A 57,671-nucleotide genomic window follows, 5' to 3' on the forward strand; every position below is an offset into this window, starting at 1 on the left:
GGTCGTGCGGGATTCGAACCTGCGACCAATTGATTAAAAGTCAACTGCTCTACCAACTGAGCTAACGACCCATTATGCGTTACTGCCTACTATAATTTCCTGCTGCTTTAACGTTTTACAGTTGTCTTGGCAACGGCGGCATATATTACTAATTTCTCTTCACAGTGCAACTTAAATTTCTGTTAATACGTTTAACTGCTTGTTCTTCGCTCGCTAAAGCCCAGAAATTAGTCAATGCGACCAATTCCTGGGCTCGAAAAAGGCTAAAGAGCAGATAAACGTTTCTGTGCCTGTTTAGCAGCATCGGTATTGGGATATTGCTTGATCACTTGTTGATAAACCGCCTTCGCTTTATCGCTTTGGCCTTTATCCTGCATGATCACCCCAACTTTAAACATTGCTTCTGAACTTTTTGGAGACTTGGGATAATTTTTTACTACAACAGCATAATAATATGCGGCATCGTCTTTCTTACCCTTGTTGTAATACAACTGCCCTAGCCAGTAGTTGGCATTAGGCTGGTAAGTCGACTTTGGATACTGCTTCACAAAACTTTGGAAAGCAGTGATCGCTTGATCATATTGCTTTTTCTCAAGCGCCAGAGAAACCGCAGCATTATAATCGCTGTTTTCATCACCAGTACTTGCTGCAGGTGCCGCTGTAGCCGCTGCTGCGCCTGCGGTGGCAGTATCAGAACTACCTGTCGCTGCATTATCTGTCGCAGCGCCAGCAGCCGCAGGCGTTGAAGTCGACGCCCCCTGACCACTACCCAGACTATCCATCTGCTGATAGATCTGTTTTTGCCGCTCAACAATTTGATTGAGCTGATACTGATTCTCTTGGATCTGACCGCGTAAACTATCTACATCGCGTTGCGAATCTGATAATTGTTGCTGAAGTTGAGTTAATAGCTGGCTGTGAGCGTTGGAAATACGCTCAAGTTGAGTGACCCGATCTTCTACCGAGCCGGAGCCGACATTACTGATTGGCGCTTGGGCAGTAGCGGCCCATGGGACCGCTACGCCAACCAGTAACGACAGACCCACTAAGTGACGTCTGAAGTTACTGTTCATGCGATTCTCTTAGTAAACCAGAACTGCACGACGGTTTTTAGCGAACGCTGCTTCGTCATGGCCCAGTACTGCTGGTTTCTCTTTACCGTAAGAAACGATAGAGATCTGGTCAGCAGAAACGCCTTTACCTTGCAGATACATTTTCACTGCGTTTGCACGACGCTCGCCCAACGCGATGTTGTATTCTGGCGTACCGCGTTCATCCGCGTGGCCTTCAACAACAACTTTGTAAGATGGGTTGCTACGCAGGAATGCAGCATGTGCATCCAGCATTTGAGCGAAGTCAGAACCGATATCGTATTTATCGAAGCCGAAGTAAACGATATTGTTCTTTTGCAGTTCTTGCATCTGAAGACGCGCTTGCTCTTCGGAAGACAGGTTGCTGCCATTTTCTGTACCAGTGCCAGCGCCCATGCCAGATTGGTCATTATTTGCGCTTTTGTTAGAACTACAAGCAGCGATAGCCAGAACTGGCAATGCCAACATCAGCCCTTTCAGCACTTTGTTCAGTTGCATCTCTTTGATCCTTTTTTATAGTTTGCCATACATACGTATTTACACATGCATCACAGATACGGCGACCAGGCAGGAAATTTGACCTGTCCATCAGTTGCCGGAAGACGCGCTTTGAAACGCCCATCAGTCGAGACCAGCTGTAACACGGCTCCCAGCCCTTGTGTCGAGCTATAGATAACCATGGTGCCGTTAGGCGCGATACTAGGCGTTTCATCCAGGAACGTGTCCGTTAATACTTGAACGGCTCCCGTTACTAGATCCTGTTTGGCGATGTGTTGTGCCCCGCCATTGGAGCTAACCAATGCCAGGAATTTACCATCAGGACTCACATCTGCGTTCTGGTTCTGAGAACCTTCCCACGTGATTCGCTGAGGTGCACCGCCATTAATATTCACTTTATACACTTGTGGACGGCCACCCTGATCCGAGGTATAAGCCAAATTCTGGCTATCCGGGAACCAGCTTGGTTCGGTGTTATTGCTACGACCATCAGTCACTTGGCTTATTTGGCCAGATCCCAGATCCATAACATACAAGTTCAGGCTGCCGCTTTTAGATAGCGCGAAGGCCAGTTTAGAACCGTCCGGTGAGAAGGCTGGAGCACCATTATGACGAGGGAATGAAGCCACTTGTCTAATTGCACCATTGGCCAGCGTCTGGATAACCAGTGCTGATTTGCCACTCTCAAAAGTTACATAAGCAATTTTGCTACCATCTGGAGACCAGGCTGGTGACATCAAAGGTTCAGGAGAACGATGCACAACAAACTGGTTGTAGCCATCGTAGTCAGAAACCCGCAATTCATGTGGGAATTTGCCGCCGTTAGTTTGCACAACATAGGCAATACGGGTACGGAAAGCACCTTTAATCCCTGTCAACTTTTCAAATACTTCGTCGCTGGCAGTATGCGCAGAATAACGTAGCCATTGCTTGGTTACTTTATACTGATTTTGCGCCAAAACGCTACCGGCCGCACCAGAAGTATCCACTAACTGGTAAGAAACCACGTAGCTGCCATCAGCACTTGGTTGAACCTGACCAACAACAACGGCATCAATACCCAACGCAGTCCAGGCCGCAGGTGTTACTTCAGCTGCTGTGGAAGGTTGTTGTGGCATGCGCGCCGCATCAATTGGGTTAAATTTACCACTATTACGTAAATCCGCGCCGACAATAGCGCCAATTTCTTCTGGTGGTGTACCTGGCCCCATCCATTTGAATGGAACAACCCCAATTGGGCGAGCCGAGTCTACCCCTTGGGTAATCTCAATTCGAACTTCTGCATGTAAAACAGAAGCCCATAAAACTAAAAAGCCTAGCGCTACTCGAAATGCCTGCTTCATCTTATCTCCCTTATCCGAGCGGGATGCCCGCGATAATTAGCAGAATTTTAACAAACCAACGCAAACAAAACTACATAATCCATGGTTGATTAACAGAGTTATATCCCAGTCAATCAAACCTTATTGAGGTTTAAATACAAGCGGAGCATTCTTAAACACTTCATAAACATCCGCAGTTGGAGGTTTAGGAATTTTCGCTTGTTTTGCCGCGGCGATTGCAGCCTGACACAGTGCCGGGTCGCCCCCTTCCGCTTTAACATCAATTAATAGACCATCTGGTGCCAATTTAATTCGCAGATCACAGGTACGGCCTTTGTAAAGATCTGCATCATAAAATTTACTTTGGATCGCGGCAGTTATCTGGCCCAGATAGCCACTGACATCAGCACCTGATGCCCCGCTCTTCTTGCCACCACCTTTACCGGCTGCAGCAGCGCCAGCACCTGAACCACTTTTCGGCGCATTCTTGGAGTTTGCCAAGCCGCCAAATAAGTCATCAACATCCGTTGCAGCTGCGGCTTCTGCGGCAGCTTTCTTCTTAGCCTCAGCAGCAGCGGCTTTTTTAGCATCGGCGGCCGCTTTCTTCTCAGCATCAGCAGCAGCTTTCTTTTCAGCAGCTTCTGCGGCAGCCTTTTTCGCCTCTTCTGCCGCTTTCTTCGCGTCAGCATCAGCTTGTTTCTTCGCCGCAGCGGCTACAGCAGCCTCTTTCTTGGCTTCAGCTTCGGCTTTCTTTTGAGCCTCAGCCTGTGCTTTCACCAGCTTATCGGCCTCTGCTTTGGCCTGGGCCGCAGCTGCTTCAGCCTGCTTCTGCTCTTCTTTCGCTTTGGCAGCAGCGGCGGCGGCAGTTTTCTGTTGCTCTGCGGCCTCTTTTTGCTGTTCAGCGGCTTGTTTCTTCTGTTCTTCAGCCGCCTGCTTTGCATCTTCCTGTGCTTGCAGACGCTCTTTTTCCAATTCTTTCAGGCGTTGTTGTTCTGCCGCCTGCTTCTGCTGTAGTTCTTCAGCTTGCTGATCGGCTTTTTTCTGGCGTTGCTGCTCCGCGCGTTTAGCGTCCGTCTGCTGCTGTTGCTGACGGTTATACTGCTCGGTCACCGCGCCCGGATCGACCATGACGGCGTCAATAACTTCGCCGCCTGCACCGCCGCCGCCCATTTCAGTCGTCTGCGTCAGAGAGCCCCAAATCAACAGGGCAATCAATATGATGTGCAGAACCACCGACACTATAATGGCGCGATTCAGCTTATCATTTTGCTCGGTTGCCTTACCCACGCTCGATTTCCACACTCGATGTCCGCGCTCTATTTCTAAAAAACGGAACTGCTAAAAACAGGGTATCTACTGGCTGGATTTGCTATCAATCCAGCCAATATCAACACAAATTTATATCGGTTGAGTCATTAAGCCCACCGACGTCACTCCAGCCTGATGCAGCATATTAAGGGCCTTAATAATTTCATCATAAGGAACCTCTTTAGCACCACCAATCAGGAACACGGTCTTCGGATTTGCTTTCAATCTTGCTTGAGCCTCTGCCACGACTTGCTCTGAAGGCAGTTGCTCCATCCGCTGATGGTCAATCACCAGCGAATATTGACCCACACCTGATACTTCGACAATGACCGGAGGATTGTCATCACTGGAAACGGTTTTTGAATCCGTCGCGTCAGGGAGATCTACCTCAACACTTTGCGTGATAATAGGCGCGGTCGCCATAAAGATCAGCAATAGCACCAGTAAAACGTCAAGCAAGGGAACAATGTTAATTTCAGACTTAAGCTCGCGACGTTTACGACCACGTACTCGCGCCATACAACCCCCTACTTATTTGCTCTCGGCGCTAGCAAAAGCCTGGCGATGCAGAATAGCAATGAACTCTTCCATGAAGTTGTCATAGTTTTGTTCAAGTTTATTCACACGCTGGTTCAGGCGGTTATATGCCATAACAGCAGGGATTGCAGCAAACAAACCGATTGCCGTAGCAATCAGTGCTTCAGCAATACCTGGCGCAACCATTTGTAAGGTCGCCTGCTTGACGGCACCCAGAGAAATAAAGGCATGCATAATCCCCCATACTGTACCAAACAGACCGATATATGGGCTGATAGAACCAACAGTACCAAGGAAAGGAATATGGGTTTCCAGCGCTTCTAATTCACGGTTCATAGAGATACGCATCGCACGAGAAGCGCCGTCAATCACAGCTTCGGGTGCGTGGCTGTTTGCACGATGTAAACGGGCAAACTCTTTAAATCCAGAATGGAAGATTTGCTCGGAACCACCAAGCGTATCGCGACGAGCCTGACTTTCTTGATACAGACGGGACAGCTCAATGCCGGACCAAAATTTATCTTCGAAAGCCTCTGCATCGCGGGTGGCAGCATTCAGAATACGCGTTCGCTGAATGATGATCGCCCATGAAGCAATAGAAAAGCCCATCAATACCAGCATGATAAGCTTAACGAATAGGCTTGCCTGCAGGAATAAATCCAGAATGTTCATGTCAGCCACTACTTAAACTCCGCGACAATAGACTTAGGAAGCGCTCTTGGCTTCATTTGGTGTGGATCGATACATGCGATCAATACTTCTGCACTACTCAGAAGATTGCCATGTGAGTCGAGAATTTGTTGAGCAAACGTGAGAGAAGCTCCACGCATTGCGGTAATTTCACTCTGAACTTCCAGCATATCATCAAGACGTGCAGGCGCCAGGTATTCTACCGTCATGCGGCGGACAGCGAAAGCGACATGCTCACTGAGCAATTGCTGCTGGTGAAAATTGCGTTGGCGCAACATTTCCGTGCGCGCCCTTTCGTAAAAGGCAACGTAGCGCGCGTGGTAAACCACGCCACCAGCATCGGTGTCTTCAAAATAGACACGAACCGGCCATCGAAACAACGTATTACTCACTCTACTTCCCAGTAATGCAGTTAACGGACACACTATACTGAAGAGCGTTAAGCTTTGGAATCACTTGCGAGAATAGAACGAAAATAATTATGGGCCAGGCGGCCCATAAAGGAGAGATTGTATTCAGATTAGGCGAAACGTACTCAGATTAGACAAAAAAGTAGAATAATCCCGCGCCCAAGATCACAATTGCAGGAAGTGGTGAGAAAAAAGCACGCAACCACACCCGCTTAGGGCGAAAACCAACGCCATGAATCACACCGGTACACACTGCCCACACGATAAATACCTCTTGCCAGACTTCAAGTGAGCTGGTTGCCGCCGCAAAACGCGAAGGGTCCCAAAATACACAGAAAGCCACAGCAAATGCGAGCACCAGTGAAAGGGCCCGTAAAGGGCCCTTATCCATTAAATCGTATAGCTTATCGGACAACATCATCATTGCCATTGTTAGCGGCTTTCGCTGCTGCGTTGGCTTCACTCTGCTCCAGCGCCAGAGCAGTAATGATACCAAAGGAGCAGGCCAGAAGTGTCCCTAGAATCCAGGCAAAATACCACATGCTTTATGCTCCTTAGTACAGTGAGTGCTTGTTGTTTTCGATAAAGTCTTTATCAATGCGCCCGAACATTTTGTAATAACACCAACTGGTGTAAATCAAGATGATAGGAACAAAGATGATCGCAACAATGGTCATCACTTTCAGCGTCAACAGGCTAGATGTTGCATCCCACATTGTCAGACTGACATTTGGCATAGTGCTTGATGGCATAACGAACGGGAACATGGTGACCCCGGCGGTCAGAATCACGCAAGCAATCGTCAGTGATGAGAATAAGAAGGCCCAAGCCCCTTTTTCAAGACGCGACAGTATAATAGTGAACAGTGGCAGAATCACCCCAAGTGCAGGTAGCGCCCACAAGCTTGGGTACTTGTTGAAGTTAATCAACCATGCACCAGCCTGATGTGCGACTTCTTTGCGCATCGGGTTAGATTCAGCAGCTCTATCCAATACTGAAGTAATCACAAAGCCATCAATACCGTTAACTAACCAGATACCGGCCAGCAAGAATGCAACGCCCATGACCAGCGCGGAAATTTGCGCAGCGGCACGGGAACGCAGATGCAACTCACCACGAGTACGCATTTGCAGATAAGTTGCCCCTTGGGTGACCAGCATGGTCAAGCTGACAACCCCTGCTAACAGGCCAAACGGGTTCAGTAACTGGAAGAAGTTACCCGTGTAGAACAGGCGCATGTACTCATTCATGTGGAATGGCACACCTTGCAGCAAGTTACCAAATGCCACACCGAAGACAACTGCAGGCACGAAGCTACCGATGAAGATGCCCCAGTCCCACATGTTGCGCCAGCGGCTATTCTCCAGCTTAGAACGGTAGTCAAAACCGACCGGACGGAAGAATAACGCAGCCAATACCAGAATCATCGCAATATAGAAGCCGGAGAATGCAGCTGCATACACCATTGGCCAGGCAGCGAACAGTGCCCCACCCGCTGTAATCAGCCAAACCTGATTACCATCCCAGTGAGGGGCAATCGAGTTAATCATAATACGGCGTTCTGTATCATTTTTACCGATGATACGCAGCAGGATACCGACGCCCATGTCGAAACCATCGGTGACTGCGAAACCAATCAGCAGCACACCGATCAGCAGCCACCAGATAAATCGTAATACTTCATAATCAAACATAAGTGGACTCCTGTTTACCGTGCTTCCTGCACTGGGGCAGTCGGCTGTTCAAAATGATAGCGGCCAGTTTTCAGGCTGCTAGGCCCAAGGCGCGCGAATTTGAACATCAGGTACATCTCTGCCACCAGGAACAGCGTGTACAAACCACAAATCAGTGCCATGGAGAACAGAATGTCGCCAGCAGTGACGGATGAGTTTGCAATTGCTGTCGGTAGCACTTCACCGATGGCCCAAGGTTGACGGCCATATTCAGCCACAAACCAACCTGCTTCAACTGCAATCCACGGTAACGGAATACCGTACAATGCGGCACGCAGTAGCCATTTCTTCTCGCCAATCCGACCACGAACCACGTTATAGAACGAGAGGCCGATGATCAGTAACATCAGGAAGCCACAAGCCACCATGATGCGGAATGCGAAGTAAAGCGGCAGAACACGCGGGATAGAGTCCTTAGCGGCTAACTGGATTTGCTCTTCAGTCGCGTCTGTTACGTTTTCTGTATAGCGCTTGAGTAGCATGCCATAGCCAAGATCTTGCTTCGCTTTATTGAAGGCTTCACGTACCGCCGGATCAGTATTGCCATTACGTAACTGTTCAAGCAGATGGTAAGCCTGGATACCATTACGAATCCGCACTTCATGCTGAGACATCAAATCACGTAAACCAATCACCGGTGTATCCAGTGAGCGGGTGGCGATAATGCCCAATGCAAAGGGGATCTGAACCGCAAACCGGTTCTCCATGGTTTCCTGATTAGGAATGGCAAACAGCGTAAAGGCTGCCGGAGGTGGTTGAGTTTCCCATTCCGCTTCAATCGCAGCCAATTTAGTTTTCTGCACGTCACCCATTTCATAACCGGATTCATCACCCAGCACGATAACAGACAGCGTTGCAGCTAAACCGAAGCTTGCAGCGATAGCAAAGGAGCGCTTAGCAAACGGAATATCACGGCCTTTCAGCAGATAGTAAGAGCTGATACCCAGAACAAACATGGCACCGGTAACATAACCAGCAGCCACAGTGTGAACGAATTTCACCTGAGCGACTGGGTTTAGAACCAGTTCTGAGAAACTCAGCATTTCCATACGCATGGTTTCAAAGTTGAAGTCAGACGCAATCGGGTTTTGCATCCAGCCGTTAGCAACCAAGATCCACAACGCAGAGAAGTTAGAGCCTAATGCAACCAGCCAGGTTACGGCCAAATGCTGGTGTTTACTCAGGCGATCCCAACCGAAGAAGAATAGACCGACAAAAGTAGATTCTAAGAAGAACGCCATTAAACCTTCGATTGCCAGAGGGGCACCGAAGATATCACCGACGTAATGTGAGAAATATGACCAGTTAGTCCCGAATTGGAACTCCATAGTCAAACCAGTGGCAACCCCCAGAGCAAAGTTAATAGCAAATAACTTGCCCCAGAATTTGGTCATATCTTTATAGATTTGTTTACCAGACAGCACATAAACCGATTCCATAATTGCCAACATAAACGCCATACCCAGCGTTAGTGGGACAAATAAGAAATGGTACATTGCCGTTAAGGCAAACTGTAACCGTGACAGTTCGACAATATCAAACATCTTGACTCCTTGCTCCTCGCAGGAAGACTCCGACTTGCGGTAACGCGACCTCCATGTTAATTGGAAATCTCATATTGACCCGCAGTGAATGCCCAAAAAAACACAACAAAAATAACAATATCAACTACCCAGTATTACACCGCGGTAATAGTACGCTTCTAATCCCACACAATAAATAGGATTTTACGTGACCCAGCTTAGAGTTCTGGATACAGGTCAACAAATAGGCCATTTGCCCATCATGTCATAGTTTGATCCAGAACAATTTAAGCCCATATGAACATTATTGCCATATTCAAAACTTGATTTAGAACAATTAATTCTTTTTCATGTTAATTAAAAGTTTGATTGTTTTTATATAATCCAGAACTGTTAATAAAATGTAATTTTATGGTTTATCTAATGCTTTATTACGTCGTTATTATGCGATCCAAGTTAACTTTTAAATTTATTAGTTTCAGGGTGAGTTAAATCACAATTTCGAGTTTTACATAAATATATTAGTCTATTCTGAGGGAAGCGTTCGCTAGTGTTGCCATTTTGTTGCATGATAAAGTGCTATTACTTGATAAAATATTGAATCCCCTACAATGAAAAAAATAGCACTCACCACCTTACTCTGTGTTAGCACCACCGCCATCGCCGCACCGCAAGTCGACGTCACTATCTTGGGCACCTCTGATTTACATGGCACTTTTGTGCCGTGGGACTATGCCACTGACAGTGAAAATCTGGCCGGTAGCCTGAGTCAAATCGCTACCAAAGTGCAGAAAATTCGCGCCGAGCAGCCCAACATTATTTTGGTTGATGCCGGTGATACCATTCAGGGCAACTTTGTTGAAACCTTTAAGAATGAGCCCATCAGCCCGATGGTCCTCGGCTTTAATGCCTTGAAATATGATGCCTGGGTGATGGGTAACCATGAGTTTGATTTTGGCTTAAAAATCCTTTCTACCTCTCTTAAGCAATTCGACGGTACTGCGCTGGCGGGTAATATTTTCTGGGATTCAGGTAAACCCTACCTACCCTCTTATAAAATTATTGAGCGCCAAGGGGTTAAAATTGGCATCATCGGCATGGATACCCCAATGACTGCCGAGTTCGCTCAGGGAACCGGCCGCATCAATGGTATCCATTTCACTGATCCGGTGCAGGAAGTGAAAAAGGTTATTCAGCAAATCCAGCCGCAAGTCGATGCCATTGTGCTGGTTGCTCATATGGGGATAGATAATGAAAATCAGCGGCCAGGAACGGGTGTTGGCGATATAGCCAAAGCCAACCCAGAACTCGCAGCTATAGTTGCTGGCCATATGCATGTGAAGATTGATAAGGCCGTGGTTAATGGCGTTATTATTACCGAGCCGGATAAATACGGCCGCGCACTGTCCCGTATTGACCTGAAATTTGAACAGCGAGATGGCAAGTACCAACTCATCGACAAAGACAGCTATACCTACCCTATCCAAGGCATTAAGTCAGATAAAACGCTGGAAGCTATTTACCAGCCTTACCATGACATTTTGCGCGCCAATGCTAATCGGGTTATTGCTAAGTTGAGTGGTAGCAATCTGGTGCCGCCGGATGAGATTAAAGGCATTCCTCAAGTGCATGTGCAGGACACAGGTATCAGCGCTCTGTATCAGGAAGCAGCTCATTATTATGCTCCCCATGCGCAGGTCATCGCCTTGCAGATTGATAATGACCATCCCAAGCTGGATGTCGGTGATATCACCGCTAAAGACATTGCATTTAACTATCAATATGCTGGCGGTGAAATCACGGTTTATTCTCTAACCGGCAAAGAGTTAAAGCAATATATGGAGTGGTCGGCGGGCTACTTTAACCAAGTCAAACCGGGGGATGTCACTTACAGCTTTAATCCGCAACGCCGTGCCTCAAAATATTCAACCAATGATTTCTTTGATGGCGTGACTTATACCATTGATTTGCGCCAGCCGGTGGGTTCGCGGATCACCGATTTACGGCTTACTGATGGTACCCCTGTCATTGATATCACCCCAATTCATCTGGGAATGAACAGTTATCGGATGGGCCATCTGACACAAAAAGGTGGCGTGCTCGAAGGGCAAAAATTCCCGATATTGTCCGACAGTAAAGCACAATACGGTGAAGAAGAAGGCACTATCCGTAATCTGACTATTCGCTATCTGACTGTGGTTAAGTCCGGCAAGTATGAGGGCAAACCTCAACAACGTTGGCAATTAGTGGGATTAGAAGGCTATGACAAAGAGCGGCAGATTGTTAAGCAACTGATTAATCAGGGGACTATTTCGGTACCGTCCACTGCCGATGGCCGTTATACCAACATTGCTTCAATCAATGTTAAAGATAAATTGTTTAAGGATAAAGCCAGTTACAATGCGGCATTAACGGCGTTGCAGCAGCAAGCCGCCAGCGCCACGACTGAACAAACCAAGCAACAAGCGCAAATGGATATTGCACTGATTACTGCTTTGAATAAGTTCTGATTGAGCATTAAAAAGGCCACCGCAAGGTGGCCTTTATGTCGAGCGTGTTATTGAGGTAGCGGCTATTACTTATTGCTTTGGTATACCGCTTTCACCGCATTACCAATTTCAGCTAGGCTACGCACGGTTTTCACACCCGCCGCTTCCAGAGCAGCAAATTTGTCATCCGCAGTCCCTTTACCACCAGCAATGATGGCACCAGCATGGCCCATACGTTTGCCTTTTGGTGCAGTTACACCGGCGATATAGCCCACAACAGGTTTGGTCACGTGCTCTTTAATATAAGCTGCCGCTTCTTCTTCTGCATTACCACCGATTTCACCGATCATTACGATGACTTCAGTTTGTGGGTCTTCCTGGAATAACTTCAGAATATCGATAAAGTTAGAACCAGGGATTGGGTCGCCACCAATACCAACGCAGCTTGATTGGCCGAAACCGATATCAGTAGTCTGTTTTACTGCTTCATAAGTCAGAGTGCCTGAACGCGAAACGATACCAACTTTACCCGGCAAGTGGATATGGCCAGGCATGATGCCAATCTTACATTCACCTGGGGTGATAACACCCGGACAGTTAGGGCCGATCATACGCGCATCGGATTGATCCAATTTGACTTTTACGACCAGCATATCCAGTGTCGGGATGCCTTCAGTAATGCAGATGATCAATTTTATACCGGCGTCGATAGCTTCCAGAATTGAATCTTTACAGAACGGCGCTGGCACATAGATAACAGAGGCTGTGGCACCGGTCGTTTCTACAGCTTCACGAACGGTATTGAACACCGGCAGACCAAGATGCTGGGTTCCGCCTTTGCCTGGCGTAACACCGCCAACCATTTTGGTACCATAGGCGATAGCTTGTTCTGAGTGGAAAGTCCCTTGGCTACCGGTAAAGCCCTGGCAAATAACTTTGGTGTTTTTATCAATTAAAATAGACATTATTTAGCCCCCACTGCCGCTACAACTTGCTGAGCCGCATCTGTCAGGCTGGTCGCAGCAATGATATTCAAACCGCTGTCTGCCAGTTTTTTGGCACCCAGTTCGGCATTATTCCCTTCCAGACGAACCACGACCGGCACGTTGACACCCACTTCTTCAACCGCACCAATAATGCCGTCAGCAATCAGGTCACAACGCACGATCCCGCCGAAGATGTTAACGAAAACCGCTTTCACTTTGTCATCAGACAAAATGATTTTAAAGGCTTCAGTCACGCGCTCTTTGGTGGCACCACCGCCAACATCGAGGAAGTTAGCCGGTTCGCCACCGTGCAGTTTCACGATATCCATGGTACCCATTGCCAAGCCAGCGCCGTTTACCATGCAACCAATGTTGCCATCCAGCGCGACGTAGTTCAGTTCCCACTGCGCAGCATGTGCTTCGCGGGCATCTTCCTGACTTGGGTCACGCATTTCGCGCAGTTCAGGCTGGCGGAACAAGGCATTGCCATCAGCACCCAGTTTGCCATCCAAGCAGATCAAATCGCCTTGTTTGGTGATAACCAGTGGGTTGATCTCGACCATTGCCAAATCACGTTCCAAGAACATGGTTGCCAGACCCATAAAGATCTTGCTGAACTGAGTCACTTGCTTACCAGTCAGACCCAGTTTAAAGGCTAATTCACGACCTTGATAAGGTTGCGGGCCAGTCAACGGATCCAACGCGATTTTGTGGATCAGTTCTGGTGTCTCTTCAGCCACTTTTTCAATTTCAACACCGCCTTCAGTGGATGCCATAAACACCACACGACGGGAGCTACGGTCAATAACTGCACCCAGATAGAGCTCTTTATCAATATCTGTTGCAGCTTCAACCAAAATTTGGTGAACCGGCTGGCCATGGGCATCTGTCTGGTAAGTTACCAGTTTTTTACCCAGCCACTGTTCAGCGAAAGCACGAATATCTTCTTTGCTATTAACCAGTTTCACGCCGCCCGCTTTACCGCGACCGCCAGCATGTACCTGACATTTAACCACCCACGGGCCAGCACCGATTTTAGATGCGGCTTCTTCTGCTTCACGCGGTGTGGTACAAGCGTAACCCGTTGGAGCGGGCATGCCATACCGAGCAAACAGTTGTTTTGCCTGATATTCGTGTAAATTCATGATGTTCTATCCATATAAGGTCTGAGATGGGCCGAAGCCTTCTAGGTAGCCTGATTGCACGGAGGCAGGTTATTAACACCTTGCAATCAGACTGACCTTGTCATTTATCTTTTTTATACATCAAGCAGCAAGCGAGCTGGATCTTCCAGCATCTCTTTCACTGTCACCAGATAACCAACAGACTCGCGGCCGTCGATCAAACGGTGATCGTAGGACAGTGCCAAATACATCATTGGCAGAATCACTACCTGACCATTTACCGCCATTGGGCGATCTTTAATGGCATGCATGCCAAGGATCGCGCTTTGTGGTGGGTTAATGATCGGAGTCGACATCAGTGAGCCGAATACGCCGCCATTGGTAATGGTGAAATTACCGCCAGTCAGTTCTTCAACTTTCAGTTTGCCGTCACGGCCTTTTACAGCCAGTTCTTTGATCTTTTTCTCAATATCAGCCATACCCATGGTGTCTACATCACGCAGTACTGGAGTTACCAGGCCGCGCGGAGTCGAAACCGCAATGCTGACATCGAAGTAATTGTGGTAGACCACATCTTCGCCATCGAGGGAAGCATTCACTTCCGGATAACGTTTCAGTGCTTCAACAACGGCTTTAATATAGAAGGACATAAAGCCCAGACGCACACCGTGGCGTTTCTCAAAAGCTTCGCCATACTGCTTGCGCAGATCCATGATCGGCTTCATGTTGATTTCGTTAAACGTCGTCAACATTGCAGTGCTGTTTTTCGCTTCCAACAGGCGCTCGGCAACACGTTTACGCAGGCGCGTCATCGGAACACGTTTTTCACTGCGGCCCGCGATAGGTGCGACAGGTGCTGCGGTTTCAACTTTGGCTGCTGCCGCTGCGGGTGCCGACTTGCGGTTTGCCAAATGACTCTCGATATCTTCACGCGTCAGACGACCACCGACACCGCTGCCTTTGATTGCCGCTGCATCCAGAGAGTGCTCAGCAATCAGACGACGAATCGCCGGGCTAAGGGTATCGTTGCTTTCTTCTTCCAGGCTAGCCGTCTGGCGCTGAGCAGGAGTTGACTCAGTGCTCTGACTTTTCTCTTCCGTCGGCAGGCCGGAACTGTCACTTGGACGAATACGACCCAGTACCTGACGTGAAACGACTGTGGCACCTTCGTCTTCCAAAATGGCGTCCAAAATACCGTCCTGACTGGCCGGAACTTCCAGAATCACTTTGTCCGTTTCAATCTCAACCAGCACTTCATCACGTTTGACGCTATCGCCCGGTTTCTTGTGCCAAGTTGCTACAGAGCCATCGGCGACAGACTCAGGGAGGTCAGGAACATTAATATCTACGCTACTCATTCTCTATCCTTTATGTGTTAACCGGCTCGCTATTCAACGGTCAGCGCGTCATTAACCAGAGCTTGTTGTTGTTTCTGGTGTACGGAAATGTATCCAACTGCCGGTGAAGCTGAGGCTGGGCGGCCTGCGTAACGCAGGGAAGCACCAAATGGAATTACTTCACGGAAGTTATGTTGACTGCAATACCAGGCACCCTGGTTAAGCGGCTCTTCCTGACACCAGACGAAGTCATGTACATGAGCAAACTGTTCCAACACCGCTTGCACAGCTTGATGCGGGAACGGATAAAGTTGCTCGATACGCACGATGGCGACATCGGTTTGCCCATTCTTGCGACGCTGTTCCAGCAAGTCATAGTAGACTTTGCCTGAGCACATCACGACACGTTTGACGCCTTTCGGATCCAACTCGTCAACTTCGCCAATCGCTGGCAAGAAGCTGCCATTCGCCAGTTCATCCAGAGAAGATATCGCCAGCGGATGACGCAACAGCGACTTAGGCGACATGACCACCAACGGACGGCGCATACCACGTAATGCCTGACGGCGAATCATGTGGTAAACCTGTGCTGGCGTTGACGGGATACATACCTGCATGTTTTGTTCAGCACAAAGTTGCAGATAGCGTTCCAGTCGCGCAGAGGAGTGCTCTGGACCTTGCCCTTCGTAACCATGTGGCAGCAACATCACCAGACCACACATCCGGCCCCATTTCTGCTCGCCGGAGCTGATGAACTGGTCGATAACCACTTGAGCACCGTTGGCAAAGTCACCGAACTGCGCTTCCCAGATAGTCAGGGTGCGAGGTTCAGCCGTGGCGTAGCCATATTCAAATGCCAAAACAGCTTCTTCCGACAGCACCGAGTCCCATACCTGGAAGTTACCCTGCCCACTGTGAACATTTGCCAGTGGCACGTAAACAGAACCATTTTTCTGGTTATGAATCACTGCATGACGATGGAAGAAAGTACCGCGCCCCGCATCCTCACCGGATAAACGAATCGGAATACCTTCATCTACCAATGTGGCGTAGGCCAGAGTTTCAGCGCCACCCCAGTCAAATGGCTTCTCGCCTGCGGCCATCAAGGCGCGATCGCCATAGATCTTGGCAACACGCGATTGCATTTCAATGGCTTCCGGCGCGTGGCTGATACGACGCGCCAGCTCTTGCAGGCGTTTCATCTCAACTTTGCTTGGATATTCTTCGTCCCATTCATGGTTCAGATAAGGTGACCACGTGAAGGATTGCAGATTCATCGGACGCCACTCTTCCACCACACAGTCGCCGTGATCCAGAGCATCACGATACAGGTTGACCATTTCCGTGGCATCTTCCAGGCTGGCGATATTTTGCTCGGTCAGCTTGTCAGCATAGATTTTGCGCGGCGTCGGGTGTTTTTTGATCTTCTGATACATCACTGGCTGTGTGGCACTTGGCTCATCGGCTTCGTTATGCCCATGGCGACGGTAGCAAACCAGGTCGATCATCACGTCACGTTTAAAGGTGTTACGGAAATCCAACGCCAGACGGGTAACAAACGCCACAGCTTCAGGATCATCAGCATTTACGTGGAAAATAGGTGCCTGTACCATTTTGGCGATATCAGTACAGTACTGGGTAGAACGCGCATCCAGTGGGTTCGAGGTGGTGAAACCAATCTGGTTATTGATAACAATGCGCACCGTCCCGCCCACTTCATAGCCACGGGCCTGAGACATGTTCAAGGTTTCTTGCACCACACCTTGCCCGGCAATCGCCGCGTCACCATGAATGGTGATTGGCAATACCATGTTGCTGCGAGCTTCGTCGAGGCGGTCACGACGGGCACGTACCGAACCAATAACTACCGGACTAACAATTTCCAGATGCGATGGGTTGAAGGCTAACGCCAGATGAACCAGCCCGCCTTCGGTTTCGACATCTGAAGAGAAACCTTGGTGATATTTAACGTCACCGGTACCCAGATGTTCTTTATGCTTACCAGAGAACTCATCGAACAAATCTTCCGGTTTCTTACCCAGCACGTTAATCAATACGTTCAGACGGCCACGGTGAGCCATCCCCAGCACGACTTCACGTGTGCCGTTCTTACCCGCATGGCGAATCATCTCTTTCAGCATAGTGACCAGCGAATCGCCGCCCTCTAGCGAGAAACGCTTAGCGCCCGGGAATTTAGCCCCTAGATAACGTTCCAAACCTTCAGCGGCAGTCAGTTCGCTCAGGAAACGGCGCTTCTCTTCATCGCTGAATGTCGGTTTCCCGACCACCGACTCAATACGCTGCTGGATCCAGCGCTTTTCTTCGGTGTTGGTAATGTGCATGTACTCAGCGCCAATCGGGCCGCAGTAGGTCTGCTTCAGGGCTGCGTACAGATCAGACAGCTTCATGGTCTCTTTGCCGATAGCAAAAGAGCCGACGTTGAAGGTGTTCTGGAAATCGGCTTCGGTCAGATTATGATAGGAAGGCTCGAGGTCTGGAACAGACTCCTGCTTCCACAAACCGAGTGGGTCAAGGTTGGCATGTTGATGGCCGCGGAAGCGGAAGGCGTTGATTAACTGCAACACCTTAACTTGCTTGGCATCATTTTCAGGATCGCTGATGGATGAGTTATAACGAGAGGTATCCTTCGCCAGGCGACGGAAATACTCACGAGTTTGAGAGTGGAACTGATCAGGTTTTACACCCGTCGTCGGTAGTTGTTGAAAAATTGAACGCCAACTATCATCAACGGAACCAGGATCGGTTAAAAAGTCTTCATAGAGCTGCTCTATGTAGGACTGGTTCGCGCCCGCCAGATAGGAGGAATCCAGCCAGGCCTTCATTGCGCCGTTCTGCATCATGATCCCTTAAGCTTTGAAGCTTCAGTTTTCGCCGTGGTTAACATATACACCGTAATATCAACGGTTTGCCGTAAAAACGGTTCACTCGATGTGCTCAATGCACATTCTGTTATGGACCTTAACGGTCCCGTTCAAGGAACCTCTAAAAACCGACAGCTCGCCAGCTTTTAGAGATTCCCTACCTTGAAGCAACCCGAGGAATACATTCCCCGGGTTAATAAACTCACATCATGCACTACGTTGCAACAACATAGACTTAATGTGGCCGATTGCTTTGGTCGGGTTAAGGCCTTTAGGACAAACACTGACACAATTCATGATGCTATGGCAGCGGAAAACACTAAAAGCGTCGTCTAGATCATCCAAACGTGCTGCTGTTTCGGTATCACGGCTGTCTATCAGGAAACGATAGGCCGCCAGTAACCCTGCCGGGCCAACAAATTTGTCCGGATTCCACCAGAATGACGGGCAAGAGGTTGAGCAACAAGCGCACAGGATACATTCATACAAACCATCCAGTTTTTCGCGCTGCTCCGGCGACTGTAAATGCTCACGTGCTGGTGGATTTTTGCCATCATTCAACAGGTAAGGTTTAATTTTCTCATACTGAGTATAAAACTGCCCCATATCGACCACTAAATCCCGCACCACCGGTAACCCCGGCAATGGGCGAATCACAATCTTTTTATTGCCCTTCTGCAAAACTGAAATCGGCGTGATACAGGCCAAGCCATTTTTGCCATTCATATTCAGGCCGTCGGAACCACAAACACCTTCACGGCATGAGCGGCGGAACGACAAAGTTGGATCTTTTTCTTTTAACTGGATAAGTGCGTCCAGCAACATCATATCCCGGCCTTCTTCCGCTTCCAGGGTGTAATCCTGCATGTGCGGCGCGTTATCGACGTCCGGGTTATAGCGATAAATCGAGAATTCAAGCTTCATGACCTATTCCTCCGTAACGGGCATCAGTAAGAACGCACTTTCGGCGGGAATGCCGCGCGTAGCTTAGGTTGCATGTTTACCTCACGGCGGGTCATGCTTTCAGTGTCCGGCAAATACAGCGAGTGACACAGCCAGTTCGCATCGTCACGTTCCGGGAAGTCAAAGCGACTATGAGCGCCACGGCTTTCGGTACGGAAGTTTGCTGACACCGCGGTGGAAAACGCAGTTTCCATCAGGTTATCCAACTCCAGGCATTCAATACGTTGGGTATTGAACTCACTGGAAGTGTCATCCAGACGGGCATTTCGCAGACGTTCACGGATAGTTTTCAGTTCTTCCAATCCATTTGCCATGGCATCGCCTTCACGGAATACCGAGAAGTTATTCTGCATGCAGGATTGTAATGCTTTGCGGATCTCAACCGGATCTTCACCGGAACGGGTGTTATTCCAGCGGTTCATTCGATCCAGTGAAGCTTCAATATCTGAATCACTGGCATCGCGGCTGCTACCCTGCTCCATTAAGGACTCTTGCAGATGCATACCGGCGGCACGACCAAATACCACTAAGTCCAGTAGGGAGTTGCCACCCAGACGGTTTGCACCATGGACGGAAACACAGGCAATTTCACCTACCGCAAACAAGCCAGGGATAACAACATCTTCGCCCTTTTCATTTACCGTGATGGCCTGACCGGTTACTTTGGTCGGGATCCCGCCCATCATATAATGACAAGTTGGAATCACCGGGATAGGTTCTTTGATTGGATCGACGTGGGCAAAGGTGCGAGATAACTCAAGAATACCCGGCAGACGGGATTCCAGAACCTCTTTACCCAAATGATCCAGTTTCAATTTGGCATGAGGGCCCCAAGGACCATCACAGCCGCGGCCTTCACGAATTTCAATCATGATAGAACGTGCTACTACGTCACGACCCGCCAAATCTTTGGCGTTCGGGGCATAACGTTCCATAAAGCGCTCGCCGTGTTTATTCAGCAAATAACCGCCTTCACCACGACAACCTTCAGTCACCAATACCCCCGCCCCGGCGATACCCGTCGGGTGGAACTGCCACATTTCCATGTCCTGCACCGGAACACCGGCACGCAGGGCCATGCCCACACCGTCACCGGTATTAATGTGCGCATTGGTTGTTGATTGATAAATACGCCCGGCACCGCCGGTAGCCAATATCGTGGCGCGCGCTTTGAAATAGACCACTTCACCGGTTTCAATGCAGATAGCGGTACAGCCAACAAAAGCGCCGTCCTGATTCTTCACTAAATCCAGTGCATACCACTCGGAGAAAATGGTGGTGTGGTTTTTCAGGTTTTGCTGATAAAGGGTATGTAACAGTGCATGCCCAGTACGGTCAGCCGCAGCCGCTGTACGCGCCGCTTGCCCACCGCCGAAGTTAAGCGACTGCCCACCGAATGGCCGTTGGTAAATACTGCCGTCTTCTAAACGGGAGAAAGGCAAGCCCATGTGCTCCAGTTCGAGAACCGCTTCCGGGCCAGTTTTACACATATATTCGATGGCATCCTGGTCACCGATATAATCGGAACCCTTTACCGTGTCGTACATATGCCATTCCCAGTTATCTTCGTGGGTGTTACCCAGTGCGACAGTAATACCCCCCTGCGCAGATACGGTATGGGAACGAGTTGGGAAAACTTTAGATATCAGGGCGCAAGACAACCCCATTTGTGAAATTTGCAGTGCTGCGCGCATACCTGCGCCACCTGCACCGATAACAACAGCATCAAACTCTCTGACCGGCAGTTTCATTTAAGCACCCCACACCACAATTGTTCCATACAGTAGATAGACCAGCAGCGTAATCACGACGGCCAGTTGTAACACCAGACGTACCGCCAGCGGCTTTATATAGTCCGTTAATACCTGCCACAGACCAATCCAGGCGTGAGCCAAAATTGACAGTAATGTCAGCAGGGTAAACACTTTTGTGATGTGCGAAGCGAAGAAGCCACGCCAGATTTCGTAGGTGATATCTGGGACAATAACAACAAAGCCCAGAATATAGAGAACATACAGAGTGATGACGATTGCAGAAGCACGTAGTAACAGCCAGTCGTGTACTCCATTACGCCCTAACGCAGAAGCATTGCTTACCATACAAGGACTCCAGCTAAAACTGACAGCACCAAGGTTAACACCATTGCGACTTGGGCGGAGCGGGTCCCCGCAGCCAAGCTCTCTTCGATATAGCCGAAATCCATTAACAAGTGACGAATGCCACCGCAAATGTGATAGGCCAGCGCAGTGAGTATTCCCCAGAAGATGAATTTAACAAAAAAGCTATTCATGATCGCCGCGGCTTGCATGAATCCCTCTTGCGAGGAAACAGACAAACCTAACAGCCAAAGGAGGATACCAACGGCAACGAAAGTAATTACGCCAGAGACTCGGTGTAAAATGGACGCTATCGCAGTAACAGGAAATCGAATCGTTTGCAGATCCAAATTGACAGGTCTTTGTTTTTTCACGTTTTTGCCCACACAGCTTTTATTATTTTCCATCCTCCGGATCTGGGTGGGGGTCAGACAGCGTTAAGAGCCGAAACCCTTCACATCACACGTTTAGACATAACATCCTGAATGCTTAAACGGTGTGCTCTATATAACGCTGGGTGCTCCTACTTCAGGGTAATCCGGAGACCTGGCGGCAGTATAGGTGGTTCACATTCTTATTACAATTCCCACACAAACTGATTGGTAACATTTCCCCTGAACAGTGATTAGGATCACGATTTACACAATTTATATAAAATTAATTATCTGATTTGACAAAGAATAAACATTTCTATTACAACTAGGGTAGAAATAAGCCCTATGATGCACTAAAGGTCTGCGGATACACTTCCCCATAAGCCTAAGTTATGCAACAGTGTATTTAGTAAATATCCCCATAGATATCGTAGGCAATGAACCATAAACGATAAGTATCCGACAAATCGTTAACAACTTTATAACATCGATTGCTGATCCAGAGCTTTGGATCACCGGCCGCATTGGCAAGATACTCTGTACCCTAAATCACATTTTTAATGGTGAATAAAACAGAACTATGCTGATGAGGTGATGGCCTTGCGGACATCTAAGATATTTCAGTTGTTAGAGGTTTTAAAATAAGCGCTAAGGAGACTGTAAATGGCTAACAAGAAAGCGACGCTGAATTTAGAAGGCGAAGCTGCGATCGAACTGGGCGTGCTATCCCCAACCCTCGGCACTGACGTTATCGACGTCCGCACCTTAGGTTCGAAAGGTTATTTTACCTTTGACCCAGGCTTTACTTCTACCGCATCCTGCGAATCAAAAATCACTTATATCGATGGTGATGAAGGTATTCTGTTGCACCGTGGCTTCCCGATTGCCCAGTTAGCTAACAATTCTACCTATTTGGAAGTTTGCTACATTCTGCTGTACGGCGAAGCCCCTACGGCTGAAGAGTATGAAACTTTCAAAGCGACCGTCACCCGCCACACTATGATTCACGAGCAGATCACCAGTCTGTTCCGTGGGTTCCGCCGTGACTCGCACCCAATGGCAGTATTATGCGGGGTAACTGGCGCACTGGCCGCCTTCTACCATGATGCGCTGGATGTGAATAACGAGCGTCATCGTGAAATCACCGCCTTCCGTCTGCTGTCCAAAATGCCGACTGTTGCGGCGATGTGCTACAAATATTCAATCGGCCAGCCGTTTGTTTATCCGCGTAACGACCTGTCTTATGCCGGTAACTTCCTGCGCATGATGTTCTCTACTCCATGTGAAGAATATGAAGTTAACCCAGTGTTGGAACGCGCAATGGATCGTATTTTCATCCTGCACGCCGACCACGAGCAAAACGCTTCAACCTCGACAGTTCGTACTGCGGGTTCTTCTGGCGCTAACCCGTTTGCTTGTATTGCTGCCGGGATTGCCTCCCTGTGGGGACCAGCGCACGGCGGCGCGAACGAAGCCTGCCTGAAGATGCTGGAAGAGATTAAAACTGTTGAGCATATTCCAGAATTTATCCGCCGTGCGAAGGATAAAAATGACTCATTCCGCCTGATGGGCTTTGGTCACCGTGTGTATAAAAACCACGATCCGCGCGCCACTGTGATGCGTGAAACCTGCCATGAAGTGCTGAAAGAGTTAAAACTGGAAGACGATCTGCTGAAAGTGGCGATGGAGTTGGAGCATATTGCGCTGAACGACCCGTATTTCATCGAGCGTAAATTGTATCCAAACGTTGACTTCTATTCAGGTATCATCCTGAAAGCATTGGGTATTCCGTCTTCAATGTTTACCGTAATCTTTGCGATTGCGCGCACTATCGGCTGGATTGCTCACTGGAATGAAATGCACGACGAGGGCATCAAAATTGCGCGTCCGCGTCAGCTTTATACCGGTTATGCGGAGCGTGAATTTAAGAGCCAGTTGAAAAAGTAAGTTTTTTATTGCGCTGAGAAAATGCAAAACGCCACCTTTCGGTGGCGTTTTTTATGGCTGAATCAATGAATTGCGCCACCAGGAATATGCAAATCGTGCTCAATTTGCAAGGCAATAGAAATTGCCAATTCCAAGGCTATCAACACCGATTGTGTCGACATACTCGGTGCACCAGGGTGATCAACAGCTTGTTCAGGTAAGTAAGGAATATGGATAAATCCGCCCTTAACCTCGCTATTAGCTGAATTTAAGCGGTGTAATAAACCATACATTACATGGTTGCAGACATACGTTCCTGCGGTCTGGGAAATCGAGGCCGGAATACCTGCATCACGAATCCCTTGCACCATCGCCTTGATAGGCAAGCGGGTAAAATAGGCCGCAGGGCCGTCTTCGACGATAGGTTGGTCGACAGGCTGATGCCCCTGATTATCGGGAATTCGGGCATCATCAATATTAATGGCAACTCGCTCGATGGTGATATCAGCACGCCCACCCGCTTGACCAATGGCTAACACTAACACTGGCTGAATATCATCTATCGCCGCATTCAGCGCGGTCAGGGCTTCACCAAAAGCGCAAGGTAACTGACGGGCCACCACTCTGACGCCACCCATCATCAAATCATTCAGTTGCTTGACCACTTCCCAAGAGGGATTCACCCGTTCGCCACCAAATGGCTCAAACCCGGTAATTAATACACTTCTCATCATCTCTCCTAGAGAAACATCAGGAAATACAGCAAAAATACGTTAACAATCAACAAAGCAACCCCAGTTGGGATCTGCGCTTTGATCACCGCATTTTTATCCGGTAGCTCCAATAATGCGGCAGGAACAATGTTAAAGTTGGCCGCCATAGGGGTCATTAAGGTGCCGCAATAACCCGAGAACATCCCAATAGCAGCCATCACTGCTGGGTTACCCCCGTGCTGCAATACCAAGATTGGAATGCCGATACCCGCCGTCACAATAGGGAAAGCAGCAAACGCATTCCCCATGATCATCGTCAGCAGCGCCATGCCAATAGCATAGACCGCCACCGCAATAAAGCGATGATCTACCGCGAGATATTCCTGAGTTAAATGGGCAATCGCCGTGCCGACGCCGGCGGTGGTAAACAGCAGGCCGAGTGTTGCCAAAATCTGCGGCAAGATAAATGCCCAGCCAATGGAGTCCAGCAAACGCCGAGCTTCCTGCACCGGTTGTGCGGCAGTCTCGCGGGTCATTACCACCGCAATCAGCAAGCCGAGCACACAGCCGACCGTCATCGAGAATAAGGTCACCAAGGTTGAGTGATTACCCGCACCAAACAGCCACTGGTCCAATGCTGGAATATTAGTAAACAACAGCACGCCGATAACCGTCACGACAGGGATGGTCAGCGCCGGAATAAACAGCTTATTCCCCAAACGTTTGGCACTCACTTCACGTTCTTGTGCTGTACGCTGATGGTAGCTGCCCAACTTGACGCCACCAAAACCGGCGATCAGCGCCATGATGACCACCACCACGCCGACCGTGATATTCAGGATGCGTTTTTCATCTGGCCCTTCCCCCCCTAATGTACTTGCCAGACGGTAGGTCCAATCCCCCACCAGAAAAACCAGCCCGTACAACCCCCAGAATAGGCCGGTGGTGATCCGGCGCGGGTTGGCTTTATCACGGAATGACATTACCGCGACTATCAGTAATACGACACCCGCCAACCAGTATAAATATTGCTGTTGGAAAATCATTTTGCGTCTCCTTTGGCAGCCAAAGCAGACTGATTCAGCGCGGTTAATTCAGCGGCGAGGTGTTTATCTAAACGTTGTAAACGATAAGAATGAATCAGGAAGGCACAAATTGCGGTCGGGATCCCCCACAACGCAATGTGCAGTGGCTCGGTCTGAATCCCGCCGGACTCCAACATAAAGTTGTGCATAAAGATAATGGCGCCAAAGGCGACAAAAATATCTTCACCGAAGAATAAACCGACATTATCCGTAGCAGCAGACATCGCCCGCAGACGATAACGCACTTTCTCTGGTAATTCGCCATAACGAGTGGTTGCCGCACCTTCCGCCATTGGGGCCAATAACGGGCGCACCATCTGAGCATGGCCGCCAAGACTGGTTAAACCCAGTGCTGCCGTGGCCTCACGCACAAACAGATACACAATCAGTAAGCGGCCAGACGTGGCACTTTTGATCTGCGAAATCCATGCCTGCGCTCGCTCTTTCAAGCCGTGGCGCTCGAGCAACCCGATAACCGCCAGAGGCAGTAACAAAATCAATGGCAGGTTGCGGGTGTTAAGAAACCCCTCACCCAGCTTTTCCAAAATAGTTGCTATTGGCATCAATGCGGCCACACCGGTGATGATCCCGGCGGTGATAACCACCAACACGGCGTTTATCCGCAGTAAAAACCCAATCACAATCGCCGCGATACCAATCAGCGGCCATAAGTTTACCGTTTGTTCCAAGGTGACTCTCCTGTCATAAAATATGATTACTTTTCGTCCTTGACGCCGCAGGGATGTTAGCTGCAACGCCAATGGCTTTGAGTAATTATTTAACCCAAAATATGATTCCACCCGGGCTTGGCGGTTATGTTTTTAATGCCCAAAAACGGTTAATTCAAAAACTATTTATTATTGTGCAGTGACATCGATGTTGTGTTGCTGAAAACTCTCACGTAAACGGCGGGCAAAATTCAATGCATGGGCACCATCACCATGTACGCACACCGTATCCGCCTGCACTGGCACCCAATGACCATCGCGAGCCTGAACCTGCTGGTGCTGCACCATAGCCAAGGTTTGTGACAAAGCCAGCTCGTCACTTTCAATTAAGGCATTCGGCTGGCTGCGCGGCACTAAAGTACCGTCAGATTGATAGCGGCGATCGGCAAACACTTCCTGACGAGTGGCTAATCCCGCGCGCTCACCGGCACGGATCAATTCGCTCCCTGCCAACCCGACCAATCGCAATGTCGGGTCTACCGCCTTGACTGCTTGAGCAATAGCATCAGCCAACAGCGGATCAACTGCGGCTTGGTTATACAACATGCCGTGGGGCTTCACATGCTGCATCACGCCACCTTCCGCTTTCACCATGGCGGCAAGAGCACCAAGCTGATAAACCACTTGGGCATAGACGGTCTCTGGCGGCAACTGCATCGCCGTGCGCCCAAAATTCTCGCGATCCGGGAAACTCGGGTGCGCGCCAATAGCCACCCCATATTCGATAGCCCAACGCACCGACTGGCGCATAGTTTGTGCATCACCGGCATGGAAACCACAGGCAATATTGGCGGAACTGACCAATTGCAACAGCGCCTGATCATTGGCGCAGCCTTCACCTAAATCGGCATTTAAATCAACTTTCATTTGGCCTCCGTGGCATCGAAACCTTGCTGTAAACCCCACTCAATCTGTTGCATGAAATGCTGCTGTTCTGTCTTGGCCCGCAGCGCCTCTTCCACGCTACATTGGACAAAATGCACGGGTTCACCGAGGCGAAGTTGCGCTAAGTGGTAGAGATCGGCCTCGATAACACAGGCAATGCGCGGATAACCGCCGGTGGTTTGGGCATCCGCCATCAAGACAATCGGCTGACCGTTATGCGGGACTTGCACCACACCGGGTAATAAACCGTGGGATAACATCTCGCGGGAGGTGGTGCGCATTAATTCGCGCCCCGTCAGGCGATAGCCCATCCGGTTACTTTGCGGGCTGAGTTGCCAGGCTTCACGCCAGAAAGCCCCCTGGGCAATATCGTCAAATTCATGATATTCCGGCCCCGCTACAGCGCGCACACGATTACCGAATAACAATTGTTTGATACCAACGGATTCACGGGGCAAACGTGTCGGCTTGCCGAGTGGTAGGCTGTCGCCCTCTTTAATTAACCGCCCCTGATAACCACCAAAGCCCGCTTTCAGATCAGTGCTGCGCGAGCCCAGCATTTCCGGTACATCAATACCGCCAGAAACCGCCAGATAACTGCGCATACCGCGCGGTGGCACACTGAGTTTCAACTGTTGCCCGGGCTTGACCGGATAACGCCACCCCGTCCAGAGCAGTTGGCCCTCAAGCCGCGCATCGCAACCCGCGCCGGTTAAGGCTATCCAGCCCGGTTGGGTAAATTCAGCAGTAAACTGACCAAGAGTGATTTCCAGCCCAGCCGCCCCTGCATCATTCCCGACCAACATGTTCGCCATCATCAGCGCAGGTAAATCCAGCGCCCCGCCCTGACTGATGCCCAAACGACGAAAACCGCCACGGCCACTATCTTGTACCGTGGTATAAATACCTGAACGAATAATATTCAGCATACGCCCTCCTTTAAAGGCAGGAAGCGCACATTGTCACCCGGCCGCAGTAAGGTTGGCGGCATCTCTATCGGGTTAAACAGTGCCAGTGAGGTACGGCCAATTAACTGCCAGCCGCCAGGGGTCGCCAGTGGATAGATCCCCGTTTGGCTGCCACCTATCCCGACAGAACCCGGCGGAACCACCAAACGTGGCTCGGCGCGTCGTGGGGTCTCCAACTGCTCAGGCATACCGCCCAAATAGGAGAAACCCGGTTGGAAACCAAGGAAATAGACGATATAACTCGCCTCTGCATGGCACTCAACCACTTGCCGCTCGGTCATACCGGTATGGCGCGCCACTTCAGCCAGATCAGGGCCAGCCTCACCACCATAAATCACGGGAATGGTGACATCTCGTGACTCAGGCACTAATGACTCACTCTCTTCCCACCAGCGTTGCAGGCGCTCAATCGCATCCCACGCGGTATTTTGCGGATCTGTCAGCAATAACGTCAGATTATTCATACCCGGAATCGCTTCAAGGATATCGGGGTGATGAATCAGACGATCAGCTAAGCCCCAAATCCGCTGCTGACTGGCTAATGTTACCGGCGGTTCCAGCTCCAGAACCACCGCACTCTCTCCTAATAAATAACATCGTGCTCGTTGCACTCCCGTCCCCCTGATTAATTTATAGTTTTAATTTTTAGATAAATAACAGCCATAAGTACATATTTATGCGTTAGCACCTAGCCGCTGTCAATAGAAGTGAATCAACCAATAATTGCGGGCAATCACTAGTTCTTAATGTGATGGCGATATTAATCACTATTAATAGTTGTTTTCATGGTTTTTTAATGATGGTTGAGGGTGTGAGGCGATTTATTTCTTATTTAAAATCAGAGTTCAGCGGGGAAATATTCTTATAAATTGCAGTTTTATCATACAACTATGACTAGATGATTGTTTTAAGCAGCCTGACCGTGATTAAGTCCTTATTTTTATTGTGGTTAAGTGTTTAATGTCAAGACTGCGGACTGCAAGTTAAATTAAGCACCGGTAATCTTCATCACCCGTGCTTAAACAGAGCCAACCCAGACTCAGGCTGGGTTAGGGATATCAATAAAGATAACCTCAAGTTGATGTTGAGTTTCTAACCATTCACCAAGAGCTTTGATACCATAACGCTCGGTTGCATGATGCCCCGCCGCATAAAAATTCACACCCATCTCACGAGCGATATGAATTGTCTGCTCAGAAACCTCGCCAGTTATGAAGGCATCCACACCAAACTCAGCGGCTTGCTGAATATAACCTTGCCCACCGCCGCTGCACCAGGCAATACGGCGGATACTTGCTGGTGCATGATCACCACAATGCAGCACCTGACGATTCAATAATGTTTCTAACCGCTCACGTAAAATGACGGCATTTACCGGAGTATCAAATTCACCGTAAGGTAAGAGAGTTTCAATTTCCCCCAACACCCGGATATCAAGCAATTTCGCTAGCTGCGCGTTATTACCTAACTCTGGGTGGGCATCCAGCGGCAAATGATAGCCATACAGATTGATATCATTGGCGAGCAAGGTTTTCAGGCGGTTGCGCTTCATCCCACGAACCACTGCCGGCTCGTTTTTCCAGAAATAACCGTGATGCACCAAAATAGCATCGGCTTGCTGACCAACAGCTGCATCCAGCAATGCCTGACTGGCAGTCACACCGGTGACGATACGGCGCACCTCTTCACGCCCCTCAACCTGCAAACCATTGGGTGCGTAATCCTGAAAAGCCGTGATATCCAGCTTATTATTGATAAGGGTTTCCAGTTCCGTGTTACGCATTTTTTAGTCTCGTTAATTATCAATACTGGTGGAAAGTATAAATTTAAAATATCTGTTTAGGTGCTTTTGCTTTAGAACTTCAGGCTATCACCTTGTTCCATAATGATAAAATTAATGCCCATATCATTACCCTGTGCTAATTCAGCAGCAATGGTTTTACGCACATCTGCCCCCTGTTGGAGTGACGGCTTGATATGGCTAATCACCACCGGCAAACCTTTTAATGGCTCCCCTTCCCCGCTGTAGGTGGCGAGTTTCTTCAGCTCTTTCAGCAACCATTTTGGCGTCATATGGCCATACAACTTGCTGTCCGGGGCATCATTGGGATAGGAAACCTCAATAATCATCCCTTTTAGTTGCTGCTGTTTAACCTTTTCAGCCAGTTTACGCCACACCGTATCCAGATTTTTCGACTTTTCTATTTCATCCGGCCCGGTATCGCCAAAATAGGCAAAATTGGCATTGTTACTGCTGATAAGTAGCATCGAAGAGGGTGATTTATCATGGCTCAGCGGATACATCTCGCCGGTTAAGCGGGTCAGCCCCATACTCAGCGACTGAGCCGGACGCACCAATTGCATCCGATAAGTTCCTAATCGAGTGCCACTGCCACTGTCAGTAAAATTGGGCCAGACACGCCAGTTAAAATAGTAGTTTCGCAGCACATCAATGGTATCTACCGAGGCATAGATGGTTTTTTTACTGTCTTCTGGCGAGCCAATGATCAGACCAGAAACATGGTCAAGATGAGCATGACTAATGAAATAGCTATTAATACGCTGGCGAAAAATATATCCCTGCCGAGTTAAGGGAGCAGCGACTTCATCAGTAATGTCCGAGAAGTTGCCTTTTTCCAGTGCCTTGGCGATGCCCGGCAGTACCGAACCAGCATCCAGTGCCAAATAGAGCGGCTGGCTATCATCACGAATTAGATATGACGTCAGATTACCATCACTGACACCGCCATCCACGCCAAGAGCGACAACTTCAAAACCGGCGGCGGCGGCCAGCGAGCTATACAGGCTAAAAGAGAAAACCACCCCGGCATTAATCAACCTGTTGCGGCGCTGGCTAATGGGTGATGCCGATTGAGTCAAAAAAGTAGTCAAAAACATGAAGGCTCCTTGTGGTTAGGGATCCTTGCGGCCATCCCGCTTAGCGGCGTCAAATGCCGCGAGTGTCGCCAATCTGGCTGCTTTATGGTCCACCAGCGGCAGTGGATAATCCAATGTTTGCTGCTGGCGCTGCGCCCAATTCCATGGCTGATGGATATCGCTGTCAGGCACCGCAGCCAACTCAGGTAGCCAGCGGCGAATAAAAACGCCGTCTTTATCAAACCGCTCTCCCTGCGTAGTGGGGTTAAAAATACGAAAATAGGGCGCGGCATCGGTACCGGTTGAAGCCGCCCACTGCCAGCCTCCATTATTAGCGGCCAAATCACCGTCCAATAATTGCGACATAAAATAACGCTCACCATGCCGCCAGTCGATCAACAAGTCTTTGACCAGAAAACTGGCACTGATCATGCGCAGCCGGTTATGCATCCAACCTGTTTCATTCAGTTGCCGCATTGCTGCGTCAACAATAGGATACCCTGTCTGCCCCTGTTGCCAGGCGATGAATTGCTGTTCCGAGTGATTCCATACTACTGCATCAGTCCAATCAATAAAGGGACGATGCTGGCATAACCGTGGATAAGCTACCAGTAAATGACGATAAAATTCACGCCAGATCAGTTCATTAAGCCAGATAAAGGCACCGCTGTCGGCATTTTCCAGCGCATCCGGGCACTCTGCCCGCAGACGATTAACACATTGACGAGGCGAGAGTATCCCTAGCGCCAGATAAGGTGACAGGCAACTGGTTCCCGCGATAGCCGGAAAATCACGTTGTTGCTGATAGTCCAGAACGAGTTCACGGCAGAAGGCTCGCAGGCGCAGTAGCGCGGCCTCTTCACCCACCGGAAAGAGCTGGTGGTCAACAGATTGCTGTGGGTAATCAAACGGAGTCAGTGGCTGCAGCACTATTTCCATTGAGATATTGCGAGCTTTGGGGGCGGGCACACTGCGGCAATCACTCATCATCAGGCGCTGAATAAATGCCCGGCGAAACGGGGTAAAAACTTTATACATTTCGTTATTGCCCGTCAGAACAGTGCCCGGCGGCAATAGCACACTGTCATGGAAAGCATGACAGGCAACCTCTCGGCCATTAAGGCGAGCGACCAGGGCTTTATCACGTAGCTGCTCATTCAACTCATATTGTTGATTATAAAACAGTGCATCCACTTGATATTTCTGGCAAAAATCACCCAGCCAAGCAATTGAGTCCTGAAAATCCTCACACTGATGATAGTGCAGCGGTATCGCCCGCGCCGCGAGTGCAGTTTGCAACTGTTGCAAATTTTGCAGTAAAAACGCCGCCTGCCGTGGGGCCATATCATGCATTGCCCACTGTGCTGGTGTAGCAATATAGACGGCAATAACTGTTGCTTGTGGGTCTTGGCAAGCCGCATGCAGCGCCAAATTATCCGTTAGGCGCAGATCATTACGAAACCAGACCAAATGCGTTGCCATGTTTTATCCCTGCGCTGAATAAAAAGTAAAATAGTGCTGCCCGGCCAGATAATCATTAGGGAACTCCACCATATAAGCCGTTATTTGGCCAATAGGTGCGCTTAACGGCACCTCCCCTAACCGATACTTTTCAATCAATTGCGCCAAAGCCTGGCGCTGGTCAGAAGTGAGATAAGGCCGGAAATAACCCTGCACATGCATCAATACATTGGTGTGGTTAGCAGCGGTGGGCTGATGAGATAACAGCTGAATCAGACGTTGACGATACTCAGTGGCAAACTCAGTTAATAATGGCCATTTATCCATCTCTGCCACAAAAGGCCCAATCTCGCGATATTCAGGCTGTGAATGTGCCAAGAGCACGAGTTTATAGCGGCTGTGAAACTCCATCAGCTTGCCGCGGGTAATGCCGCTGGCAATTAATTGATCAAGTTCGCCCAAAGCATAGCGACTTTCAGCACTGTTGATCTGCTTATTTGTTATCGACATGAGCCTGCCCCGAATGTAAAAACCATGAGGTTAATCATAACAACCTTATTGCTGCGGGGCGTAATAGATACCAATAAAAATGCCACTCAGTGATTATCTGAACGGCATTTTTATCTCAATATCTGAGGTTAAATAAAGAAGAATATCTTACGCAGCGAGGACATTACCCCAAGCTGCTGCGATATTATTACGCAAGCTCGTATCTATCTGCTGCATAAAGTCGGTACCACCACCCTCAGTGATATCATGCTTGCTCATCATATCTACAAGACTGTCCAGTGCTTCATCTTGCAGAATCATCTGCGACGTTGAACCCTCGATACTCACAACTATATTTGCCCGCTCGCCCGCAAAATAATCTGAGAAAGTCACTGAGCCAATACTTTCAAACTCACTTTGCTCTGTCGTTATTCCGATCCGGCGATCAACCTGAACAATAAGGTCATTACCGTTGCGCTGGAACCAGATATCTTGCCAATTAATATCCTTAAATAGAATACTATCACCACCACTGGCATCGCTCACAGTACAGTCAATAACAGCGTCAGTAATCACAAAACAATCGTTGCCAATGCCACCACTAAAGAGGTTTTTGTAACCCCCTAACTCAATGGTGTCATTACCTTCCCCAGCCTCTATCTTGCTGAATTTGGAAATCGAATTAGCGATAAGTTTATCATCGCCTGTACCACCGTAGATAAAAGATGAATAGCCCAGCAGGACGATATTATCGTTACCACTATCGCCATAGACTGTATTCTGATTGCCAAATACTCGGCTACTATCATCCCCCGAACCTAATTCAGCCACATTATTATTGCCAATGATGACCACATAATCTTGTTCAGAACCGCTAGAGAGTTGGTTAAAATTACCAGCAACCACAGCATAATCCTGCCCAGAACCGGTATCAATCCCCCCCGTTTCTCCGAAGACAAAGGCCTGATCATTGCCCTCACCGAGGTAAGCAGTATTAACTCGTCCAGCAAGCACGGCAGTATCGTCACCGACACCGCCAAACATAGTATTTTCTCGGCCCATCAGTACACCGACATCATTACCTTTGCCACCGGTAAATATGTTAGAAATACCCATGCCATAGAAAACATCGTCACCATTACCTCCCCAGAAATTATTGTTATCACCCAAATAAGCAGCTAAATCACGCCCGTGGCCACCAAAAGTGAAATTATAATTCCCTAACGAGACATGGATATCTCCATCATCGATTAAATGACCACTATTTTGTAAAAATTCAAATAACTTCTGCTCCATATTAAGCAGATCTTTAGCCATATTTTCTTTAATATCTTCAACCATACCTTCTAATTCTGTTTGCCGATCTTTATTAAACATAACAGCAAATAAATTAGGAATATTCAGTGAGTTAAAGCCAAATGCTTGATCATTTTCAGGTGCCGGCGGATTAGTATAAATATCGGTGACAGAATCATGATCAGTTTCGTCAGGCGCTTTATCCTGTAAACCATGCCTCTGAACAAACGAGGTAATAACACTGCTACCCATATTCAGATTAGCTTCTATACCATCCAGTAACTTTTCTGGATTACTAATTACTTTCAGTTTTTCGCCACCAAACTCAGCAACGACTTCCAACATTTCCTTAAGTACAGCGTCTTGATCAATCTCCTGACCATCACGAGAAATAATTCGGCCAAGCTCGTCATAATCCACACCAAAAATATCACCCAATGTGGTATCAGCATTAACACCCGCCAAGCGATTAGTCAGCTTATTCCTCATTTGCCTTGGTAAGTCGTCAAGTTTATAGGTCATAGTAGTTTTCACCCTACCTGATGAGGTATATTCTTGAGTGCTTAAACTAAATAGTGAGCCAACATTAATATCCATAATAGATTGAACGTTATCACCAAAAACAAAATTCCAGTTGCTGTTGGTCGCAATAATATCAGCACCTTCTCCGGCGACAGCTATATTAAAAACAGCCTTATTATGCAGGTCTTTCAACTGACTTGACTTCGTCGAAGCTTGACCCATCGAATTGGATTGCCCGCCACTCGAGTTACTTAGCCACTGGTTATATTTATCATTTAACGTACTTTCAATATCAGCAGTGAAACCACGTCCGCTGCGTAAAGTCTGTGAGTCCAAATTTATTAGTGTGTCATAATCTACGCTGCTGTTAGCATCTAGCCCCGAGAAGTCTGATAGGTATTTTTTTGCTCCAGACAATGTCCATTGTTGGTCTTGAGTAGCTAGCCAATCTTCACCTTCACCATCCTGCGCAATAGTAACTAATATTTCGCTCATCCGCGCTGCATGATCAAACGGATTAACTAATGGCGGGCTAATAATCGATTTATCAGCCATAAAAATAACATCGTTACTGTGACCATAATTAAACGCAACATTCCGGTTACCGACAAAGACTTGAACACCTTCAAAGGCTTGGTAACCCCCAATATCAACACTGTGCTTACTCACACCATCACCGATATGAATCATGACGTTGTTATCACCGAATGTCAGGGTTTTAAATCCGCCAGTCCCTACTTTTATGCCTAAATTAGACGTTCCCCAATTAACAGAAGTAAATTCATCATCGCCAACTTGAATACTTATATTTCCACCATAACTGAACTCTTGCTTTGCTTTAGCATCCCTAGAAGATGGCTCTGCTGTTGATGTTGCTCTATGTGTTGGTTGAGTATATCTCTGTGCATTACGATCAATAGCCCTCGGGGCCGTAGTTTCACCCAGAGTAGCAGTCGTACCGATACGGCTAATATCTATCTCAGATAGTGCAACGTTATTTCTGATATATTCTTTTTTACTTTCTATTTCACCTTGCGCACTCCAATATAATACAACTTTATCTTCACTGGATTTATATAATGGATTGTTATCTTCATCCCTCATGAATTTCCGACCATTAACACCAACTGCCAAAACTTTTCGTCTAGCGGCAACATCGGCCTTAATACCTTGTTTGCCCGCTTCAACCATAAATTTCCGGGCAAAACCTTGCTGTTTATTCTCATCCGTCAACTGGCAACCCACCAGACTGATATACACTGGTGTACTTTTTATTTTATAATCATTATCAAGTTTATCCTGTAACTTCTTAATATTTTGTGCCAATTCAGCTGGGTACTGATGCCCCATGGTATCACTACTTTTCCCTGCTATACCACGCCCTCGCCCATGCCCGACTACTTGCCAACGAATAGTGCCTTTCAATATGCCAGGATCACCAGATATAATCTGATAATTTCCTAACCTATCAAGCATAACATGTACTGAGTTAGGGTTTTTTGCCACTAAATAATCTGCCGCATCATTAATATCCTTGTCATCTTCAAGTTGTACAATAAGCTGGCTGCTATAACGCGTCTTACTCTCCTTTTGCTCTGCGACATTGATATTTGTACCAGGTAAATTAACAATCAATACACAATCAGAAGAGTTACTATCCACAAATCTAATAGCATATTTTCCCGTCACCATTTTGAGATTATTAACAGTGGATAACTGATTAATTCTATCCGCTTGTGGTATCAATTTTTGCATGGCTGAATTAAATTCAGATTCATCAATTTGAACTGACGTCGTTTTTTTCTTTTCTTTATCAAAAACATCAACCTTGAATGAGGTTATTTTTTCATCACCTTCGCTGTTGGTTTCTGTTATATAATCGACTACTCTCCCTTTAGTATTGTTACCTAAATCAAACTCGACCTTATCTAATCTTAATCTTTCGAATAGATAAACCTGCTCATTGCTGCGAGAAACATCCCAATTACCTCGATGCAACTTTTGTTTATCATCCGAATAGAACATTCTATATTTGACATAAATCTTACCATCTATATTATGGTAATTATTTTTGTTCTTAGTGAAATCGTCCATAAAGTATTTAAAATCAGCATGATTTTTAAATGAAACGCTACCATAATTCGGCTCAAAAAAAGACCAAGAATATCCACTATCTTTTTTTATAATAGATATTGCCATAGCATGATTTTTAGAATTAAAAGATAAATATATACTTTCAGTCGGGTTCTTTAGCTTATTCATCAAATCATCATAATAACTCCCTGAATCAGAGTACAATTCACTCACTGTTGACTCTGATGATATATCTCGAAGGACTACACCACTTCTTTTTAACTCACCAATATATAAATCAGCACCCTCCTTAATTTTATCATTTGAGATAGTATTTAGCGTGGTGATTACTTCATTATAGCTAACACGTTCGGGATATTTACGTTTCAAAGTATCCATAATAAAGTCAGAATATGAATTTTTTTCTTTAATCTCTCTTTCAATTTTAGAAAAAACATTGCTGCTATTAAACTTTTCATTCAGAGCACCTTTTTTTTCGATCTTAGAAAATAACCCTTGCAACTCACTATTCAAAAGATTTGGGTAATAAAAAAGACTTTGACTATTTTGAATTTTCAACAGGCTTACCATTTCAGACTCAAACTGACTATGATAGTAATCTGATAAAATACTTTTTTGAATATTATCGATATGACCGGTAGCAGTCACGTGATTATTATACCCTGCAACGACATCCTCTAACCAGCTAATGTAAGCTTTCCCTCCGCCAACACCATAATTACGTTCAGCGATCATGTACTTTATAGCTAAAGCCTTACAAAGCCCTGCAGAAAATGTTTCTGCGTTTTTATCACTATTGGGAGTGATATGCTTACTCGCTATTCTAATAATTTCTTTCTTTAACTCACCTTTAAATAAATCCCTTTGAACCAATATAAAGTAGTTATTGGGGTCATCCTTACCATCTGTATATATACGCATTTTATTATTCGAAAATTCAGTTATTTTCTTTCCATGCTTAGTGAGCTTAAATGTAGTATTTGGAATTGGTAATGTGCTTTCTGATCCTGTATCTTTCCCCTGTAAATTAGGGCTATAATTCTGTTCTGATGCTAGATGAATAGCTTCTTTCTTCTGCTTATTCACCTCCGATGGGTTATAAACATCCAATACTCTTGAGTTCGGCCGACTTTTTATAGAAGTCAGATCTTGTCTTGGCAAGACAATCTGGCTGATAGCATCTTGACCTGAATTAACTATATCTGGGGCTGGATTTCTGTTTATTTCTTTAGTTATGCTGCCATCAGCTTTGGCTAATATTATTTTGTCGGGTGTATTTCCGCTATCTGTGATTGACTCATCAGAAACCTCTGCAGCATGGGTTGTATAAGCCACTTGACCTACACGACGACCACTGCCTTCTGCTGCCTTTCTATCTGTGGGCTGATCCCCCTCCTCTTGCTGTACCCCTTTTGCATTATTCCTTGCTGCATTCGCTTTATTTTCAGCATCATCCACTACTCTGTTGGCATCGTTTTGCATTGCATTTGCTTTATTTTCTGCCGCACTTGCTGACTGCATGGCGCTATTTTTTTGCCCTTCAGCCTCTGCTGTTCTTTCTGTTGCTTCTGAAACTCGGGTACTCTCTTCTACTTTCGCCTGCTCTGCATTCTTTCTTCCCTCCACGACAGCAGATTCAGATTTTGCCAGTGCTTGATCTACCTGTGATTTATATTTTTCACTATCAGTGTTGATTTGTGCTAATTTTTCATCTGCGGTTGCTGTTGCTTGAGAAACTCGGTTATCGACATCAGATAAAATACCTTGAGCAAATGGATTACGAACTGAAGAACCCGCATCTCCATTAACCGAATTGATGATGTCACTTTCTGAAAGTCTGCTAAGTGCCTGGATTGCCACTTGATGTTGGCTAACTAACTCTTCAGCCTCCTGATTAACCTGCTGTTGGTACTCCGCACCAATATTAGCTAAAGCTGACTCATCGGTAGAGGCTAATTGATTTTGGACGTGCTGGCTGCTTTGGTGATGCTTTTCTTTTTCTTGCCTTAATTTTTCACCATCATTCTCTGCCTGAGCTTTATCATTTTCTATCGCTACTTTATTACTATTTAGGGCAGCACTATTATCCTCATACAGTCTTCCGTTAGCAGCATTGTGGGTATTATCTGATGTATCTTCCAGTGCCCTTGCTGCATTTTGTTTTGCGCTATCAATATCTGGTTTATTTATTGTTGATAATTGGCTGCTGCTCGCCTGAAAATCATGTGATGTCTCCGGCGATTTATAATCATCAGTTAAACCCTTACTATCCAGTTTGAAACCAGCAAGATCCTTTGTCGGTTCTGATATTTTATAGCCTCCACGGCCATTTTTGAAGCCGGAAGTATGACTCTCATTGCCATTGACTAAATAATTAATAGCCTGAGAACCGGCACGCCCCATGGCATGTTGTTTAATATTGTTAAATAGACTTACTAATTTATTACTTTGAGTATTACTCGAGGCAACAGACAAATTATAAAAATCACCATCACCTACTTTTATAACAACATTATTTCTACCGTAATTCGCCGCAATAGAAAGACCGTTACCAACGTGAATATTAGCATTAGCCTTTCCTTTCATTACTGCTACATTCAGGCCATCCCCTACCTTAGTATTCACATTGAGTTTACCCCACATCACACTGACAGAGGTTCCATCGCCAACTTTAGTATTTACATTGTTTTTCCCATAAATCGCGGTCACATTTAAGCCATCGCCAATATCTGTAGTCACATTCAGGTCAGCTTTAGCTAATGTCACCTTGGTACCATCACCGACATGAGTTGATATATTTTTATCAGCCCACAAAACATTATAAGAATCGCCCTCACCAACTTTAGTAATAATATTATTTTTAGCTTTCGCTAAAACCACAGTCTGCCCATCACCTACTGAGGTAATAATGTTATTCTCTGCCCATGCGCCAGTATAGCTGTCCAGCTCACCGCCATCAGTTTCAGAAATTAAATTAATGAAATTATGCTTAGCTTTAACCACGGTAAATTCTTTACCTTGCCCTACTCGCGTAATGACATTATATTTACCGTTAATGAAATTATATCTGTCACCATTACCTATATGGGTGATAATATTCGAATCCCCCCAGGCAATATTAACCCCATCACCATGACCAACTTTTGTAACAATATTGAGTTTACCCTTGACTATTCCCACCGTCAGGCCATCACCGACATGCGTCATGATGTTGCCTTTATCTGATATGAGTAACCCGATAGCAATATCATCCCCTACTTTAGTAAATATATTCCCCTTACCACGTAGCACGGCTACAGACATCCCTTTACCTACATGGGTAACAATATTACCTTCAGCTTTAGCTAAAACCCCGGTAAAGCCATCACCTACTTTCGTAATAATATTACCTTTAGCTATTGAAATAGCACCGGTGGAACCATCTCCCACATGAGTCATGATATTAGCTTTACCGAACATAATAGCCACAGCGGTACCATCCCCCACTTTGGTCATTACATTTAATTTACCGGCAAAAATCCCTACACCAACCTCTTTTGTGCCCGGCTGGTTAATTTGAGAATAAACATTTACATGACCTGCCATCAAAGCCACGGTTAAACCAGAGCCCACTTTGGTAAATATATTCGCTTTACCCGCCATTAAGGCAAATGTTTCACCATCACCAATGTGGGTCATAATATTGGCCATACTGACCATGGCTGCTATGGTTGTTCCATCTCCTACCTTGGTAAATATATTACCGCCTTTCGCCAACATAAGAACTATAGTTTGACCATCACCCACTTGAGTTAATATATTCCCTTTGGCCACCATTAATGCCAAAACATCGCCATCACCGACTTTAGTGAAAATATTTCCAATGCCCCCCATCAATGCATAAGTGTCACCGGTGCCAATGTGGCTCATAATATTACCTGCAGCTAGCATGGCTCCAATCGTTGTGCCATTACCGACCTTAGTATAAATATTACCCGCCCCAACCATCACACCCAGGGTTTGGCATTCTTGAGTATTAACATGGGTTAATATATTACCCAATCCAAACATAAAGGCACTGGTATCACCATTGCCGACTTTAGTTAAAATATTACCGCCACCCAGCATGATGGCATCTGTTTTACCTGAACCAATTTGTGTTAATAAATTAATTCCACCGCCTAGAACAGCCTGTACATCTCCGTTGCCTTTTTTGGTCACCACATTTGCTGCTGCTACCGCAATAACACTGAGATTAGAGTGATGTTCATCATCCCCCATATGTGTAATGATATTTCCCAGCCCAAGGGCAATTATTGTTGCATCACCACTGTTAATATTAGTCACCACATTACCGCCGCCCCCCACTATCGAGAAGATAGATCCCTGTCCTTTCTTTGTCATGACATTAAGGCCACCCGCAGCAATCCAGAATGCCTTACCGGAGCCAATTTGCGTGTGTGTATTAAGCCCGCCGAACATTAAAATGCGGCTGTCACCCTCCCCCATCTGAACCGAGATATTACCTAGTGCAATTAATTTTGCATGGTATTGGCCATCACCAATTCTAACCAGTACATTAACTGCACCACCGGCGGTAACATCCATTTTCCCGTGATCACTTTTATGCACGATAACATTTGCTAACCCTGCACCATCAAACGTTAAATCGCCTTGCTTACCACTTTTTACAATAATATTTGCCGCACCTACACCATCAAATTCTGTATTTCCCTCCTCTGCCTGATGGGTAATAATGTTGGCGATTCCTCCTCCGCTAAATTGCACATGACCTTTATCTACATCGGAATTTATGACATTAGCGGCACCACCACCATCAAATGAAATATTTTTATAATTATCAGTCAGTTGCTCTTTCGTAAAGTTGCATATCTCCCCCTTGTTTTTTATATTCCTATTAACAATGGTCTTTCTTTTATTAATATAAACCTCATTGTCAATTGTATAGGCCAGACTAATATTTATACCCAAAGAGCCATTACTGTATCCACTTACTTTTTTGTAATATTGGTTAACGTGGCTATCAATGCCATTAGCCAATATATACTCGACATCAATTTTTTCTTCTAAAGGGAGATAAACTTCAGAGGCTGCAAACATATCCATTTCGTAAGTATAATATTTTCTCCCTTCACTCAGATCACCAATACCTACTGTAGATAGTTTTACTCTTCCAAGTACATTAACATTATCTCTATTAGTAAACTGATAGTAATATATATTTGGTTGGCTTTCTGTATAATATAATTTTTCAATCCATCCAGAGTCAGTAAATTTTAAAGACATGAGTTTAATATTGTCATTATCGTTAAATGTTACTATCCCACCATCATCATTCTCAAAATTCACTACATCTCCGGTCTTAACTCTTATTATCTGGCTGTACATAGATTCTCTATGCACTTCGTTAACAGAATACGCTACACTCTCAATTGAGTAATTACCGTTTGAGGCTCTTTTACGTCGCTCTCCTGTCTGACGTCTCATATACGCTTTTGATTCAATTAAATTAAGCTTAATATTCCCCGTTTCTTCATCCGTAACTAAATTGACACCTAATTTTACTATTCGCTCTCTCTGACCCTCAGCCTTATAATACGCTGTATATATATAAGTCCCATCCTCCTGTTTAACTCGCGTTGCAATTACAACTTCTCCACTATTATTATCTTTTATTCTAATATCTTTCAGAGTTATATCATCCAGTTTTAATTTTCGTATATTGGATGAACCGGTAGCTCTCCGTGTTATTTGGTTATAACCACCAACTCCGACAAAGTCTATACTGCCATCATTACCCGAGTGCTCTATAATATTAGCGATAGCACCACCTCGGTATTTTAGATTTCCACCGTCCTGCTTTCTGATATTAAATGCACCAGCGGCACCTGATATGCTTAATTCCCCCGAGGTATCCTGTACTTCCAGATAAGCAGCCCCACCTTCCACCTTATCATCCCCACTGCCCGTATAAACTATTGCCGCAATAGAACCAACAGTGATTTCATCATCACCACCACGGGCGTAAATTTCACCCCCAAACCCAATGGCAGTAATTTCTTCACTACTGTCATCGCCATTATATTTACCCGTAAAAAAATATTCCGCACTACGTGATGCATTCTTACCCATAATAAAACCCTTATTTAAATTAAATTGTAAACCACTGTATTTTTGGTTTCACTTCACAATCTTTATCATATATTCGCCCTCTAAGGGCACATGCTATATCACCTTTTCTATATAAAAAAATATTGCGGCGAAGATCAGTTGCAATTAACCTAGCATGACCATAAGGAGCAATCATTTCAGGAAAAAACAAATTATCCCCTGACTGCCAATCATTAATATTGATATCCCTTTCACCAGAAATTAATGCTGCCAAATTATCGTCTGATAACAGCGCCCAATTACAGAATGCAATCGGCTTTCCATTTTTGGCTTCATAATATCTGAATTGATTTAACAAGAGGGAAGTAACAATACGTTGCTGCCATTCTGAGACAGAATATAATAGGTGCAAAGGGGAATGTCGCGTAAGCAACATTACCCCACCAATTATATTCTGTATTTCAGGTGACAGAGGTATTGTGGAGTTATTTTTATTATCCACATAACTGCCTTGTTTTACTATTTTTTAAGTTTCTTCAGATTAACTTATTCTACGATATTATCGTTTGAATTATCCATCGATGGTAATAATCCTGAATTAATCAGATTTTTTATTTCTTGCTCCATTCGGGGATCTTCCAGCATATTTTTAACCATAGAAACCATGTACATAAAACCTGATGCTGGCATATGCACAACCTGTTTTAATTCAAGCTCTTCATCATTCACGGCAGTAATACCTTTTGCCATTTTATTTTGATCCTGGCTGACAAAATAAAGCGAAAAAACACCTTTATTATAATTAACCAATGATGTTGTTTGTACGTAACTTTCCATAAACCCTCTAATGATAATTATGTATTCATAGCCAACGTCTGTTGGTGATGAAAAAGTATCATACATAATATTTAAATTATGCATTTAAAAATAAATTTTAATGTAATTAATAAAAAATATGAAAATTACTAATGTATTATAGTTATAATTTATATTACAACAACATCACACAAGAATTAAATAATATATATAAGAAATAAAAATGCCCATAATTATTTAACTTATGGGCATTTTTGAGTTGAGGTTAATATCTTTAATTCAAACATTACCTAAATCAATAGAAATCTTGCGGTGCCATTTCAGACTGTGCCAACCAGACCGGTTTATCACTGGTTTTGAGCCAGACGCGGTGCAGATAGCTATAAAAACGGGCGCGATCTTTGCGGAACAGCATGATCGGCAGCGCCAACAACCCCGCCAGGATTACTGCGCTACGGCGCAAGATAACCTGATGTAAGGGATATGCATTGTACATAGTCATAATAATCCTCCTTTAAAACGCCTCTGCGTAACGACTGACCCGGATAAACAGTGAGCCGATTCACCGCTTGGCGTTGAAAGTAAAATAAACAAAATTGGAAACTGGACAAAATTTTACCGTATTGATTGAAACTTTACCACTCATCCGACCACTATAAGGCACAAAAAGCAGAAAAAAACCGTCAAACCTGTAATTTTGTTACATCAAAGTTAACTTATATCTAGGAATTGTTACATGGCAGTTGCATGCTATTTATGAATTAGAAAACTGGATGTACTCAGCAAGAATAAAACACATTTTTATTACGCCATTTGATCTCACCCCGCTCCACTGACTAATTTACACTCATTACCAGGTCATTTTTTGACCATTTTTATACTTTTTTTACACCCCTCCTCGTTTTTTTATCAAGAACTTTTCTTACGACTTCCTAAGCTGTTGTTAACAAAAACTGGGTTAATAACGATGCGATTAACAGCTACTCGGCTAACAACATCGTGTTTTTTCAATAACCGGGTTATCAAAAATAAAACCTGTGGAGGTGTATCTTGAGTATCAGCATCATTGGTGGTGCGCTGCTGGTTCTGCTGCTTCTGGGCTATCTGGTTTATGCCCTGTTTAATGCGGAGGACTTTTAAATGGCAGCGTCAGGATTTCTACTTATCGCCAGTTTCATGCTGGTGTTGTTGGTGTTGTCCCGCCCGTTGGGGAGCTTTCTAGCGCGCCTTATTGAAGGTGAGCCCTTCACTCCATTGCAAAAAATTGAGGCCGGTTTATGGCGCTGTAGCGGGGTAAAAAATGAAGAAATGACGGGCTGGCAATATGCCCTCGCCATTCTGTGCTTTAACTTGCTGGGGGTCGTGCTGCTGTTCGCGCTACTCATGGCACAAGGTTCATTACCATTGAACCCAGAAAAGATGCCGGGCATGTCATGGCATCTGGCGCTGAATACTGCCGTCAGTTTTGTCACCAATACCAACTGGCAGGCCTATAGCGGCGAGAATACCCTCAGTTATCTGAGCCAAATGGCTGGTTTGACAGTACAAAACTTCCTCTCTGCCGCGACCGGTATTGCCGTCGCCTTTGCACTGATCCGTGCTTTTGCCCGCCATTCTGCCGCCACTCTGGGCAATGCCTGGGTTGATCTGGTGCGTATCACTTTATATGTCCTGTTGCCGATCTCACTGCTTATTGCCCTGATTTTTGTCAGTCAGGGCGTGCTGCAGAACCTGGACGGCTACCTGCATATCACCACATTAGAGGGGGTAAAACAGACCTTACCGATGGGGCCAGTAGCTTCGCAGGAAGCCATCAAAATGCTGGGAACCAACGGCGGTGGTTTCTTTGGTGCCAACTCCGCCCATCCTTTTGAAAACCCGACAGCTTTTAGCAACTTTGTGCAAATGCTGGCTATTTTTTTGATCCCCTGTGCCCTGTGTTTTGCTTTTGGTCAGGTGGTGGGCGATAGCCGCCAAGGCCATGCGCTTATCTGGGCGATGTCACTGATTTTTGTTGTGGCCGTAGTGGTAGTGATGTACGCCGAGCTGGCCGGTAACCCACATTTAACCCAACTGGGTGCCGACAGTAATATCAACATGGAGGGTAAAGAGTCCCGTTTTGGCATTCTGGCCACCAGCATGTATGCCGTGGTCACCACGGCGGCCTCTTGTGGTGCAGTTAACGCCATGCACGACTCCTTCACAGCCTTGGGCGGCATGGTGCCAATGTGGCTGATGCAGATGGGTGAAGTGGTGTTTGGCGGCGTCGGTTCTGGTCTGTACGGCATGCTGTTATTCGTATTACTGACGGTATTTATTGCCGGGCTGATGATTGGCCGTACTCCAGAATATCTGGGTAAGAAAATCGACGTTTTTGATATGAAAATGACCGCGTTAGCCATTCTGGTGACACCGACTGTCGTGCTGCTAGGTACTGCACTGGCGCTGTGTACTGATGCCGGACGCGCGGGAATACTGAACCCCGGTGCTCATGGCTTTAGCGAAGTGCTCTACGCCCTCTCTTCGGCGGCAAATAACAACGGTAGCGCCTTTGCCGGGCTAAGTGTCAATACGCCGTTTTATAACCTGCTGCTGGCTACGGCGATGTTCTTGGGCCGATTCGGCGTCATTCTGCCGGTGCTGGCGATTGCCAGCTCGTTGGTAGCGAAGAAACGGCAACCGGCGGGTAACGGCACACTGCCAACCTCCGGCCCGCTGTTTATCGGCTTGCTGGTGGGCACGGTGTTGTTGGTCGGCGCATTGACCTTTATCCCGGCGCTGGCCTTAGGTCCAGTCGCTGAACATCTGCAAATTTGGTTAACACGCTGAGAGAATAATGATGACTCGCAAACAAAGCGCGATTTTTGAACCCGCACTGGTTCGTACTGCACTGCTTGATGCCGTCAAAAAACTGGACCCGCGCGTCCAGTGGCGTAATCCAGTGATGTTCGTGGTGTATCTGGGCAGTTGGCTGACCACCCTGATTTGGCTAGCTATTTTAAGCGGACAAACTACCGGTAGCGCCATGTTTACCGGCAGTGTTGCCCTGTGGCTGTGGTTTACCGTGCTGTTTGCTAACTTTGCCGAAGCACTGGCCGAGGGGCGTAGCAAAGCGCAGGCCGAGAGTCTGCGTGGGGTGAAAAAAACCAGTTGGGCCAAAAAACTGTCCGCAGCCCGCTTTGATGCGCCGCAGGAGAAAGTCTCTGCCGATAGCCTGCGCAAAGGTGATGTGGTGCTGATTGAAGCCGGTGACACCGTGCCTTGCGATGGTGAAGTGCTGGAGGGGGGCGCATCAGTGGATGAAAGCGCCATTACCGGTGAATCAGCACCGGTTATCCGCGAATCTGGCGGTGACTTCTCCTCCGTAACTGGCGGTACTCGCGTGCTGTCAGACTGGCTGGTCGTTGAGTGCAGTGTTAACCCCGGCGAGACCTTCCTCGACAGAATGATTGCCATGGTTGAAGGAGCCAAACGGCGTAAAACCCCCAACGAAGTGGCGCTGACCATTTTGCTGGTGGCATTAACCATCGTTTTTTTACTGGCAACCGCCACCCTGTACCCATTTTCGGTTTTCAGTGTTGAGGCCAACCATGCTGGCTCTCCGGTCACCATCACCGTGTTGGTCGCGCTACTGGTTTGCCTGATCCCCACCACGATTGGCGGCTTGTTATCAGCCATTGGTGTCGCCGGGATGAGCCGGATGTTGGCGGCCAATGTGATAGCCACCAGCGGACGGGCAGTAGAAGCTGCCGGTGACGTCGATGTGTTGCTGCTGGATAAAACCGGCACCATCACCTTAGGTAACCGCCAGGCGTCTGAGTTCCTACCCGCTCCCGGAGTCACCGAGCAACAACTGGCTGATGCCGCGCAACTCTCATCGCTGGCTGACGAAACCCCCGAAGGCCGCAGTATTGTGGTGCTGGCTAAACAGCGCTTTAACCTGCGCGAACGCGACTTACATAGCCTGAATGCCACCTTTGTGCCCTTCTCAGCGCAAACGCGCATGAGCGGTGTCAATGTGCAGGACCGGATGATCCGCAAAGGCGCGGTCGATGCTATTCGTCGCCACGTGGAATCCAACCAAGGCCACTTCCCACGCGCTGTAGACGATGCGGTGGAAAGTGTAGCGCGCACCGGCGGCACACCCTTGGTGGTGGCTGATGGACCACGGGTTCTGGGGGTGGTGGCGCTGAAAGATATTGTGAAAGGCGGCATTAAAGAACGTTTTGCCGAACTGCGCAAAATGGGTATTAAAACCGTGATGATCACCGGCGATAACCGCCTGACCGCAGCAGCAATTGCAGCAGAAGCCGGAGTCGATGACTTTCTGGCTGAGGCCACGCCGGAAGCTAAATTAGCCTTGATTCGTCAGTATCAGGCGGAAGGCCGATTAGTCGCAATGACCGGTGACGGCACCAACGATGCGCCCGCACTGGCGCAGGCTGATGTGGCGGTGGCGATGAACTCGGGGACTCAGGCGGCCAAAGAAGCGGGCAACATGGTGGATTTGGACTCAAACCCAACCAAGCTGATTGAAGTGGTGCATATCGGTAAGCAAATGCTGATGACCCGTGGTTCGCTGACCACCTTCAGTATCGCCAACGACGTCGCGAAATATTTCGCCATTATTCCCGCCGCGTTTGCCGCGACTTACCCGCAGCTTAACGCCCTGAATGTGATGCAGTTGCACTCGCCGGCCTCGGCCATTTTGTCGGCGGTTATTTTCAACGCGCTGGTGATTGTGTTCCTGATCCCGCTGGCCTTAAAAGGGGTCAGTTACAAGGCGATGAGTGCTGCCGCCCTGCTGCGCCGTAACCTGTGGATTTATGGTCTGGGCGGATTACTGGTGCCATTTGTTGGTATCAAACTTATCGATCTGGTGCTAACCGCCCTGATGATGAGCTAACGACAAGATAAACACGCTTAAGAGGCAATAAATATGTCATCGACCAACATGCCGTCCACCACTATGCCGTCAATCAATAAGGTTTCATACTTTCGACCTGCATTGGTTTTACTGATATTACTGACACTTATCACCGGGATAGCTTATCCTCTGCTGACCACTGGACTGGCGAAATTACTGTTTGCCCAGCAAGCGAATGGCTCATTAGCCATGTTAGGTGATGAAGTCGTCGGCTCCACCCTGCTGGGCCAGAACTTTACCCAGCCGGGTTATTTTAGTGGCCGCCCATCCGTCACGGCAGATATGCCTTATAATCCAATGGCCTCGGGTGGCAGTAATCTGGCTATCAGTAACCCGGCACTGGATCAGGCTATCAGTGAGCGCGTTAAATTACAGCGTCAGGCCAACCCGACACAAACCGGCCCGGTGCCGGTGGATTTGGTCACCGCCTCTGGCAGTGGTCTGGACCCCAGTATTTCGTTAGAAGCGGCTTATTATCAGGCACCGCGCATCGCCAGTATCCGCCAGATGCCGTTGTCTGAAGTCAAACAGCTGATTGATGAAAATGTGCAAAAATCGGTACCCAATTTCTTCGGTGAACCCGTAGTTAACGTACTGAAACTGAATATGGCGTTGGATGCTCAAAGCCACGTGACAGTACCGGCGACCCCGGTAAAACCTTAAGGACAGATGATGGTGGATGCAGAACCAACCCGCCCCAACCCCGATAGCCTGCTGGCGGCGGCCAATGAAAAAAACCGTGGTCGGCTGAAAATCTTCTTTGGGGCTTGCGCTGGAGTGGGTAAAACCTACGCCATGTTGCAAGAGGCCCAGCGCCTACGGGGTCAGGGGCTGGATGTGCTGGTCGGCGTCGTGGAGACCCATGGGCGCAGCGAAACCGCCGCATTGCTGGCAGGGCTGACAATCCTGCCACAAAAACGCATCCACCATCGTAGCCGTCAAGTGCGTGAATTTGATTTAGATGCCGCACTGGCCCGCCACCCGGCACTTATCCTGATGGATGAGCTGGCACACAGTAATGCCCAGGGTTCCCGTCATCCCAAACGCTGGCAAGATGTTGAGGAACTGCTGGACGCCGGTATTGACGTGCTGACCACCGTGAATGTGCAACATTTGGAAAGTCTGAATGATGTGGTTGGCGGTGTCACCGGAATTCGGGTGCGGGAAACCGTTCCTGACCATATGTTCGATGAAGCCACTGAAGTGGTGTTGGTTGACCTGCCGCCTGATGACCTACGCCAGCGCTTAAATGAAGGCAAAGTGTATATTTCCGGTCAGGCCGAGCGGGCCATCGAGCATTTTTTCCGCAAAGGCAATTTAATTGCCCTGCGCGAGTTGGCTCTGCGCCGTACCGCCGACCGTGTTGATGACCAGATGCGCGCCTTCCGAGATACTCAGGGGCGAGAGCGAGTTTGGCATACCCGCGATGCCATCCTGTTATGCATTGGTCATAGTAGCGGCAATGAGAAATTAGTACGAACCGCCGCCCGGTTAGCCGCGCGTTTGGGCTGTATCTGGCATGCGGTTTATGTTGAAACCCCACGTCTGCATGCCCTACCGGAAGCCAAGCGCCGCGCCATCTTGCAGACACTCAAATTGGCGCAAGAGCTGGGAGCGGAAACCGCCACACTGTCAGAACCCAGTGAAGAGCAGGCGGTATTGCGCTACGCCCGTGAGCATAATCTGGGGAAAATAATCATTGGCCGTCGGGTAGAAAAACCGTGGAAATTACGCGGCAGTTTTGCTGATCGCCTCGGTAAACTGGGGCCGGATCTGGATTTAGTGATTATCTCGCTGGAGGGGGATAACCTCGGCAGTGCTGCCAAAGAAACGGACTCGCGCACCTTTACTGAAAAGTGGCGCATGCAGTTGCGCGGCTGTATCGCCGCCATCGGCTTATGTGCACTAATCACATTGCTTTCGCAGTGGCTAATCCCCGGCTTCGATCAAGCAAACCTGGTCATGGTCTACTTGCTGGGCGTCGTTATCATCGCGCTATTTTATGGCCGCTGGCCTTCGGTATTAGCGGCGGTCATTAATGTCGCCAGCTTTGACCTGTTCTTTGTCCAGCCCCACTGGTCACTGGCGGTCACCGATGTGCAGTATCTGCTGACATTTGGCGTGATGTTGATTGTCGGTATCGTAGTGGGGAATTTAACCGCTGGTGTGCGCTATCAGGCCAGAATTGCCCGCTACCGTGAGCAACGCGCCCGGCATCTGTATGAAATGTCTCGCGGATTAAGCCGCGCTCTCACCCCGGTTGATATTGCCAAAACTAGCCGCCATTTTCTTTCCAGCAGTTTTCAAGCCAAAACAGACTTGCTGTTACCACAGGAAGATGGCCGATTGCAGCAAGTCACTACGGATGAAGGCGGAGCCCTTTCCGTCGATGAAGCCATTGCGCGTTGGAGTTTTGACAAAGGGGCACCTGCGGGTGCGGGGACGGATACCTTACCGGGCGTGCCTTATCAATTACTGCCACTGACCGCCTCCAAACAGACTTTTGGTGTATTAGCGATTGAACCGGCAAACCTGCGCCAGTTAATGGTGCCGGAACAGCAACGCCTGCTACAAACCTTTACCAGTTTGATTGCCAATGCGCTAGAGAGGCTGCATCTGGCCCGCAGTGCCGAGCTGGCAAAATTGGATGCTGAGCGGGAGCAGCTACGTAACTCACTGCTGGCAGCACTTTCCCATGACTTACGCACCCCGCTTACCGTGCTATTTGGTCAAGCCGAAATATTAACGCTGGATCTGGCCGCTGAAGGTTCGCGGCATGCGCCACAAGCGAGCGAGATCCGCCAGCAAGTGTTGAGCACTACCCGGCTGGTCAATAATTTATTGGATATGGCGCGCATTCAGTCCGGTGGTTTTAACCTGCGTAAAGAGTGGCAATCACTCGAAGAGATTGTCGGCAGCGCCTTACATATGCTGGAAACTGCCCTCAATCATCACCACATTAATGTCGAGCTGCCAACTGAAATGGTGCTGATTAACTGTGATGGCAGTTTGTTGGAGCGCGTGTTTATCAATCTGCTGGAAAATGCCCATAAATACGCGGGCTTTGATGCTTTGCTGGGGATTAGCGCTGTAGTGCAAGGTGAATGGTTGCATGTGGAAGTTTGGGATAATGGCCCCGGAGTGACCCTCGGACAAGAACAACTGATTTTTGATAAATTTTCCCGTGGGAACAAAGAGTCAGCTATTCCCGGCGTGGGCTTGGGTTTAGCCATTTGTCGTGCCATTATTGATGTACATGGCGGCCGCATCTGGGTGGAGCCAAGTCAAGCTGGCGGTGCCAGTTTCCACTTTACTTTGCCACTGGAAAAAGCGCCGGAAATTGATAGCGAAAATAGCGACACTGAGGAGATTTGACCATATCCCCGACTAACATTCTGATTGTTGAAGATGAAAAAGAGATCCGGCGCTTTGTTCGTATTGCGCTGGAGAGTGAAGGCTGGCGAGTATTTGAGAGTGATACGCTGCAACGGGGTTTGATTGAAGCCGGTACCCGCAAGCCGGACCTGATTATTTTAGATTTGGGCCTACCGGATGGTGATGGCCTCAGTTATATCCAAGATCTCCGCCAATGGAGTGCCATTCCCATCATCGTGTTATCAGCACGTAATAGTGAAGAAGATAAAGTTGCGGCACTGGATGCCGGTGCTGATGATTATTTGAGTAAACCTTTTGGCATCAGTGAATTATTGGCTCGGGTGCGGGTTGCTTTACGTCGCCATAGCGGTGGCAGTCAGGAAAGCCCGCTGGTCAATTTTGCCGATATCAGTGTGGATTTGATTAACCGTCAAGTCACCCGAGCCGGTGAAAACCTGCACCTGACGCCAATAGAATTTCGTCTGCTGTCGGCGCTATTGGCCAATGCTGGTAAGGTGATAACCCAACGCCAGTTGCTCAACCAAGTATGGGGGCCAAATTATGTCGAGCATAGCCATTATTTGCGCATTTATATGGGCCATTTACGGCAAAAATTAGAAGTAGACCCTACCCGGCCTAAACATCTATTGACCGAAACCGGCGTTGGCTATCGCTTTATTCCATAACGATTTCTCCCCCCGATACTTTACATTGAAACTAGGAAAAACAACTTTGGCGGAGTAGCATTACATTTTTAATGATAATGGGTATTATTTATTATGAGCACTTGGTTAATATACGCGCTGCTTTCTGCCCTCACTGCGTCATTGGTCGCCATCTTCGGTAAAATTGGCTTACAGCATCTGGATGCCAATACTGCAACAGCGGTGCGTGCAGTCGTGATGGCGCTATTTTTAGTCGGCGTCGTGCTGGTTCAGGGGAAATTTAATCTGGTCGGTGCGGTATTGGCTGATAAAAAAGCGCTGCTGTTTATCGTCCTAAGTGGTGTGGCAGGTGCCCTTTCCTGGCTGTTTTATTTTATGGCGATTAAAAACGGCAATGTCTCGCAAGTGGCCCCCATTGATAAACTTAGCGTCGTTTTTGCTGTTATTCTCGCCTTTATTCTGTTTGGCGAAAAAGTATCGCTGGTTGCTGGGCTTGGAGTAGCACTTATTACGGCGGGAGCATTAATGGTGGCATTGGGTTAATCCTGCCACAGGTAATAATTAGATAAAAAATAAAGACAAAGTATATTACTGTTGTCTTTATTATCACTTCCATTTTTTCATCTATAATAAGAAGTTATCATTTTATAAAATCATACTTAATCACATTAATATCTTAATATGGAAATTAACATGACTTAATATAAAAGTATTCTTTTGAATAAAAAGGGGATGTATGAATAAAGAAGAATCAAAAACACAAACAATGTTTTACTCCATATCTCTGTACCATTTACCTACCGACAAAATTTCTTTTCGCTATTCAAACTCAACACTTATAATTAGAACATTAAATAGTAAAAACAGAATTAATCATCGCTGGATATATCGTGACATTTTTAAAAATAAAGCACTTAGAGTTAGATCAGTTATTATTTATGATAAAAGTGGCAAGAAACAAGAGTTTTTCCTCCATACCGACAATTCCATACCAACACACCATCCCTCAGAAACACACATGAATATTAAGATGGAGAATCTTGATGTTTATTTAGCAAACGAAATCACTCATATTACTTTTGCTAAGGATATACCTAAAAACTATTTAACGATAAATGGCGATAAAGTCATAAAGCTAAAAAATAATAATAATAACATTATCATTGGTGAAAACAGTAGCAATGCAATATTGGGTAGTGAACGGGATGACATAATTATTGGCGGTGATGGAAGTGACAACATTTCAGGGCTGTTGGGTAATGACACCATTATTGGCAAAAAAGGTAATGACTCGCTATTTGGTGAGGAAGGTAATGACACTCTGGTGGGTGGTGAAGGTAATGATGGGCTGGCCGGCGGGCCAGGCAATGATATTCTCTATGGCGGTGACGGAGACGATGAATTACATGGTGATGCTGAAGCCTTGGGCTGTTTTGCTGTTGAAGGTAAGGCGCGAGGAAATGATATAATATTTGGTGGGAAAGGTAATGACCGAATTGAAGGTGAAAGGAACAATGATTATTTAGCCGGTGGAACTGGCGATGATTTGTATGTATTCTCTTATAATGATGGAATTAATTTGATAGTAGAATATAGTAATGAAGGAAATATAGTTGCTATTAATGATCATTATTTTCACGAGTTGAAATTGAGTCGTTATGGATCCAATTTAATGATTTCCAGCACCAGATCAGGCAATAGTTTAGTGATTGTGATCAAAGATCAATTCGCTGAAGATGGTTATAAAATAAAACACCTACAAACAAAATCATATATCCATGATGGTGATCGTGAACAGAAAGAAAACCTTAATTATTTACTAAATAAATTGATAAAAGAAAATCCAGAGAATCCCCTCAAAGAATTAGATAGTATGTCTAAATACTCTTACTCTGATCTCGGTGATCATTTCAATGTTATATTGCCTGATGCTTTTGGCAGTAAAATGCCTGATATTGAAACAACAACAGAAAACAAACTTGTTAACGAACTTATAGATAGAAATGAAAAATTAGTAAGAATATATAAAGATAACCCTAACCACTTTGGTGAAAATTTACCTGACATAAGCTATCTTATTGAAGCACTGTTTTCTTATGCGCCCAAAGATGCCCCTAAGATAAACACACCATTATCAAAGAGTGATATATATTCTCACTCTTTGGCTAATCGACTTGCTATGATTTATAATTAACTCATTGAGAAGAAATAGCGCCAAATAGCGCTATTTCTTACCGGTGATGATTATTTACCAGCCAACACTTCACTGACAATATCTACCGCTTCTTGCTCTATCTTTTCGCGGTGCTCTGCGCCAAGGAAGCTTTCACAGTAAATTTTATAAGCATCTTCAGTACCTGATGGCCGAGCAGCAAACCAACCATTGTCGGTCATCACTTTCAGACCACCAATAGACGCGCCATTGCCCGGTGCTGTAGTCAAACGAGCAGTAATAGGGTCGCCCGCCAATGTGCTGGCTTTCACCATTTCAGGCGAGAGCTTAGACAGGGCATTTTTTTGCGCCTGAGTTGCTGGAGCCTGAATGCGGTTATAACTTGGAGCACCAAAGCGCTTAGCCAGATCATCATAGTGATGCTGTGGATTTCTACCGGTAACAGCTGTAATTTCAGCCGCTAACAAACACATGATAATGCCGTCTTTATCCGTCGACCAAGGTTTGCTATTAAAACGCAGGAAAGATGCCCCAGCGCTCTCTTCACCACCAAAACCAAAGCTGCCGTCGTGTAATCCATCGACAAACCATTTGAACCCGACAGGAACTTCCACCAGCTTACGGCCTAAATCGGCCACCACTCTATCAATCATCGCACTGGATACCAGTGTTTTACCGACCGCCACATCAGCGCCCCATTGTGGACGATGCTGGAACAAGTAATTGATTGATACTGCTAAATAATGATTTGGGTTCATTAACCCGGCTGGAGTGACAATGCCGTGGCGGTCATAATCCGGGTCATTGGCAAAAGCTAAATCAAATTTATCACGCAGTGCCAGTAAACCAGCCATAGCTGATTCTGATGAGCAATCCATACGGATCACGCCATCATGATCCAGATGCATAAAGCGGAAAGTTTGATCGATGGAATCATTAACCAGCGTCAGATCCAACTTATAGTGCTCGCCAATACGTTGCCAATAGGCAATACCGGAACCACCGAGTGGATCAACACCTAACTTAAGACCTGCATTTTGAATGGCGGGGATATCCACCACATCAACCAAACCTTCAACATACGGCTGAATCAAATCCTGCTCACGCAGATGATTCCCCTTCCAGGCTTTATCCAGTGTCTGACGTTTAACACCGTCTAATTTCAAGCTGAGCAATTGGTTAGCCCGCTTTTCAATGACCGAGGTCAGATTGGTATCAGCCGGTCCACCATTAGGTGGATTGTATTTGATGCCGCCATCTTCAGGTGGGTTGTGTGATGGCGTAATAACAATGCCATCAGCCAGATCTTTACCCTTGGCGTTATAACAAAGAATGGCATGGGAAATTGCCGGTGTCGGAGTGAAACCATTGTCTTGCTGCACGACAACATCTACACCATTCGCCGTCAACACTTCCAATACCGAAATAAACGCGGGTTCAGACAGCGCGTGGGTATCTTTCCCCACATAACATGGGCCGGTGATACCGTGCTGGTGACGAACTTCAGCAATCGCCTGAGCAATAGCCAGAATATGAGCTTCATTAAAACTGTGGCGTGCCGCACTGCCACGGTGACCAGAAGTACCAAACTTAACCGCATGGGCTGGGTTTTCAGCATCAGGCTGCAATACATAATATTGCGATGTGAGTTGAGCAACATTAATCAAATCGCTTTGCTGAGCAGCTTGCCCAGCACGAGGGTGATTAGCCACAGTCACGACTCCCTATAAGCTTGCACTTTTACCCCTGATGACACATTAAAAGCCAACAGCGGTAAAAGAGGATGGTTAAATGAAATCAGATAGTCCCGCAGACTTTATCAGTCAATTCCGGCGGGAACTGCATTGTCAGCATGATATGTTGCACCATGCTGCGTTTACGCTCGGTATTGGTATTGGTAATAACCCAGTATGGCGTACCAGGGACATGTTTGGGCTTGGTGTGCGTCCCGTTTTGCAACAATGTCTGCTGATCACCGGCAAAATAGACCCGGGTACGGCCATGTAATGATTCTGTGGCCTCGGTAAATGCCTGTGCATCCAAGGTATATAATGTCGATAGCACCAACATAAAGCGGTTAACTGCTCTGTTTTGCTCCGCATACTCATCGGACAGCAGCAATTCACGCACTGCACGAACCCGGTCGCGTGGCGCTGGCGCGACCACCGTTTTGGCTGCATCATTATTATTGGCAGGCAAATTAGGTACCGGCTGGCCAGCAGTAAACTTCAGCATGCGCCGTAAAATATCGGACGCGCTCTCGCCAATGTGTTGCGTATGGCTGGCAATATAGCGATAAAGTTCTTCGTCGAGTTCAATAGTTTTCATCTTTATCCAGTACGGTTTTCTACTTTCTTATGCATATCTTAGGATTATAAAGTCAAAGCGCGCTAACGAGTACCATTATCATGGCTTTAGCCGGATAAATCCCCTCAACGCCTCAGTAATGACTCAATCACCCACATATACCTGATAAGGCAAATAATCGTGGAGCAGCACACCTTCACTCAGTCATGATACCCTAACCACAATATCTCTCAGTATGAACTTCGCCATGAAATTAAACTTCCGCTTACAAAACGCACTTTCTCCCACGCCATCGCTGCCCATCATTCTCATTCATGGGTTATTTGGTAACCTTGATAACCTTGGGGTGCTCGCTCGTGACTTGCACCAAGACCATGACGTGATTCAGGTTGACCTACGCGACCACGGATTATCCCCACGTTCGCCGCAAGTCAGTTACCCGGAGATGGCACAGGACGTGCTGGAATTAATGGACCAGCTCGCTATTGAGAAAGCGATTATTATTGGTCACTCAATGGGCGGTAAAGTCGCCATGGCGATGACCGCTATTGCACCAGACCGCATTGAAAAGCTGGTTGCCATTGATATCGCCCCTATTAATTATCAGGTGCGCCGCCATGACCAGATTTTTGCGGCTATCAATGCTGTCAGTGCCGCGGGGGTGACTCAGCGCCAGCAAGCTGCCCAACTAATGCGTGAATCAATAAAAGAAGAAGGTGTTATTCAGTTCTTATTAAAATCATTCCACAATGGCGAATGGCGATTTGATGTGCCTGCCCTGTGGAGCCAATACGAAAATATTGTTGGTTGGCAACCCATTCCCCCTTGGCCCCACCCGATTTTGTTTATTCGTGGTGAGCTATCGCCCTATATCCAAGACAGCTATCGCG

Annotated in this window: 46 protein-coding genes (1 of these 46 running past the window's edge); 11 read left to right on the plus strand and 35 right to left on the minus strand. The window is 47.0% G+C overall.

All coding sequences use genetic code 11. The features are described from left to right. Nucleotides 1-263: 263 nt before the first annotated feature. The 11 genes from cpoB to cydA all read right to left on the minus strand — a co-directional run bounded on the left by cpoB (nucleotide 264) and on the right by cydA (nucleotide 9,133). A complete protein-coding gene (gene cpoB / locus FTA96_RS00160; protein WP_050107752.1) occupies nucleotides 264-1,073 on the minus strand; it encodes a cell division protein CpoB in 810 nt (269 codons plus the stop codon). Nucleotides 1,074-1,082: 9 nt separating this feature from the next. Then, nucleotides 1,083-1,589, minus strand: coding sequence for a peptidoglycan-associated lipoprotein Pal (gene pal / locus FTA96_RS00165; RefSeq protein ID WP_004393299.1), 507 nt, complete (start codon nucleotides 1,587-1,589; stop codon nucleotides 1,083-1,085). 50 nt (nucleotides 1,590-1,639) lie between these two features. Next, nucleotides 1,640-2,932, minus strand: coding sequence for a Tol-Pal system beta propeller repeat protein TolB (gene tolB / locus FTA96_RS00170; RefSeq protein ID WP_004712294.1), 1,293 nt, complete (start codon nucleotides 2,930-2,932; stop codon nucleotides 1,640-1,642). 120 nt (nucleotides 2,933-3,052) lie between these two features. Beyond that, the gene (gene tolA, locus FTA96_RS00175) at nucleotides 3,053-4,198 is read right to left on the minus strand and encodes a cell envelope integrity protein TolA (protein WP_050122425.1); all 1,146 of its coding nucleotides are present in this window, start codon (nucleotides 4,196-4,198) and stop codon (nucleotides 3,053-3,055) included. 111 nt (nucleotides 4,199-4,309) lie between these two features. Continuing rightward, nucleotides 4,310-4,738, minus strand: a complete 429-nt coding sequence (tolR, locus tag FTA96_RS00180; RefSeq protein WP_004712292.1) for a colicin uptake protein TolR — start codon at nucleotides 4,736-4,738, stop codon at nucleotides 4,310-4,312. 12 nt (nucleotides 4,739-4,750) lie between these two features. After that, the gene (gene tolQ / locus FTA96_RS00185; RefSeq protein WP_004393307.1) at nucleotides 4,751-5,437 is read right to left on the minus strand and encodes a Tol-Pal system protein TolQ; all 687 of its coding nucleotides are present in this window, start codon (nucleotides 5,435-5,437) and stop codon (nucleotides 4,751-4,753) included. Then, complete coding sequence (gene ybgC, locus FTA96_RS00190; protein WP_145572945.1) at nucleotides 5,437-5,838, minus strand: tol-pal system-associated acyl-CoA thioesterase; 402 nt, start codon at nucleotides 5,836-5,838, stop codon at nucleotides 5,437-5,439. Before ybgC ends, tolQ begins: the two co-directional genes overlap by 1 nt. A 148-nt stretch (nucleotides 5,839-5,986) precedes the next feature. Then, on the minus strand, nucleotides 5,987-6,274 hold the full coding sequence (gene ybgE, locus FTA96_RS00195) for a cyd operon protein YbgE (RefSeq protein WP_172665444.1): 288 nt from the start codon (nucleotides 6,272-6,274) through the stop codon (nucleotides 5,987-5,989). Further along, a complete protein-coding gene (cydX, locus tag FTA96_RS00200) occupies nucleotides 6,261-6,398 on the minus strand; it encodes a cytochrome bd-I oxidase subunit CydX (RefSeq protein WP_004712290.1) in 138 nt (45 codons plus the stop codon). Before cydX ends, ybgE begins: the two co-directional genes overlap by 14 nt. 12 nt (nucleotides 6,399-6,410) lie before the next feature. After that, nucleotides 6,411-7,550: a cytochrome d ubiquinol oxidase subunit II gene (gene cydB, locus FTA96_RS00205; protein WP_050107756.1), complete on the minus strand. Its 1,140-nt coding sequence runs from the start codon at nucleotides 7,548-7,550 to the stop codon at nucleotides 6,411-6,413. Between the two features lie 14 nt (nucleotides 7,551-7,564). After that, complete coding sequence (gene cydA / locus FTA96_RS00210; protein WP_050107757.1) at nucleotides 7,565-9,133, minus strand: cytochrome ubiquinol oxidase subunit I; 1,569 nt, start codon at nucleotides 9,131-9,133, stop codon at nucleotides 7,565-7,567. A 590-nt stretch (nucleotides 9,134-9,723) separates the two neighbouring features. Between cydA and FTA96_RS00215 the strand changes: the two genes are divergently transcribed. Next, a complete protein-coding gene (locus tag FTA96_RS00215) occupies nucleotides 9,724-11,622 on the plus strand; it encodes a bifunctional metallophosphatase/5'-nucleotidase (RefSeq protein ID WP_145572946.1) in 1,899 nt (632 codons plus the stop codon). Nucleotides 11,623-11,687: 65 nt separating this feature from the next. On the opposite strand, the gene sucD is transcribed toward FTA96_RS00215, so the two are convergent. The 8 genes from sucD to sdhC form a co-directional block, all read right to left on the minus strand. Next, the gene (gene sucD, locus FTA96_RS00220) at nucleotides 11,688-12,566 is read right to left on the minus strand and encodes a succinate--CoA ligase subunit alpha (RefSeq protein WP_025377611.1); all 879 of its coding nucleotides are present in this window, start codon (nucleotides 12,564-12,566) and stop codon (nucleotides 11,688-11,690) included. Next, a complete protein-coding gene (gene sucC, locus FTA96_RS00225) occupies nucleotides 12,566-13,732 on the minus strand; it encodes an ADP-forming succinate--CoA ligase subunit beta (protein WP_050107761.1) in 1,167 nt (388 codons plus the stop codon). The genes sucD and sucC overlap by 1 nt, the downstream gene beginning before the upstream one ends. A 113-nt stretch (nucleotides 13,733-13,845) precedes the next feature. Beyond that, the gene (gene odhB / locus FTA96_RS00230; protein WP_050122430.1) at nucleotides 13,846-15,069 is read right to left on the minus strand and encodes a 2-oxoglutarate dehydrogenase complex dihydrolipoyllysine-residue succinyltransferase; all 1,224 of its coding nucleotides are present in this window, start codon (nucleotides 15,067-15,069) and stop codon (nucleotides 13,846-13,848) included. A 29-nt stretch (nucleotides 15,070-15,098) separates the two neighbouring features. Then, the gene (gene sucA, locus FTA96_RS00235) at nucleotides 15,099-17,906 is read right to left on the minus strand and encodes a 2-oxoglutarate dehydrogenase E1 component (protein WP_050107765.1); all 2,808 of its coding nucleotides are present in this window, start codon (nucleotides 17,904-17,906) and stop codon (nucleotides 15,099-15,101) included. Between the two features lie 231 nt (nucleotides 17,907-18,137). Then, nucleotides 18,138-18,854 (minus strand): succinate dehydrogenase iron-sulfur subunit, encoded by a 717-nt coding sequence (locus FTA96_RS00240; RefSeq protein ID WP_050107767.1) that lies wholly within the window; start codon nucleotides 18,852-18,854, stop codon nucleotides 18,138-18,140. Nucleotides 18,855-18,877: 23 nt separating this feature from the next. Further along, entirely contained in the window at nucleotides 18,878-20,644 is a 1,767-nt protein-coding gene (sdhA, locus tag FTA96_RS00245) for a succinate dehydrogenase flavoprotein subunit (RefSeq protein WP_050107768.1), read from the minus strand. Then, entirely contained in the window at nucleotides 20,645-20,992 is a 348-nt protein-coding gene (gene sdhD / locus FTA96_RS00250; RefSeq protein WP_025377606.1) for a succinate dehydrogenase membrane anchor subunit, read from the minus strand. Further along, nucleotides 20,986-21,396: a succinate dehydrogenase cytochrome b556 subunit gene (sdhC, locus tag FTA96_RS00255; protein WP_172460456.1), complete on the minus strand. Its 411-nt coding sequence runs from the start codon at nucleotides 21,394-21,396 to the stop codon at nucleotides 20,986-20,988. Before sdhC ends, sdhD begins: the two co-directional genes overlap by 7 nt. 630 nt (nucleotides 21,397-22,026) lie before the next feature. Here sdhC and FTA96_RS00260 point away from each other — a divergent pair. After that, entirely contained in the window at nucleotides 22,027-23,310 is a 1,284-nt protein-coding gene (locus FTA96_RS00260; RefSeq protein ID WP_050107770.1) for a citrate synthase, read from the plus strand. A 62-nt stretch (nucleotides 23,311-23,372) separates the two neighbouring features. Here the strand turns inward: FTA96_RS00260 and pcp are convergent, their stop codons facing one another. From pcp to FTA96_RS00330, 14 genes are all read right to left on the minus strand, one after another. Then, nucleotides 23,373-24,020, minus strand: a complete 648-nt coding sequence (gene pcp, locus FTA96_RS00265; protein ID WP_050107772.1) for a pyroglutamyl-peptidase I — start codon at nucleotides 24,018-24,020, stop codon at nucleotides 23,373-23,375. Nucleotides 24,021-24,028: 8 nt separating this feature from the next. Continuing rightward, the gene (locus tag FTA96_RS00270; protein WP_145508176.1) at nucleotides 24,029-25,048 is read right to left on the minus strand and encodes a DUF979 domain-containing protein; all 1,020 of its coding nucleotides are present in this window, start codon (nucleotides 25,046-25,048) and stop codon (nucleotides 24,029-24,031) included. Further along, on the minus strand, nucleotides 25,045-25,776 hold the full coding sequence (locus FTA96_RS00275; RefSeq protein WP_050107776.1) for a DUF969 domain-containing protein: 732 nt from the start codon (nucleotides 25,774-25,776) through the stop codon (nucleotides 25,045-25,047). Before FTA96_RS00275 ends, FTA96_RS00270 begins: the two co-directional genes overlap by 4 nt. Nucleotides 25,777-25,944: 168 nt before the next feature. Beyond that, nucleotides 25,945-26,682 carry a 5-oxoprolinase subunit PxpA gene (gene pxpA / locus FTA96_RS00280; RefSeq protein ID WP_145572948.1) on the minus strand — a complete coding sequence of 246 codons (738 nt, stop codon included), beginning with the start codon at nucleotides 26,680-26,682 and terminating at the stop codon, nucleotides 25,945-25,947. Then, the gene (gene pxpC / locus FTA96_RS00285; protein WP_050107780.1) at nucleotides 26,679-27,629 is read right to left on the minus strand and encodes a 5-oxoprolinase subunit PxpC; all 951 of its coding nucleotides are present in this window, start codon (nucleotides 27,627-27,629) and stop codon (nucleotides 26,679-26,681) included. The genes pxpA and pxpC overlap by 4 nt, the downstream gene beginning before the upstream one ends. After that, nucleotides 27,623-28,279 carry a 5-oxoprolinase subunit PxpB gene (gene pxpB, locus FTA96_RS00290; protein WP_145572950.1) on the minus strand — a complete coding sequence of 219 codons (657 nt, stop codon included), beginning with the start codon at nucleotides 28,277-28,279 and terminating at the stop codon, nucleotides 27,623-27,625. The genes pxpC and pxpB overlap by 7 nt, the downstream gene beginning before the upstream one ends. Before the next feature lie 428 nt (nucleotides 28,280-28,707). After that, complete coding sequence (locus tag FTA96_RS00295) at nucleotides 28,708-29,451, minus strand: type 2 GTP cyclohydrolase I (protein ID WP_145505407.1); 744 nt, start codon at nucleotides 29,449-29,451, stop codon at nucleotides 28,708-28,710. Between the two features lie 71 nt (nucleotides 29,452-29,522). Beyond that, nucleotides 29,523-30,566, minus strand: coding sequence for an MBL fold metallo-hydrolase (locus FTA96_RS00300; RefSeq protein ID WP_050318442.1), 1,044 nt, complete (start codon nucleotides 30,564-30,566; stop codon nucleotides 29,523-29,525). 15 nt (nucleotides 30,567-30,581) lie between these two features. After that, on the minus strand, nucleotides 30,582-32,027 hold the full coding sequence (phrB, locus tag FTA96_RS00305) for a deoxyribodipyrimidine photo-lyase (RefSeq protein WP_050318441.1): 1,446 nt from the start codon (nucleotides 32,025-32,027) through the stop codon (nucleotides 30,582-30,584). 3 nt (nucleotides 32,028-32,030) lie between these two features. Then, the gene (locus FTA96_RS00310) at nucleotides 32,031-32,516 is read right to left on the minus strand and encodes a YbgA family protein (protein WP_145572952.1); all 486 of its coding nucleotides are present in this window, start codon (nucleotides 32,514-32,516) and stop codon (nucleotides 32,031-32,033) included. Nucleotides 32,517-32,663: 147 nt separating this feature from the next. Next, a complete protein-coding gene (gene rtxA / locus FTA96_RS00315) occupies nucleotides 32,664-42,539 on the minus strand; it encodes an MARTX multifunctional-autoprocessing repeats-in-toxin holotoxin RtxA (RefSeq protein WP_145572953.1) in 9,876 nt (3,291 codons plus the stop codon). Nucleotides 42,540-42,558: 19 nt separating this feature from the next. Next, on the minus strand, nucleotides 42,559-43,020 hold the full coding sequence (locus FTA96_RS00320) for a toxin-activating lysine-acyltransferase (RefSeq protein ID WP_235897406.1): 462 nt from the start codon (nucleotides 43,018-43,020) through the stop codon (nucleotides 42,559-42,561). Nucleotides 43,021-43,064: 44 nt separating this feature from the next. Beyond that, nucleotides 43,065-43,355: a peptide chain release factor 1 gene (locus tag FTA96_RS00325; RefSeq protein ID WP_145572955.1), complete on the minus strand. Its 291-nt coding sequence runs from the start codon at nucleotides 43,353-43,355 to the stop codon at nucleotides 43,065-43,067. Nucleotides 43,356-43,629: 274 nt separating this feature from the next. Beyond that, nucleotides 43,630-43,836, minus strand: a complete 207-nt coding sequence (locus FTA96_RS00330) for a YbfA family protein (protein WP_050107797.1) — start codon at nucleotides 43,834-43,836, stop codon at nucleotides 43,630-43,632. 548 nt (nucleotides 43,837-44,384) lie between these two features. Between FTA96_RS00330 and FTA96_RS00335 the strand changes: the two genes are divergently transcribed. From FTA96_RS00335 to FTA96_RS00370, 8 genes are all read left to right on the plus strand, one after another. Beyond that, the gene (locus FTA96_RS00335) at nucleotides 44,385-44,474 is read left to right on the plus strand and encodes a K(+)-transporting ATPase subunit F (RefSeq protein WP_032911927.1); all 90 of its coding nucleotides are present in this window, start codon (nucleotides 44,385-44,387) and stop codon (nucleotides 44,472-44,474) included. Next, nucleotides 44,475-46,163 carry a potassium-transporting ATPase subunit KdpA gene (gene kdpA / locus FTA96_RS00340; RefSeq protein WP_145572957.1) on the plus strand — a complete coding sequence of 563 codons (1,689 nt, stop codon included), beginning with the start codon at nucleotides 44,475-44,477 and terminating at the stop codon, nucleotides 46,161-46,163. A 10-nt stretch (nucleotides 46,164-46,173) separates the two neighbouring features. Continuing rightward, entirely contained in the window at nucleotides 46,174-48,240 is a 2,067-nt protein-coding gene (gene kdpB / locus FTA96_RS00345; RefSeq protein WP_050122543.1) for a potassium-transporting ATPase subunit KdpB, read from the plus strand. A gap of 33 nt (nucleotides 48,241-48,273) precedes the next feature. Then, complete coding sequence (kdpC, locus tag FTA96_RS00350) at nucleotides 48,274-48,924, plus strand: potassium-transporting ATPase subunit KdpC (protein ID WP_050145002.1); 651 nt, start codon at nucleotides 48,274-48,276, stop codon at nucleotides 48,922-48,924. A gap of 9 nt (nucleotides 48,925-48,933) precedes the next feature. Beyond that, a complete protein-coding gene (kdpD, locus tag FTA96_RS00355) occupies nucleotides 48,934-51,636 on the plus strand; it encodes a two-component system sensor histidine kinase KdpD (RefSeq protein WP_145572975.1) in 2,703 nt (900 codons plus the stop codon). Further along, complete coding sequence (gene kdpE / locus FTA96_RS00360; RefSeq protein ID WP_050107805.1) at nucleotides 51,633-52,322, plus strand: two-component system response regulator KdpE; 690 nt, start codon at nucleotides 51,633-51,635, stop codon at nucleotides 52,320-52,322. Before kdpD ends, kdpE begins: the two co-directional genes overlap by 4 nt. Nucleotides 52,323-52,415: 93 nt before the next feature. Next, nucleotides 52,416-52,844, plus strand: coding sequence for an EamA family transporter (locus FTA96_RS00365; RefSeq protein ID WP_050107806.1), 429 nt, complete (start codon nucleotides 52,416-52,418; stop codon nucleotides 52,842-52,844). A 193-nt stretch (nucleotides 52,845-53,037) separates the two neighbouring features. Next, the gene (locus FTA96_RS00370) at nucleotides 53,038-54,495 is read left to right on the plus strand and encodes a calcium-binding protein (protein ID WP_145572958.1); all 1,458 of its coding nucleotides are present in this window, start codon (nucleotides 53,038-53,040) and stop codon (nucleotides 54,493-54,495) included. Between the two features lie 50 nt (nucleotides 54,496-54,545). Here FTA96_RS00370 and pgm read toward each other — a convergent pair whose 3' ends face one another. Further along, on the minus strand, nucleotides 54,546-56,186 hold the full coding sequence (pgm, locus tag FTA96_RS00375) for a phosphoglucomutase (alpha-D-glucose-1,6-bisphosphate-dependent) (RefSeq protein WP_145572959.1): 1,641 nt from the start codon (nucleotides 56,184-56,186) through the stop codon (nucleotides 54,546-54,548). An 85-nt stretch (nucleotides 56,187-56,271) separates the two neighbouring features. Beyond that, nucleotides 56,272-56,802: a replication initiation negative regulator SeqA gene (gene seqA, locus FTA96_RS00380; protein WP_050107810.1), complete on the minus strand. Its 531-nt coding sequence runs from the start codon at nucleotides 56,800-56,802 to the stop codon at nucleotides 56,272-56,274. Nucleotides 56,803-57,028: 226 nt separating this feature from the next. On the opposite strand from seqA, the gene ybfF reads away from it, so the two are divergent. After that, nucleotides 57,029-57,671, plus strand: the 5' portion of a protein-coding gene (ybfF, locus tag FTA96_RS00385; RefSeq protein WP_050107812.1) for an esterase. It continues 125 nt past the right edge of the window; 643 of the gene's 768 nt are visible here — the first part of the coding sequence; its start codon is at nucleotides 57,029-57,031; its stop codon lies beyond the right edge, outside the window.

Source organism: Yersinia alsatica (assembly GCF_902170305.1).
GTDB classification, from domain to species: Bacteria; Pseudomonadota; Gammaproteobacteria; order Enterobacterales; family Enterobacteriaceae; genus Yersinia; species Yersinia alsatica.

Bases quoted from the DNA above. Each gene is read 5' to 3' on its own strand.
- kdpC (WP_050145002.1), top strand. From the start codon at position 48,274: ATGTCATCGACCAACATGCCGTCCACCACTATGCCGTCAATCAATAAG.
- FTA96_RS00325 (WP_145572955.1), bottom strand. From the start codon at position 43,355: ATGGAAAGTTACGTACAAACAACATCATTGGTTAATTATAATAAAGGT.
- seqA (WP_050107810.1), bottom strand. From the start codon at position 56,802: ATGAAAACTATTGAACTCGACGAAGAACTTTATCGCTATATTGCCAGC.
- kdpB (WP_050122543.1), top strand. From the start codon at position 46,174: ATGACTCGCAAACAAAGCGCGATTTTTGAACCCGCACTGGTTCGTACT.
- sdhA (WP_050107768.1), bottom strand. From the start codon at position 20,644: ATGAAACTGCCGGTCAGAGAGTTTGATGCTGTTGTTATCGGTGCAGGT.
- sucA (WP_050107765.1), bottom strand. From the start codon at position 17,906: ATGCAGAACGGCGCAATGAAGGCCTGGCTGGATTCCTCCTATCTGGCG.
- tolB (WP_004712294.1), bottom strand. From the start codon at position 2,932: ATGAAGCAGGCATTTCGAGTAGCGCTAGGCTTTTTAGTTTTATGGGCT.
- FTA96_RS00310 (WP_145572952.1), bottom strand. From the start codon at position 32,516: ATGTCGATAACAAATAAGCAGATCAACAGTGCTGAAAGTCGCTATGCT.
- FTA96_RS00370 (WP_145572958.1), top strand. From the start codon at position 53,038: ATGAATAAAGAAGAATCAAAAACACAAACAATGTTTTACTCCATATCT.
- pxpA (WP_145572948.1), bottom strand. From the start codon at position 26,682: ATGAAAGTTGATTTAAATGCCGATTTAGGTGAAGGCTGCGCCAATGAT.
- pcp (WP_050107772.1), bottom strand. From the start codon at position 24,020: ATGAGAAGTGTATTAATTACCGGGTTTGAGCCATTTGGTGGCGAACGG.
- sdhD (WP_025377606.1), bottom strand. From the start codon at position 20,992: ATGGTAAGCAATGCTTCTGCGTTAGGGCGTAATGGAGTACACGACTGG.
- sucD (WP_025377611.1), bottom strand. From the start codon at position 12,566: ATGTCTATTTTAATTGATAAAAACACCAAAGTTATTTGCCAGGGCTTT.
- odhB (WP_050122430.1), bottom strand. From the start codon at position 15,069: ATGAGTAGCGTAGATATTAATGTTCCTGACCTCCCTGAGTCTGTCGCC.
- sdhC (WP_172460456.1), bottom strand. From the start codon at position 21,396: ATGGAAAATAATAAAAGCTGTGTGGGCAAAAACGTGAAAAAACAAAGA.
- rtxA (WP_145572953.1), bottom strand. From the start codon at position 42,539: ATGGGTAAGAATGCATCACGTAGTGCGGAATATTTTTTTACGGGTAAA.
- phrB (WP_050318441.1), bottom strand. From the start codon at position 32,027: ATGGCAACGCATTTGGTCTGGTTTCGTAATGATCTGCGCCTAACGGAT.
- kdpA (WP_145572957.1), top strand. From the start codon at position 44,475: ATGGCAGCGTCAGGATTTCTACTTATCGCCAGTTTCATGCTGGTGTTG.
- FTA96_RS00240 (WP_050107767.1), bottom strand. From the start codon at position 18,854: ATGAAGCTTGAATTCTCGATTTATCGCTATAACCCGGACGTCGATAAC.
- sucC (WP_050107761.1), bottom strand. From the start codon at position 13,732: ATGAATTTACACGAATATCAGGCAAAACAACTGTTTGCTCGGTATGGC.
- pal (WP_004393299.1), bottom strand. From the start codon at position 1,589: ATGCAACTGAACAAAGTGCTGAAAGGGCTGATGTTGGCATTGCCAGTT.
- FTA96_RS00295 (WP_145505407.1), bottom strand. From the start codon at position 29,451: ATGCGTAACACGGAACTGGAAACCCTTATCAATAATAAGCTGGATATC.
- cydB (WP_050107756.1), bottom strand. From the start codon at position 7,550: ATGTTTGATTATGAAGTATTACGATTTATCTGGTGGCTGCTGATCGGT.
- cpoB (WP_050107752.1), bottom strand. From the start codon at position 1,073: ATGAACAGTAACTTCAGACGTCACTTAGTGGGTCTGTCGTTACTGGTT.
- tolR (WP_004712292.1), bottom strand. From the start codon at position 4,738: ATGGCGCGAGTACGTGGTCGTAAACGTCGCGAGCTTAAGTCTGAAATT.
- FTA96_RS00260 (WP_050107770.1), top strand. From the start codon at position 22,027: ATGGCTAACAAGAAAGCGACGCTGAATTTAGAAGGCGAAGCTGCGATC.
- ybgE (WP_172665444.1), bottom strand. From the start codon at position 6,274: ATGTTGTCCGATAAGCTATACGATTTAATGGATAAGGGCCCTTTACGG.
- FTA96_RS00330 (WP_050107797.1), bottom strand. From the start codon at position 43,836: ATGACTATGTACAATGCATATCCCTTACATCAGGTTATCTTGCGCCGT.
- cydX (WP_004712290.1), bottom strand. From the start codon at position 6,398: ATGTGGTATTTTGCCTGGATTCTAGGGACACTTCTGGCCTGCTCCTTT.
- FTA96_RS00300 (WP_050318442.1), bottom strand. From the start codon at position 30,566: ATGTTTTTGACTACTTTTTTGACTCAATCGGCATCACCCATTAGCCAG.
- FTA96_RS00270 (WP_145508176.1), bottom strand. From the start codon at position 25,048: ATGATTTTCCAACAGCAATATTTATACTGGTTGGCGGGTGTCGTATTA.
- kdpD (WP_145572975.1), top strand. From the start codon at position 48,934: ATGGTGGATGCAGAACCAACCCGCCCCAACCCCGATAGCCTGCTGGCG.
- FTA96_RS00365 (WP_050107806.1), top strand. From the start codon at position 52,416: ATGAGCACTTGGTTAATATACGCGCTGCTTTCTGCCCTCACTGCGTCA.
- FTA96_RS00215 (WP_145572946.1), top strand. From the start codon at position 9,724: ATGAAAAAAATAGCACTCACCACCTTACTCTGTGTTAGCACCACCGCC.
- pxpC (WP_050107780.1), bottom strand. From the start codon at position 27,629: ATGCTGAATATTATTCGTTCAGGTATTTATACCACGGTACAAGATAGT.
- cydA (WP_050107757.1), bottom strand. From the start codon at position 9,133: ATGTTTGATATTGTCGAACTGTCACGGTTACAGTTTGCCTTAACGGCA.